The 55,535-nt window shown below is 71.6% G+C and carries 51 protein-coding genes and 1 pseudogene (1 of these 52 running past the window's edge); 23 read left to right on the forward strand and 29 right to left on the reverse strand.

Annotated features, from left to right (window positions below; genetic code table 11):
* Window positions 1-44: 44 nt before the first annotated feature.
* The 3 genes from GA0115233_RS23340 to GA0115233_RS23350 all read right to left on the reverse strand — a co-directional run bounded on the left by GA0115233_RS23340 (window position 45) and on the right by GA0115233_RS23350 (window position 3,364).
* On the reverse strand, window positions 45-965 hold the full coding sequence (locus GA0115233_RS23340; protein WP_093722230.1) for a carbohydrate ABC transporter permease: 921 nt from the start codon (window positions 963-965) through the stop codon (window positions 45-47).
* Between the two features lie 12 nt (window positions 966-977).
* Complete coding sequence (locus GA0115233_RS23345) at window positions 978-1,973, reverse strand: carbohydrate ABC transporter permease (protein WP_093722231.1); 996 nt, start codon at window positions 1,971-1,973, stop codon at window positions 978-980.
* A gap of 86 nt (window positions 1,974-2,059) precedes the next feature.
* A complete protein-coding gene (locus GA0115233_RS23350) occupies window positions 2,060-3,364 on the reverse strand; it encodes an ABC transporter substrate-binding protein (RefSeq protein WP_093722232.1) in 1,305 nt (434 codons plus the stop codon).
* A gap of 301 nt (window positions 3,365-3,665) precedes the next feature.
* On the opposite strand from GA0115233_RS23350, the gene GA0115233_RS23355 reads away from it, so the two are divergent.
* The 3 genes from GA0115233_RS23355 (at window position 3,666) to GA0115233_RS23365 (ending at window position 6,197) form a co-directional block, all read left to right on the forward strand.
* A complete protein-coding gene (locus tag GA0115233_RS23355) occupies window positions 3,666-4,679 on the forward strand; it encodes a LacI family DNA-binding transcriptional regulator (protein WP_093722233.1) in 1,014 nt (337 codons plus the stop codon).
* Between the two features lie 83 nt (window positions 4,680-4,762).
* A complete protein-coding gene (locus GA0115233_RS23360; RefSeq protein ID WP_093722234.1) occupies window positions 4,763-5,338 on the forward strand; it encodes a dihydrofolate reductase family protein in 576 nt (191 codons plus the stop codon).
* Window positions 5,339-5,600: 262 nt separating this feature from the next.
* Window positions 5,601-6,197 (forward strand): hypothetical protein, encoded by a 597-nt coding sequence (locus GA0115233_RS23365; RefSeq protein ID WP_093722235.1) that lies wholly within the window; start codon window positions 5,601-5,603, stop codon window positions 6,195-6,197.
* Window positions 6,198-6,246: 49 nt separating this feature from the next.
* On the opposite strand, the gene GA0115233_RS23370 is transcribed toward GA0115233_RS23365, so the two are convergent.
* The 3 genes from GA0115233_RS23370 to GA0115233_RS23380 all read right to left on the reverse strand — a co-directional run bounded on the left by GA0115233_RS23370 (window position 6,247) and on the right by GA0115233_RS23380 (window position 8,111).
* Window positions 6,247-6,912: a DUF4232 domain-containing protein gene (locus GA0115233_RS23370; protein WP_093722236.1), complete on the reverse strand. Its 666-nt coding sequence runs from the start codon at window positions 6,910-6,912 to the stop codon at window positions 6,247-6,249.
* Window positions 6,913-7,053: 141 nt separating this feature from the next.
* On the reverse strand, window positions 7,054-7,377 hold the full coding sequence (locus GA0115233_RS23375; protein ID WP_093722237.1) for a hypothetical protein: 324 nt from the start codon (window positions 7,375-7,377) through the stop codon (window positions 7,054-7,056).
* Between the two features lie 47 nt (window positions 7,378-7,424).
* Window positions 7,425-8,111, reverse strand: a complete 687-nt coding sequence (locus GA0115233_RS23380) for a DJ-1/PfpI family protein (RefSeq protein WP_093722238.1) — start codon at window positions 8,109-8,111, stop codon at window positions 7,425-7,427.
* Window positions 8,112-8,515: 404 nt separating this feature from the next.
* Between GA0115233_RS23380 and GA0115233_RS23385 the strand changes: the two genes are divergently transcribed.
* Window positions 8,516-9,286 (forward strand): hypothetical protein, encoded by a 771-nt coding sequence (locus tag GA0115233_RS23385; protein WP_093722239.1) that lies wholly within the window; start codon window positions 8,516-8,518, stop codon window positions 9,284-9,286.
* A gap of 91 nt (window positions 9,287-9,377) precedes the next feature.
* Entirely contained in the window at window positions 9,378-9,833 is a 456-nt protein-coding gene (locus GA0115233_RS23390; protein WP_093722240.1) for an SRPBCC family protein, read from the forward strand.
* Window positions 9,834-9,867: 34 nt separating this feature from the next.
* Here GA0115233_RS23390 and GA0115233_RS23395 read toward each other — a convergent pair whose 3' ends face one another.
* Together GA0115233_RS23395 and GA0115233_RS23400 are read right to left on the reverse strand one after the other, a co-directional pair.
* The gene (locus tag GA0115233_RS23395) at window positions 9,868-10,551 is read right to left on the reverse strand and encodes a hypothetical protein (RefSeq protein WP_255310315.1); all 684 of its coding nucleotides are present in this window, start codon (window positions 10,549-10,551) and stop codon (window positions 9,868-9,870) included.
* Window positions 10,548-12,218, reverse strand: a complete 1,671-nt coding sequence (locus GA0115233_RS23400; RefSeq protein ID WP_093722241.1) for a serine/threonine-protein kinase — start codon at window positions 12,216-12,218, stop codon at window positions 10,548-10,550. Before GA0115233_RS23400 ends, GA0115233_RS23395 begins: the two co-directional genes overlap by 4 nt.
* 207 nt (window positions 12,219-12,425) lie before the next feature.
* Here GA0115233_RS23400 and GA0115233_RS23405 point away from each other — a divergent pair, with 207 nt between their 5' ends.
* Both GA0115233_RS23405 and GA0115233_RS23410 read left to right on the forward strand, forming a co-directional pair.
* On the forward strand, window positions 12,426-13,691 hold the full coding sequence (locus tag GA0115233_RS23405; protein ID WP_093722242.1) for a glycosyltransferase family 4 protein: 1,266 nt from the start codon (window positions 12,426-12,428) through the stop codon (window positions 13,689-13,691).
* The gene (locus GA0115233_RS23410) at window positions 13,688-14,515 is read left to right on the forward strand and encodes a transferase (protein ID WP_093722243.1); all 828 of its coding nucleotides are present in this window, start codon (window positions 13,688-13,690) and stop codon (window positions 14,513-14,515) included. Before GA0115233_RS23405 ends, GA0115233_RS23410 begins: the two co-directional genes overlap by 4 nt.
* Here GA0115233_RS23410 and GA0115233_RS23415 read toward each other — a convergent pair.
* The 4 genes from GA0115233_RS23415 to GA0115233_RS23430 all read right to left on the reverse strand — a co-directional run bounded on the left by GA0115233_RS23415 (window position 14,490) and on the right by GA0115233_RS23430 (window position 16,930).
* A complete protein-coding gene (locus GA0115233_RS23415; RefSeq protein WP_093722274.1) occupies window positions 14,490-15,056 on the reverse strand; it encodes a hypothetical protein in 567 nt (188 codons plus the stop codon). The genes GA0115233_RS23410 and GA0115233_RS23415 overlap by 26 nt on opposite strands.
* A gap of 45 nt (window positions 15,057-15,101) precedes the next feature.
* Window positions 15,102-15,506, reverse strand: a complete 405-nt coding sequence (locus GA0115233_RS23420) for a hypothetical protein (protein WP_369691379.1) — start codon at window positions 15,504-15,506, stop codon at window positions 15,102-15,104.
* 138 nt (window positions 15,507-15,644) lie between these two features.
* Window positions 15,645-16,220, reverse strand: coding sequence for a class I SAM-dependent methyltransferase (locus tag GA0115233_RS23425; RefSeq protein ID WP_255310316.1), 576 nt, complete (start codon window positions 16,218-16,220; stop codon window positions 15,645-15,647).
* The gene (locus tag GA0115233_RS23430; protein WP_093722245.1) at window positions 16,217-16,930 is read right to left on the reverse strand and encodes a helix-turn-helix transcriptional regulator; all 714 of its coding nucleotides are present in this window, start codon (window positions 16,928-16,930) and stop codon (window positions 16,217-16,219) included. The genes GA0115233_RS23425 and GA0115233_RS23430 overlap by 4 nt, the downstream gene beginning before the upstream one ends.
* Before the next feature lie 64 nt (window positions 16,931-16,994).
* Here GA0115233_RS23430 and GA0115233_RS23435 point away from each other — a divergent pair, with 64 nt between their 5' ends.
* Both GA0115233_RS23435 and GA0115233_RS23440 read left to right on the forward strand, forming a co-directional pair.
* Complete coding sequence (locus GA0115233_RS23435) at window positions 16,995-17,435, forward strand: hypothetical protein (RefSeq protein WP_093722246.1); 441 nt, start codon at window positions 16,995-16,997, stop codon at window positions 17,433-17,435.
* A 158-nt stretch (window positions 17,436-17,593) separates the two neighbouring features.
* Window positions 17,594-18,634 carry a LacI family DNA-binding transcriptional regulator gene (locus GA0115233_RS23440; protein ID WP_093722247.1) on the forward strand — a complete coding sequence of 347 codons (1,041 nt, stop codon included), beginning with the start codon at window positions 17,594-17,596 and terminating at the stop codon, window positions 18,632-18,634.
* An 86-nt stretch (window positions 18,635-18,720) separates the two neighbouring features.
* Here GA0115233_RS23440 and GA0115233_RS23445 read toward each other — a convergent pair whose 3' ends face one another.
* Entirely contained in the window at window positions 18,721-19,800 is a 1,080-nt protein-coding gene (locus tag GA0115233_RS23445; RefSeq protein ID WP_093722248.1) for a DUF1996 domain-containing protein, read from the reverse strand.
* Window positions 19,801-19,826: 26 nt separating this feature from the next.
* Window positions 19,827-21,947 (reverse strand): discoidin domain-containing protein, encoded by a 2,121-nt coding sequence (locus tag GA0115233_RS23450; RefSeq protein ID WP_093722276.1) that lies wholly within the window; start codon window positions 21,945-21,947, stop codon window positions 19,827-19,829.
* Between the two features lie 297 nt (window positions 21,948-22,244).
* On the opposite strand from GA0115233_RS23450, the gene GA0115233_RS23455 reads away from it, so the two are divergent.
* Window positions 22,245-24,719: a glycoside hydrolase family 3 C-terminal domain-containing protein gene (locus tag GA0115233_RS23455; RefSeq protein WP_093722249.1), complete on the forward strand. Its 2,475-nt coding sequence runs from the start codon at window positions 22,245-22,247 to the stop codon at window positions 24,717-24,719.
* A gap of 7 nt (window positions 24,720-24,726) precedes the next feature.
* Here GA0115233_RS23455 and GA0115233_RS23460 read toward each other — a convergent pair whose 3' ends face one another.
* From GA0115233_RS23460 to GA0115233_RS23470, 3 genes are read right to left on the reverse strand one after another with little or no spacing between them, the layout of a single operon-like run.
* A complete protein-coding gene (locus tag GA0115233_RS23460) occupies window positions 24,727-25,617 on the reverse strand; it encodes a phosphorothioated DNA-binding restriction endonuclease (protein ID WP_093722250.1) in 891 nt (296 codons plus the stop codon).
* A gap of 36 nt (window positions 25,618-25,653) precedes the next feature.
* A complete protein-coding gene (locus tag GA0115233_RS23465) occupies window positions 25,654-26,607 on the reverse strand; it encodes a sigma-70 family RNA polymerase sigma factor (RefSeq protein WP_176711914.1) in 954 nt (317 codons plus the stop codon).
* A gap of 10 nt (window positions 26,608-26,617) precedes the next feature.
* Window positions 26,618-27,826, reverse strand: a complete 1,209-nt coding sequence (locus GA0115233_RS23470; protein WP_093722252.1) for an NAD(P)/FAD-dependent oxidoreductase — start codon at window positions 27,824-27,826, stop codon at window positions 26,618-26,620.
* Between the two features lie 276 nt (window positions 27,827-28,102).
* Here GA0115233_RS23470 and GA0115233_RS23475 point away from each other — a divergent pair, with 276 nt between their 5' ends.
* Window positions 28,103-28,681, forward strand: coding sequence for a galactose-binding domain-containing protein (locus GA0115233_RS23475; protein WP_093722253.1), 579 nt, complete (start codon window positions 28,103-28,105; stop codon window positions 28,679-28,681).
* 99 nt (window positions 28,682-28,780) lie between these two features.
* Window positions 28,781-30,388 carry an FAD-binding oxidoreductase gene (locus GA0115233_RS23480; RefSeq protein WP_093722254.1) on the forward strand — a complete coding sequence of 536 codons (1,608 nt, stop codon included), beginning with the start codon at window positions 28,781-28,783 and terminating at the stop codon, window positions 30,386-30,388.
* Between the two features lie 9 nt (window positions 30,389-30,397).
* Here GA0115233_RS23480 and GA0115233_RS23485 read toward each other — a convergent pair whose 3' ends face one another.
* Both GA0115233_RS23485 and GA0115233_RS23490 read right to left on the reverse strand, forming a co-directional pair.
* The gene (locus GA0115233_RS23485; protein WP_255310317.1) at window positions 30,398-31,147 is read right to left on the reverse strand and encodes a class F sortase; all 750 of its coding nucleotides are present in this window, start codon (window positions 31,145-31,147) and stop codon (window positions 30,398-30,400) included.
* Window positions 31,148-31,296: 149 nt separating this feature from the next.
* Window positions 31,297-31,695 carry a hypothetical protein gene (locus GA0115233_RS23490; RefSeq protein WP_093722255.1) on the reverse strand — a complete coding sequence of 133 codons (399 nt, stop codon included), beginning with the start codon at window positions 31,693-31,695 and terminating at the stop codon, window positions 31,297-31,299.
* 297 nt (window positions 31,696-31,992) lie between these two features.
* Between GA0115233_RS23490 and GA0115233_RS23495 the strand changes: the two genes are divergently transcribed.
* The 4 genes from GA0115233_RS23495 (at window position 31,993) to gap (ending at window position 36,504) form a co-directional block, all read left to right on the forward strand.
* The gene (locus GA0115233_RS23495; RefSeq protein ID WP_093722256.1) at window positions 31,993-33,519 is read left to right on the forward strand and encodes a fused MFS/spermidine synthase; all 1,527 of its coding nucleotides are present in this window, start codon (window positions 31,993-31,995) and stop codon (window positions 33,517-33,519) included.
* A gap of 565 nt (window positions 33,520-34,084) precedes the next feature.
* Window positions 34,085-34,402 carry a hypothetical protein gene (locus GA0115233_RS41165; protein ID WP_176711915.1) on the forward strand — a complete coding sequence of 106 codons (318 nt, stop codon included), beginning with the start codon at window positions 34,085-34,087 and terminating at the stop codon, window positions 34,400-34,402.
* Between the two features lie 9 nt (window positions 34,403-34,411).
* Window positions 34,412-35,368 carry a GlxA family transcriptional regulator gene (locus GA0115233_RS23505; protein WP_093722257.1) on the forward strand — a complete coding sequence of 319 codons (957 nt, stop codon included), beginning with the start codon at window positions 34,412-34,414 and terminating at the stop codon, window positions 35,366-35,368.
* A gap of 137 nt (window positions 35,369-35,505) precedes the next feature.
* Complete coding sequence (gene gap / locus GA0115233_RS23510) at window positions 35,506-36,504, forward strand: type I glyceraldehyde-3-phosphate dehydrogenase (RefSeq protein WP_093722258.1); 999 nt, start codon at window positions 35,506-35,508, stop codon at window positions 36,502-36,504.
* A gap of 28 nt (window positions 36,505-36,532) precedes the next feature.
* Here gap and GA0115233_RS23515 read toward each other — a convergent pair whose 3' ends face one another.
* Both GA0115233_RS23515 and GA0115233_RS23520 read right to left on the reverse strand, forming a co-directional pair.
* Entirely contained in the window at window positions 36,533-36,862 is a 330-nt protein-coding gene (locus tag GA0115233_RS23515; protein WP_255310320.1) for a hypothetical protein, read from the reverse strand.
* 220 nt (window positions 36,863-37,082) lie between these two features.
* On the reverse strand, window positions 37,083-37,661 hold the full coding sequence (locus GA0115233_RS23520) for a TetR/AcrR family transcriptional regulator (RefSeq protein ID WP_093722259.1): 579 nt from the start codon (window positions 37,659-37,661) through the stop codon (window positions 37,083-37,085).
* Between the two features lie 85 nt (window positions 37,662-37,746).
* On the opposite strand from GA0115233_RS23520, the pseudogene GA0115233_RS23525 reads away from it, so the two are divergent.
* Window positions 37,747-38,629: pseudogene (locus GA0115233_RS23525) on the forward strand (SDR family oxidoreductase).
* A 9-nt stretch (window positions 38,630-38,638) separates the two neighbouring features.
* Here the strand turns inward: GA0115233_RS23525 and GA0115233_RS23530 are convergent.
* The 4 genes from GA0115233_RS23530 to GA0115233_RS23545 form a co-directional block, all read right to left on the reverse strand.
* The gene (locus GA0115233_RS23530) at window positions 38,639-40,369 is read right to left on the reverse strand and encodes an aminotransferase class V-fold PLP-dependent enzyme (RefSeq protein ID WP_093722279.1); all 1,731 of its coding nucleotides are present in this window, start codon (window positions 40,367-40,369) and stop codon (window positions 38,639-38,641) included.
* Window positions 40,370-40,565: 196 nt separating this feature from the next.
* Window positions 40,566-40,820 carry a hypothetical protein gene (locus GA0115233_RS23535; RefSeq protein ID WP_255310319.1) on the reverse strand — a complete coding sequence of 85 codons (255 nt, stop codon included), beginning with the start codon at window positions 40,818-40,820 and terminating at the stop codon, window positions 40,566-40,568.
* A gap of 89 nt (window positions 40,821-40,909) precedes the next feature.
* On the reverse strand, window positions 40,910-41,713 hold the full coding sequence (locus tag GA0115233_RS42415) for a DUF4440 domain-containing protein (RefSeq protein WP_093722260.1): 804 nt from the start codon (window positions 41,711-41,713) through the stop codon (window positions 40,910-40,912).
* A complete protein-coding gene (locus GA0115233_RS23545) occupies window positions 41,655-42,560 on the reverse strand; it encodes a helix-turn-helix transcriptional regulator (RefSeq protein WP_218063524.1) in 906 nt (301 codons plus the stop codon). The genes GA0115233_RS42415 and GA0115233_RS23545 overlap by 59 nt, the downstream gene beginning before the upstream one ends.
* A 154-nt stretch (window positions 42,561-42,714) precedes the next feature.
* Between GA0115233_RS23545 and GA0115233_RS23550 the strand changes: the two genes are divergently transcribed.
* Together GA0115233_RS23550 and GA0115233_RS23555 are read left to right on the forward strand one after the other, a co-directional pair.
* Window positions 42,715-43,008: an amphi-Trp domain-containing protein gene (locus tag GA0115233_RS23550; protein ID WP_093722261.1), complete on the forward strand. Its 294-nt coding sequence runs from the start codon at window positions 42,715-42,717 to the stop codon at window positions 43,006-43,008.
* Window positions 43,009-43,020: 12 nt separating this feature from the next.
* Entirely contained in the window at window positions 43,021-45,117 is a 2,097-nt protein-coding gene (locus tag GA0115233_RS23555) for a SpoIIE family protein phosphatase (protein WP_093722262.1), read from the forward strand.
* 18 nt (window positions 45,118-45,135) lie between these two features.
* Here GA0115233_RS23555 and GA0115233_RS23560 read toward each other — a convergent pair whose 3' ends face one another.
* On the reverse strand, window positions 45,136-45,525 hold the full coding sequence (locus GA0115233_RS23560) for a VOC family protein (protein WP_093722263.1): 390 nt from the start codon (window positions 45,523-45,525) through the stop codon (window positions 45,136-45,138).
* Between the two features lie 33 nt (window positions 45,526-45,558).
* Window positions 45,559-46,404, reverse strand: coding sequence for a GntR family transcriptional regulator (locus tag GA0115233_RS23565; RefSeq protein WP_093722264.1), 846 nt, complete (start codon window positions 46,402-46,404; stop codon window positions 45,559-45,561).
* Between the two features lie 306 nt (window positions 46,405-46,710).
* Between GA0115233_RS23565 and GA0115233_RS23570 the strand changes: the two genes are divergently transcribed.
* Together GA0115233_RS23570 and GA0115233_RS23575 are read left to right on the forward strand one after the other, a co-directional pair.
* Complete coding sequence (locus GA0115233_RS23570) at window positions 46,711-48,273, forward strand: beta-N-acetylhexosaminidase (protein WP_093722282.1); 1,563 nt, start codon at window positions 46,711-46,713, stop codon at window positions 48,271-48,273.
* Window positions 48,274-48,363: 90 nt separating this feature from the next.
* Window positions 48,364-49,791, forward strand: coding sequence for a cellulose binding domain-containing protein (locus tag GA0115233_RS23575; protein WP_093722265.1), 1,428 nt, complete (start codon window positions 48,364-48,366; stop codon window positions 49,789-49,791).
* Between the two features lie 55 nt (window positions 49,792-49,846).
* Here the strand turns inward: GA0115233_RS23575 and GA0115233_RS23580 are convergent, their stop codons facing one another.
* A complete protein-coding gene (locus tag GA0115233_RS23580; RefSeq protein ID WP_093722266.1) occupies window positions 49,847-52,318 on the reverse strand; it encodes an ABC transporter permease in 2,472 nt (823 codons plus the stop codon).
* Window positions 52,315-53,127, reverse strand: a complete 813-nt coding sequence (locus GA0115233_RS23585; protein WP_093722267.1) for an ABC transporter ATP-binding protein — start codon at window positions 53,125-53,127, stop codon at window positions 52,315-52,317. Before GA0115233_RS23585 ends, GA0115233_RS23580 begins: the two co-directional genes overlap by 4 nt.
* 187 nt (window positions 53,128-53,314) lie before the next feature.
* Here GA0115233_RS23585 and GA0115233_RS23590 point away from each other — a divergent pair, with 187 nt between their 5' ends.
* Entirely contained in the window at window positions 53,315-53,881 is a 567-nt protein-coding gene (locus GA0115233_RS23590) for a PadR family transcriptional regulator (protein ID WP_093722268.1), read from the forward strand.
* A 57-nt stretch (window positions 53,882-53,938) separates the two neighbouring features.
* On the forward strand, window positions 53,939-55,535 hold the 5' portion of the coding sequence (locus GA0115233_RS23595; RefSeq protein WP_093722269.1) for an acyl-CoA dehydrogenase family protein. The gene runs 122 nt beyond the window's last position; the window shows 1,597 of its 1,719 coding nt (coding positions 1-1,597); the start codon lies at window positions 53,939-53,941; the stop codon falls past the right edge of the window.

The following is a 55,535-nucleotide window of genomic DNA, read 5'->3' on the forward strand; positions in this document are numbered from 1 at the left end:
AGTGGGGAGGGGACGCCACGGCGTCCGGGGGAGGGGGAAGCGGCTCAGCCCTTGACGGCGCCCGCCATGATGCCGCTGACGATCTGCCGGCCGAAGACGATGAACATCGCCAGCAGCGGCAGCGTGCCCAGCAGCGCGCCCGCCATGATCAGCGACTGGTCGCGGACGTAACCGGCGCTGAGCTGGGTCAGCGCGACCGGGACCGTCGGGTTGGTCATGTCGAGCACCACGAACGGCCAGAAGAAGTCGTTCCACGCGTGCACGAACGTGATCATGAACAGGACGGCCATCGCGGGCCGGGCGATCGGCAGGACGATGCTCCAGAAGATGCGCAGCGAGTGCGCACCGTCGACGCGTCCGGCCTCGACGAGTTCGTCGGGCAGCGCCTCGGTCAGGTACTGGCGCATGAAGAACACACCGACCGCGCTCACCAGCGTCGGGAAGATGACGGCGGGCAGCTGCTGCGACCAGCCCAGCTCCGACATCATCATGAACAGCGGGACGACACCCAGCTGCGGCGGCACCAGCATGGTGCCGATCACCAGCATCAGCAGGGCGTTGCGGCCCGTGAACCGCAGCTTGGCGAAGGCGAAGCCCGCCAGCGTCGCGAAGAACACCGTGGACAGGGCGATCACCCCGGCCACGATGAAGCTGTTGATCATGGCCTTGCCCATCGCCGCCTCGTCCCAGGCGCGGGCGAGGTTGCTGAACAGGTTCGGGCCGGGCAGGAACGGCGGCGGGGTCTGGCTGACCCGGGTGTTGTCGGTGGAGGCCGCCACCATCGTCCAGTACAGCGGGAAGATCGACAGCAGCGCCATGACGGCGAGCAGGACGTAGGCGAGCGGGCCCGCGTGGTGCTGGCGGCCGGCCTTCTGGCGCAGCAGCCGTCGGCCACCGCGCGAGGATGTCTCGGCAGCGGGCCGGACCGGTGTGTCCGTCCGGACCGCGAGGCTTTCAGTGGTCATCACGGCTCCAGGTCAGGACGTACGGTTACGCAGCCGCGCGATCAGGCGCTGCACCACGAAGACGAGCACGAGCAGCAGGAACATGGCCCAGGCGACGGAGGCCGCGCGGCCCATCTGGTAGTTCTTCCAGCCCTCCTCGTACAGCAGCAGACCCAGCGTCTGGTACTGGTTGTCCGCGCCGCCGGTGATCCCGTTCGGGCCCTGGCCGAAGATCAGCGGCTCACCGAAGAGCTGGGTGGCACCGATCGTCGACAGCACGATCGTGAAGACGATCGTGGAACGGATCCCGGGCACGGTGACATGGGTGAACTGCTTCCACCGCGAGGCACCGTCGAGGGAGGCGGCCTCGTACCGCTCGGCGGGGATGGCCTGCATCGCGGCCAGGTACAGCAGCGCGTTGTAGCCGGTCCAGCGCCAGATGACGATGGTGGAGATCGCGACCTGGGCCGGCCACTTGTCGAACTCCCAGTCCAGCGGGTCGATGCCGACCAGACCGAGCCCCCAGTTGATCATGCCGAAGTCACGCTCGAAGAGCATCGTGAACACCAGCGCGGCGGCGCCGACCGAGGTGGCGTAGGGGACCAGCGAGGCCACGCGGAAGAACAGCGAGGCGCGCATCTTGTAGTTGAGCAGGTGCGCCAGGCCGAGCGCCATCAGCAGCTGCGGCACCGTGGAGATGACGCCGATGGTGATGGTGTTCTGCAGCGCGTTCCAGAACCGTGAATCGCCCCAGAGGTTCACGTAGTTGTCGAAGGCCAGCCACTCCATCGAGTTGAGCGTGGCCAGTTCGACGTGGTGCAGGGAGATCCACGAGGTGTAGATCAGCGGGTAGAAACTGAACGCCGCGAACACGACGAAGAACGGCGCGATGAACGCGTACGGCGCGCCCTTGACGTCCAGCCGGTGCAGCAGCGCGCCGCGCCGCCGCGGCTCGGGGCCGTCGGCCCCCGACTTGGCCGGGCTCGGACGTCCTTCGCCGGCCAGGGCGTTGGTGGTGGAGGTGGCCACCGGACTTCCTTCCTGAGAGCGGGTGTGGCAGCCGGGCCCGGGCCCGCCCACGAGCGGCGGGCCCGGGTGTCCGGAGGACCGGCGGATCAGCCGACGGCCTTCTCGATGCGCTCAGTGGTGGTCTTCCACGCCTTGTCGCGTGCGGTGCCCTGCTCGACCAGTGCCAGACCCTGGGAGAAGGTGTCCTTGATCGTGCCGTCCTTGCGGCCGAGGACCTGCTTGTCCGGGATGTCCTGGGCGGCGGCGCCGAAGATCTGGCCCAGCGGCGCTCCGCTGAAGTAGTCGGAGGTGATGGTCTTGACGTCCTCGCGGCCCAGCGCGGTCTCGGAGGACGGGAAGTTGCCGAGCTTCTTGAAGATGTACGCCTGCTGCTCCGGGGCGGTCAGCCAGGCGACCAGCTTCTGGGCCTCCTCCTTCACCGGGCTGGCCTCCACCACGCCCAGGAAGGATCCGCCCCAGTTGGCGCCCTTCGGGGCGCGGGCGACGTCCCACTTGCCCTTGTTCTTCTCGCCGGCCTTCTCGCTGATGTGGCTCAGCATCCACGCCGGGCAGGTGGCTGTGGCGAAGGTGCCGTTGGCCAGACCGGGGTCCCAACCGGGCTGGAACTGGCGCAGCTTGGCGCTCAGCCCCTCCTCGGCGGCGTCGGCGGACAGGTTCCAGGCGTCCTTGACGACCGGGTTCTTGTCGTAGATCAGCTCGCCCTGCTCGTCGTAGTACTGCTCGGAGGAGCCGTAGACCATGGCGTTGTACAGGCCGCTGGCGGAGTCCATGTAGGCGACGTCGTCACCCTTGAAGTCCTTCTTGAAGGTGCGTCCGACCTCGACGTACTTCTGCCAGTCGCCCTCCCACAGCTTCGAGACCTCCTCGCGGTCCGTGGGCAGCCCGGCCTTCTCGAAGTAGTCCTTGCGGTAACAGACCGCCATCGGGCCGGAGTCGGTGCCGAGCCCGAGGACCTTGCCGTCCTTGGTGGTGATCTGGGACTGCTTCCACGGCAGGAAGTGGTCGGTGCCCGACAGCTTGGAGAAGTCGGCGAACTTGTCGGCCTGGGTCTCGGTGATCTCCTTGGCCCGGCCGATCTCGATGCCCTGGATGTCCTTCAGGCCGTTCCCGGCGGCGAGATGCGTCTGCAGCGCGGTGTAGTAGGTCTGCTCGTCACCGGCTATCTCGGCCTTGATGTCGACGTTCGGGTTCTCCTTCTCGTACTGCTCCAGGAGCCCCGACTCCTCGAAGCCCATCACCCCGAACATGCCCATGGTGATGACGACCTTGCCGTCCTTCTTGCCACCACCGGTGACCGAGTCGTTGCTGCTGCATCCGACGACGAGCGTGAGCGCGGCAGCGGTCGCGGCCGCCGCCACCGCCTTCGTGCGCATCGAACCGGGACTGCCCATGGATCTTCCTCCTAGCGGCGGCGCTGACACATCGGAGCGATGAGGTCTGCGATGCCTACAGCGGCTCTGAAAAAAGGGGTGGGTACGTTCCCAATGACGGGTGGGAACGTGCCCACCGACGCAGAGAGACTCGCGCCGTCGGCCGGTTATGTCAATGACTTGAACGCAAATGACCACCGAACCCACCGGCCGATGTGCACTTTCACAGGCACACGGCCTGCTCCGCGCAGCCGCCGTCTGCAAGAATCGTCGCCGGTCACACAAGCGGCAGTGCTGCCGCGTCCGCCGAGGAGGGGAGCCCATGGCAGGGAACCGCCGTCCCACCATCAAGACGGTCGCCGCCCGCGCCGGCGTCGGCCGGACGACGGTGTCCCGGGTCGTCAACGGCTCCGAACTGGTCAGCGCCGAGGCCCGCGCCCGGGTCCTCGCGGCGATCAAGGAACTGAACTACGTCCCCAACTCCGTCGCGCGGGGTCTGGTGACCAGCCGCACCAACTCCGTCGCCCTGGTCATCCCGGAGTCGGAGAGCCGTCTCGGCTCGGAGCCGTTCTTCGCCGCACTGATCCGCGGGGTGAGCGCGGCCCTCGCCGAGAGCCGCACCCAGCTCCAGCTCTGTCTCGTCCGTGACCAGGCAGAACGCGACCAGCTGACCGAGTCCGTGGCCACCCGCAGGGTCGACGGAGTCCTGCTGGTCTCCGTCCACGCCGACGACCGGCTGCCCGGCCTGCTGGAGGAAATGGGCCTGCCCACCGTGCTGGCCGGCCGCCGCGGCGAGGACGAGCAGCTGAGCTACGTGGAGTCCGACAACGCCGGGGGAGCCACCCAGGCCGTACGGCACCTGCTGGGCCGCGGGCGGACGAAGATCGCCACGATCACCGGGCCGCTGGACATGGACGTCGCCCGCAGCCGCCTCGCCGGCTGGCGCGCCGCGCACCAGGAGGCCGGGCTCGAACCGAGCGAACTTCTCGTCGAGGAAGGTGACTTCACGGAGGAGAGCGGCGGCCGCGCCATGCGTTCGCTTCTCGAACGCATCCCGGACCTGGACGCCGTTTTCGCCGCCTCCGACCTGATGGCGGTCGGCGCCCTGGCCGAACTCCACCGCCGCGACCTGCGGGTGCCCGAGGACGTCGCCGTGGTCGGATTCGAGGACTCCATCCTCGCCCGCCACACCAACCCGCCCCTGACGACCGTGCGCCAGCCGGTGGAAGAAGTCGGCCGCACGATGGCCCGCATCCTGACCGACATCACGCTGCACGACGCGGAACGCCGACGGGCGACACTGCCGACGGAACTGGTGGTGCGGGAGTCGTCGTGAGGCCCGGCGCTTCTCGGCGATGAGTTCCGCGGGACCGGGCAGTCTGCCTACTGACAGACAAAACGCCGCTCCCGAGGAGCATCATGACCGCCACCTACACCTTCGACGTCTTCAGCAGCCTCGACGGCTTCGGCGCCGCCGGCGGCGACTGGACCGGCTACTGGGGCAAGCAGGGCCCCGAACTGCTGGAACACCGGCTCGGTCTGTACCGCGAGGAGCAGCGGATGGTCTTCGGGGCCAACACGTACCGCGCGTTCACGCAGATCCTGGCCGAGGGCACCGAGGAAGCCGTCCGTGACCCCTGGGTCACCCGCATGATCAACATGCCCGCGACCGTGGTGTCGTCCACCCTGGAAGGCCACCTGAACTGGCCGGACGCCACCATCGCCAAGGGCGACGCCGTCGAGATCGTCGCCCGCATGAAGGAGGAGTCGCCCGTCCCGCTGCGCTCGCACGGCAGTCTGTCGATGAACCGCGCCCTGATGGCGGCCGGGCTCGTGGACCGCGTGCAGGTGACGGTTTTCCCGGTGATCACCGGCCGCAACGGGCTGGACCCGATCTTCCGGGGAGCGGAGGACTTCGACCTGGAACTGCTGGAGAGCCGCCCGCTGGACGGCCGTACGCAGGAGCTCGTGTACCGTCCGACATTGCATAAGTGAACGAGCTGGGCGCTCCTCTTCGAACGAACTCCGCGAACAGTGCCGGATCTACCTCCTGCGTGTCCGGGGTCACCCCCAGTACTTGCCCTGCTTGATTCCCGAGGGCAAACGGAGTAGCGCCTCGATGTCCCCTCCACTCGGCCGGTCCGGGCCGGCGTAGAACTGGGGCGGCCGGGCACCTGGGTGAACGTGCTCCGGCAGGCCCGCCGATGGCATGGTGCGGGGCGATGGCACGTCGGAGTGAGTCAAGGGGGGAGCCCGCATGGGCGTCCATTTCGAGCGGATCGTCGATGTCGAGGTGAGCGGTGAGGAGGCCGGGGCGCTCGCCGAGCGGATGGTCGACTGGATGGTCGCCGAGGGCCTGATCACGCGCGAACTGTCGAGCGTCCTCGTCTACAGTCCCCACGCCGACGAGGGCTATCTCCCGGGCCCCGACTGGGCGCGGGCCGTGGCCGACGCGTCGGACCCGACCTGGCTGCCCGGGCCGGTCGCGGTGGTCGTCGGGCGGAACCACCACGTCGGCGGCCAGGGGGAGGACGAGGCGGAGTACGCCGTCTGCCCCCGCTGCGGGACCAGGACCGTGATCATCAACTACCCCGAGGAGTTCCGGCCCGACCCCGAGGTCTGGCAGCCGTTCGAGGACGGCATCGCCGCCTGGAAGGCGACGGGGCAGGGGAGCACCCCCTGCTCCGCGTGCGGTGCGTCGGCGCCGGTCACGGAGTGGGAGTGGGACTCCGGGTTCGCGGTGGGCGCCCTCGCCTTCGACTTCTGGAACTGGCCGCCCCTGTCGGAGACGTTCCGTGCGGAGTTCGGCCGGCGGCTGGGACACCGCACCGCGGAGCACACGGGGAAGTTCTGAACGGATCGTGCTGAACGCGTCTTCCAACGATCGTTCCGAACGGACCGGCTCAGTAGGTCAGCGCGTCCTCCGCGGTGGTGAAGAAGCTGGTCACCTCGCTGTCGTTGACGGTGACCGGGCCTCCGGCGATCGTCACCGTCGCGGGCGTCTCGGCGGCCGTGAGCGCGATCTCCACCTTGTCGGCGCTCTTGCCGCCCGGGGTGTCGGCGCGCGAGAACATGATCCCCGCGTACGCCTTCTCCCCGGCCTTCAGGATCCGGTCCTCGTTCTCGGGACCCATGTGCTGGAAGGCTCCGTCGAGCCCCGGGATCGTGAGCGACAGCTCGTTCACCGGCAGCAGACAGGGGTCGCTCTGCTTGTTCACCGCGGTCAGCAGGGCGTGGTTCACCGGGCTGGACGCGACCGTGACGGTGTAGCTCAGGTCGGTCGTCTCGCACATGCCCACGCCGCCGTCCTGGTCGTCGGCGGCGGGGTCCGCGGACGCCGTGGCGCCGCCACCGCTGTCCGAGCCGCCTCCCGTGCTGCCGCCGTCGCTGGGGGCGGCCGAGGAGGGGGCGTCGGAACCCTTGTCCGGAGCCGTGGCGGACGGGGTCGTCGCCGTGCTCGGAGCGGCGTCCGTGTCGCCGTCGCCGTTGCAGGCGGTCAGCGCCAGCATGCCGAGCGAGAGAGCGGCCAGTACGGCGGTGGTGCGGCGCGAACGAGCGGAGATAGCCATGAGTTGTCCCCCGGGCAGTTGGAGTGTTGCGGTGATCGTGCCTCACCAAAGCCCGGATTCCGCCTGCTCACACCGATCGAGATCAGTTTGAGAACAGGCTTGTGACACTGCGACAAGCGCCCTGTACTCGGCTGTGGCCAGCTAAGCGGTCATCGGCCGATCGCGGCGCTGTCCGGTCACCTTCGAGGCGGGCAGGCGCCCGGCTCGGGAGTGCCCGGTGAGGGTGTTCTCGTGGATGGTCATGTCGAAGGCCAGGTTGAGCCGCATCGGCTTGGTGACGGCCTGCTTCCAGGAGAGACGGGCACCGTCGTGCGTGAGCTCACTGAGGGGTACCTCCTCTCCCGCACCTCGGGCGGTACCGGTCAGCAGGCCGTTCTCCCGCCGTAGTTCCACCACCGCCTTGATCCTGCCGATGGGGGTGGCGATCGCCAGATCCCAGATGCCTTCCACGGATGTGCCGGACATGCGGTTGTCTCCTTGCTCAGGTGCGTGGGTGCCGGGGTGCCGGGGTGTCAGAAGCCGACGGGAACCGGGCCCTCGGCCCGCCAGACGGTGCCGCGCCGCTCGTGGGCGAAGAGTTCCTCGACGGCGTGCGCGATGCGCGGGCCCACCTCGCGTTCCAGGAGGTACAGCCCGAGGTCGAGTCCGGAGGTCACCCCGCCCGAGGTGATCAGGTCGCCGTCGTCGACGACACGGGCGTTGACGACGTGGACGCCGGTGGCGTCGAGCAGGTCGAGCCCCAGGTGATGGGTGACGGCGTGGCGGCCCTCCAGCAGACCGGCCATGGCCAGGACGAGCGAGCCACCGCACACGGCGGCGACCGTCACCTGCGGATTCCCCATCGCCGCCTTGAGCAGCACGGGCAGTTCGGTGGTGAGCGTGCGGCCCAGCAGCACGGGGATGGGATCGTCCTGCGTAGGCTCCCCGGCCCCCACCTCGTGGTCCGGCACATCCCCGGCCTCCCCGACCCGGCCGGAGGCGCCGGGCACCACGACCAGATCCGCCCGCGCCGGATCGAGGGCGGCGGTGGCGCGCAGTGCCAGCCCACCGGTGCCGCTGACCACCTCGCGCGGCCCCTCGGCGGACACCAGTTCCACGCTCACCGCCCCCGAGGCCGTTCCGCCGGCGTGCAGCACCTCGAAAGGAGCGATGACGTCGAGCGGATCGAAGCCGTCGAACAGGACGATCTGGGCATGCATGAATGGCTCCCCTCCACATGAATGACTCCCCCAACAGCGGCTGCACCGGCCGCCTCACGGTGGGACCCCGGCCCGCGCCGGGAACGCAGCCGACGCTACGAGCCGCCCGCCCGCCCTCCCAGTGGCGCCGGTGCCAGTCTTCAACGGATTCCCGCCAGCACCGCGATGGCCAGCACCGCGAAGGCCGACACGACGCATGCCGACACCGCGAATGCCGACACCGCGAGGGGCGACACGGCCAAGGGCAACACCGCGAGGGGCGCCGCGGATCCCATCGCCCCGGCCGCACAACGTTCGGGCCGGTCCGGGAGTCGTACGGGATACGACGCATCCCGCACCCGCTCGCCAACTGCCCTCGCCCGCAGGGCGGTTGCGGGCGGGGCCCGCTCTCCCTGGGGGGAACCATGAGACACCGCACCACACTGCCCGCCCGCACGGCACTCGTCGGAGCCGTCGCCGTGGCGATGGCCGCGGCCGGCACCTCGGCCGCCGCCACGCCCACCGACCCGGTGATCGAGGGCGCCACCGTCAACGCGGGACGGGACGTCGTCGTGGGCATCACCCACGACGTCGTCTTCCCGGTCACTGTGACCGGCGCGGACGACTCCGGCCTGGACTTCGTCGACGTGGACCTCAAGGGGCCGCACGGCGGCTTCTACACCACCGACGCGTTCTGCGAGACGGCGACGGCCTGCACGACCGTCTTCACCGTCAACGCCCATGAACGCCCGGGCAGCGACGACCCCGTGGACCTGGCCAACGCCCACGCCGGAAAGTGGTCGGTCGACGCGCTGGTCGACACCCGGGACGGCGCCACCGTCTTCGCCCGCGACATCGGGTCGTTCAGCCTCAAGCGGGCGGCACGGCTCACGGTGAACGCGGCACCGGAACCGGTCGCCAAGGGCGCCAGGATCACCGTCACCGGAAAGCTCTCACGGGCCAACTGGGACACCTACCGGTACGCGGGCTATGTGGGCCGCACCGTGCAACTGCAGTTCCGCCCCAAGAACAGCAGCACCTACACCACGGTCACCACCGCCACGACCAGCAGTACCGGCACCCTGCGCGCCAAGGTCAAGGCGGTGAAGGACGGCTACTGGCGCTGGAACTTCAAGGGCACCGCCACCACGGGCCCGGCGAAGGCCGCGGGCGACTACGTCGACGTACGCCCCTGACCGCGCGGTGCCCGATGGCGCGGGCAGCAGCGGTCCCGTAGATTGCCGCTGCGGCACCGGCTACCGGGCTCACGCCGACCTAGGAGCGCTCATGGCTGGACAGTTCGAAGCGACCGTGGACATCGACCGGCCCATCGACGCCGTCTTCGGCTATCTCGCCGACGGCCGCAACGATCCCCAGTTCAGCCCCCGCGTCCAGCGCATCGAGCGGGTGCCCGACGCGCCCACCGCCGTGGGGACGGTCTTCCGCAGCACCGTCAAGGACGCCGGGATGAAGACGGCCCGTGAGTTCCGCATCACCGAGTTCCAGGCACCGACCCGGCTGCGGTGGGCCGAAGTGTCCAAGAACAGCGTCACGGCCGACGAGGGCGGCTACGATCTGGAGGCCCTGCCCGACGGCAGGACCCGGGTCCGCATCTTCAACGTGCTCGAAGGCCACGGGCTCGGCAAGCTCCTGGTCGGCCTCGCGCTGGTCGCGGCCCGCAAGGACGCGCCCGGCTTCGGTGCCCGGATCAAGGCTGCGGCCGAGTCGGCGATCACACCCTGACGCCCCCCGGGGGCGGCGTACGCCGGGCTGTCCGTCACGAACAGTCGTAGGTGAACCGGGCGGACACGGTCCGCTCGGTCGGTGTCAGCAGCCGCAGTTCGGCCCGTGCCGCCCGGTTGCCCTCGCCCTGGAAGGTCCACTTCAGGTGCAGGCGCGCCTCCTTCTGGCCGCGCACCATCACCTCCCGCAGGACCTCCGAGGAGGTGCCGTCGCTCCTGGTCCAGCGGTAGGTGAGTGTGCCGGGGCGGCCGTTGGTGCGGACCACGCCGACGATGTCGGCCGTCTCACCGCACCCGAGCGCCCCTGGCTGTGCCGTGACCTTCACCGACTCGACCTCGACCGGCGGCCCGATCCGCTGCCAGGCGAGGAAGGCGAGCACACAGATCAGCACCACAGCGGGCAGCACGTGCCTGCGCCACGCCCGACGGCGGCGCGGCGGCGCGGGTGCCGGAACCGGGGCGAGCGTCCCGTGCGTGCGGTGCGCCAGCACGGCGGTCACACCCGGCCCGAACCGCATCACCGTGCCGTCGACCCGGTCGGGTGCGGGCGACGGGTGCGAGGCGGTGTCGTCGACGAGCGTCTCGTTGCCGGCCGGCTGCTGGAACCAGTGGCTGGCCAGCACGGTGGCGCTGTAGTCGGGATCGTCGGAAGGAGTGGGGACCGGCGCCGGTCCACCGCTGCCGGACAGGTGCTTCGTGCGGTCGTTCTCGGCGCTCACCGGATGTCACACCGTTTGGTCAGGAGCTGCTGGGTGGCGGCGCCCCCGGCCGCGGCCGGGTCGGTCGTGGCGTACACCGACCAGTAGCAGCCCAGTGTCTGGAACGAGTGGTCCACGGTGATCGAGTACGAGGTGGCGCCACTGCGGGTGTAGGTCTGCGGCGCGCCGTCGATGCCGCCGAGCTGGCCGCTGACATTGCCCGAGTACCAGGAGACGGTCACCGAGACCGGGCCGGGCCCGTCCGTCGTGATGTTCAGGGTCGCGGTCGCGGTGGTGCCACCGGTCTGGCTGAATCCCGACACCGTCACGCTCTTCACGGCGGGTGCCCCGGGCTCGGTGGGAGCGGTGGTCGTCGGAGTGGGGTCCGTGTCCCCGGGAGGCGTCGTGGTCGTGCCGCCCCCGGCCGGGGGGTCGGTGTCCGCGGTCGGGTCCGTGTCGTCGGCCGACTCCGTGGCCGAGGGCGACTCGCTCGCCGACTCCGACGGGCTCGCCGACGCCGAGGGCGAGGCGGACGGGTCGGCCGAGGAGCCCGGAGCCGTGGTCTCCGCCACCGGGTCCGCGCCGGGACCGGCACTGCTCGTGGCCGCCGCCTGCGCCGAGTCGCCGCCTGTGTTCCCCGAGGCGAACGGGACACCGTAGGTCAGCAGCAGGCCGAGGACGACGGCGGAGACGGACACCAGGATGCCGGGCCGGCCCGGCACCCAGGACCGCGCCGGGACCGGGTCCAGGCCCAGCGGTTCCGCGGGCGGTTGACGCAGAACGGTGCGGGCGAGGTCCGTCGTGCTCTGCGGGCCGCCCCGCGCCGACGGCAGCAGCAGGGGCACCAGCGCCACCAGGGCGGCCAGACGGCCCCGGCCGCGCTCCTCCCAGTCGTGGCCGTAGGCGGACCCGGCGACCGACTCCAGCTCGGTGACGAACTGGGCCGCCTGCGCGGGCCGCCGCTCCGGTTCCTTGGCCAGACCGCGGCGCACCAGCTCACGTACCGCCTCGGGCGCCTCCTCGGCGGGGATGGGCGCCTCAAGGTGCTGCAACGCCAGTTCCGCGAAGTTGTCGCCCGAGTACGGCTTGCGCCCCGTCAGGCACTCGAAGAAGGTGGCCGTGGCCGCGTACACGTCCGCGGCCGGGGAGGCGGGCGCGCCCGACCACTGCTCCGGCGCCATGTAGGACGGGGTACCGGCCACCCCGGCGCTGGTGCCGGAGTCCACCGCGATGCCGAAGTCCACCAGCTTGGACGACCCGTCCGGGACGACCAGGACGTTCTCCGGCTTGTAGTCACGGTGCACGACACCGACGGCGTGGGCGTCGGCCAGGCCCAGCAGCGAACCCTTGAGGATGACGAGCGCGGCCTCGGGCTCCAGCGGACCGTTCCTGCTCAGCAGCGTGCGCAGCGAGACGCCGTCCACCAGCTCCATCACGATGGCGGCGCCCTGCGGGCTCTCCACGTACTCGTACAGACCGGTGACGTACGGGCTCTCCAGCCCCGCGAGCAGCCGTGCCTCCTCGCGGAAGCCGTGCACGAAGCCGGGCCGGGTGCGCAGTGACTCGCTGAGGTACTTCACCGCGACCGCGACACCGGTCTCCTCGTGGACGGCCAGCACGACCCGTCCGCTCGCCCCGGCCCCGAGTTCGGTGGACTCGGTGTAACCGGGAACTTCCCATGTGCTCATCGCATCCCCCTGTGGCGGTGCTCTGAGAGACACATTTTCGGCCAGAGTGGTTGCATGACCAGCAACCCGGTCGAGGTGTACCCGGACCGTGACACAGCCACGACACGGCGGCACCGGACGCGCGGATTCCGCCCGGAGGGTTGTGGGATGGGGAACAAAGAGATAACGAGAGGCAACGGCAAGGGCGTTGACGAGGTCTAGTCCGCTATGAAGATCTCTTTCCTCATCCACAACGCCTATGGAATCGGAGGCACGATCACCACGACCTTCAACCTGGCCCACGCCCTGGCCGAGCGGCACGAGGTGGAGATCGTCTCCGTGCTGCGCCACCGGGAGCACCCGAACTTCACCCTCGACCCGAGAGTGTCACTGCGCCCGCTGGTGGATCTGCGCAAGGAGAAGGACAACCCGCTGCATCAGAGACCGGCGCGCGTGTTCCCGGTCGCCGAGTACCGCTACCAGCAGTACAGCGAGCTGACCGACCGGCGGATCGGCGAGTGTCTGGAGGCCCTCGACTCCGACGTGGTGATCGGCACCCGCCCCGGGCTCAATGTGCACCTCGCCCTGCAGGCCCCGAGCCATGTCGTCCGGGTCGGCCAGGAGCACCTCACCCTGGACAACCACCCGCCGCGCCTGCGCACCGCGCTGCGCCGGGCCTACCGCCGCCTCGACGTGCTCACCACCGTCACCGAGGCGGACGCCGCTGCCTACCGGCGCAAGATGCGGCTGCCCGGGGTACTGGTCGAGGCGCTGCCCAACAGCGTCCCGGACCCGCTGCTGCCGCCCGCGGACGGCCGGGCGAAGGTCGTGGTCGCGGCCGGCCGGCTGGTTCCGGTGAAACGTTACGACCTGCTCATCGAGGCATTCGCCCGGGTGGCCGCCGCCCACCCGGACTGGCAGCTGCGGATCTACGGCAAGGGCGAGGAGCAGCCCCGGCTGCGCGCACTGATCGAACGGCTCGGTCTGTCCGGCAACGTCTTCCTGATGGGCGCCGCCGCCCCCATGGAGGCGGAATGGGTCAAGGGCTCGATCGGCGCGGCCGCCTCCAACTTCGAACCGTTCGGCATGACCATCGTCGAGGCGATGCGCTGCGGACTGCCCGTCGTGAGCACCGACTGCCCCTACGGGCCCGGCGAGATCATCAAGGACGGCGTCGACGGCCGCCTGGTGCCCGTCGACGACGCCGACGCCATGGGCGCGGCGCTGCTGGAACTCGTCGGTGACGACGAGCGACGCCGGCGCATGGGCCGCGCGGCCATCGAGAACGCGCGGCGCTTCGCCCCGGGCCCCGTCGTCGAGCAGGCCGAGCGGCTGATCGGCGAGGCGATGGCGGCCAGGAGCGCCGGGACACGGGCCGCGCCGCAACGGGCGGGCCTGCACCGGACCCTGATCAGCCAGGGCTTCGCCGCACGAGACACCGCCTACGCGGCGGCCAGCACCGCGCTGCGCGCGCTTCGGAGGGGACAGCGATGACCGGCGGACCGAACACCCAGCTCCGCGCCCACTGCACGACCGAGGCGGACGGCCGCATCACCTTCCGCCTGCCCGCACTCGACGCCGCCGAGCCCCGCCTGCTGCTGCGCCTGCGCCCCAAGAAGGGCATGCCTGAGGAGACCGTGCACCTCCTCCCGCTCGAAGAAGCGGCAGACGGCGGCCGGAGCGCGGTCCTGGATCCCGGACCGGTCCTCCCCGAGGGGCGCTGGGACGCCTACCTCCTCCCCGAGCCGGAGGCCCCGCGCGAGCGGCTCCGCCCCGGCATGCGGGACCAGCGGGCCCTGGTCGACGGACACACCCGGGACTGGCCCGCGCCGCTGGCCGTGCGCGTCCCGTACACCACCAAGGACGGCTACCTCGCGATCCGCACCTGGCTGCGCACCGCACACGCCGAGATCGAGACCATCACCGTCACGGACCGCACGATGACCGTCGGGGCGCGGCTGCACGGAGCGACGCTCGCCGAGGGCGCCGTCGTCCGCGTACGCGCGCGGGGCGCCGACGGCCCGGTCCGCACGAGCGGTACCGAGAACGCGGGGCAGCGCTTCTCCTTCACCGTGGACCTGGCGGAACTGGCCGACGCGGGCGCGGACCGGGTCTGGGACGTCAGCGTCCGCCCCGGCACCGACGCCCCCTACATCCGCCTCGGCCGCCTGCTGGACGACATCGCGGACCGCAAGGAGATCTTCGTCTACCCGGCCGCCGCGGTCGGCGACGCCCGCGTACGCCCCTACTACACGGTCGACAACGACCTGTCCGTGGAGGTGAAGTCCGCGGTCACGACGGGTTCTCGACGTCCTTGACCGAGGTCGGGCCCAGTTGTTTGGCCCGCGCGTACTCCGGCATCGTCATGGGCTTGTCGAACAGGAAGAACGACTGGTTCGTGCCGACGGTGAACTCCATGTACGCGCCCGTCGTGGCGTCGAAGCCGTAGTAGGCGTTGCACATGGAACCAGCGGAGTACGTGCCGTCCATGCCGGGCTGCGCGACGACCGCGACGCCGTGGGAGGAGGACTCCACCCGCTCCGTCGGCGTCAGCATCTTGCAGCGCGCCACCGGCAGGCCCTTCATGACGAAGTACCCGTACTCCCCACGGGCGTTCTGGATGTAGACGTAGGACAGCTTGCCCCGCTGTCCCCACGTCTTGATCCACTGGTTGATCGCCTCCCGGGTCGGTGAGTACTCCATCCGGCCTGCCGGCTGCTGCGCCACCAGGTGGTCGTAGTTCTGCTGTTTGGCCTTGTTCTCCTTGTCCTGGCTGGAGTCGTCGGTGCAGGACGACAGGGTCAGGCCCGCGACGAGTGCGAGGACCAGGGCCGGGACCGTGCGGGCGAGTCGTTTCATGCGGATCATGCGGAGCTGCCTTCCTCACGGAGTGGGGTGGGGGAGTCAGTTGGCGCAGGTCGTGTGCTCGGCGTCGGCGTCCAGCCGGTACGGCAGGTCCCGGTCTCGGAAGGGCGCGCGGTGTTCCTGGGCCGCCTTGGCGTTGTAGTCGTTGACCGACTCGATCCGGGTGACCTTCAGCGCGGTGACGGACTGGTCGATCTGCGCCGCTCGGGCCGTCGACGCGGTCTCGCGCTCCTCCTTGAGCGCCTCGATCGTGCCCTCGGCGTTCTGCACGGCCTCGCACAGGGCGAAGAACTCCTCGTACGTGGTCTGCCGGAACTCGCCCGAGCCGACGGTGTTCTCCCGTTTCTCCGCCGCACCGCGGAACGGCGCGGTGATCCACCCCGCGCTCCCGAAGGCGAACACCCCGATCACATACAGGACGGCGAGCCCGACGATCCCGCCCACGGCCCAGACTCCCCACCGTGCCCCTTCGCGTAACTGCCCCATGACGACCCCCTCTGTCGCAGGTGCTTGCGCGGCGCGGAACTTCCACCGCGAGCAAGGACATACCCAGGGACGGCCGCGGTTCCTCGCCCGCCGCAATCAGGGACGCAGGGCGAAGCAGCGCAGTACGTCGAGATCGGCGGTGCGGACAACTGACCAGCCGGAGACGAGCAGTTCGGCCTCGGCCTCGGTGATCGCGAGATACGCGCGCGGGTCGGACTCCGGGCGACGGCCGACGACTTCGGCGACGACCCAGAAGGTGCCGCCGGGCGCGAGAACGCTCCGGACGCGGTCGAGGAAGGCCGGCTTGTCGTCCATCCACCGGTAGACGAGCCGGCACGTGACCACCGCGTAGGCCTCGTCGGGGAGTTGACTCAGGTCGTCGGCGGCGAAGTCGAGGCGCTGCCAGGTGGGTCCGGGGCGGGGACCGGTGTCCTCGTCGGCGGCGAGGGCGAGCGCGCTGGGGGAGCAGTCGATGCCGGTGGTGCGGTAGCCGAGGACATGGTGGAGGTGGCGGGCGAGTTCGCCGTCGCCGCAGCCGATGTCGAGCGCGGGCCTGCCGTGCCCCGGGCCCAGGTGTTCCGCCAGCAGCGCGCTCTCGGTGTCGGTCATACGGCGGTACCGGCGGCCCCCGGCCCACAGCGGGTCCCAGTGCGACTCCGCCGCCGACGTCACGGCGTCCCCGGCGCGGTGGCCGGCTCCAGGCGGACGCAGCAGTGGCCCGGCGTGGGCGCCAGGCGGGCCGCGAGGCCGGTCTCGTCGAGGCCTTCCAGGACACCTCGCAGCAGGTGGAGGTTCATGCCGCACACCGTGTCGGTGTGTTCGCGGGCGAGGGCGTGGAAGGGGCAGTTGCCGAGGACGATCGCGGTGCCGTCGTGGCGGGGTTCGAAGCCGTGGGATTCGAGGACCGCGTACACGTCCGCGCCGTCCGTCGCGGGGATCCGGGTGCCCAGGTCGTGGGCCTTGCGGTGGAGGACCTCGCGCACCGGTTCGCCGGTCGTCTCGGACTCCTCCAGGGCCTGCGCGAGCAGCCGTCCGGCGAGTTCGTAGTGCCGCTCCGGGAGAGTGACGCTGATCTGCCGGGCGGAGCGCCGGTAGAGCTTGGCGGGGCGGCCCGCGCCGGGGCCCGTGCGGCCGCTGCGGCGCTCGTAGACGACATCCAGCAGTGACTCCTCGGCCAGCTTGTCGAGGTGGAACGCCGCGGTCTTGCGCGGGAGCCCGACCGCTTCGGCGGCCTCGTCGCGGCTGACGGGCCTCGTCTGCCGTACGACGTGGTCGTAGAGCCTGCGGCGGTTCGGCTCGTCGAGCGCGGCGACGGCGGAGACCTCGGGGCGGGGAACTTCCTTCGGGCGGTCCACGAACCCCAGTGTAAAACCCACTGCCATTGACTAAAGAGAGCCGCGGGGGTTCTATAGCTAATGAGAGTTGCCTATAGAAGGAAGGCGCGCCATGTCGTCCGCAACCCCAACCTCGGTCCCCACCGCCGCCCCTCGGCGGGTCGCGCTCACCGACCCCGGCTACCAGGCCTTCGTCATCCTCCGCGTCGGATTCACCGTGGCGCCGATCCTGTTCGGGCTGGACAAGTTCGCCAACCTCCTCGTCGACTGGCCCGGCTACCTCGCCCCCTGGATCAACGACGTGGTCCCCGGCAGTGCCCAGCAGGCCATGTACGCCGTCGGTGTCATCGAGATCGTCGCGGGCCTCGTCGTCGCCGTCGCCCCGCGCTTCGGTGGCTGGCTGGTCGCCGGGTGGCTGGCCGGGATCATCGTCAACCTGCTGACCATCCCCGACTACTACGACATCGCTCTGCGCGACTTCGGCCTCCTGCTCGCCGCGGTGGCCCTGGCCAGGCTCGCCCAGCGCTACCACGCCGAGCGCCCCTCGGCCTGAGCCCGCTCGGCCCGTCCGGCGTTTGAGGACGAGGCCCGTCCAGGGCCGATATGGGGGTCTGGGGGTGAAGCCCCAGGTGACGGGGCGGCGGGGGCCGCCACACACCGAACCCGGGAGAGCGCTCCCCCAGACCCCCGACCGCCAGGTATGGTGCGGGCATGATCAGGCGCCTGCCAACCCTGGAGGACGTGGCACGGGAGGCCGGAGTCTCCCGTGCGACCGTCTCCCGCGTCATCAACGGCGTGCGGAACGTAGATCCCGCCATCCAGAGCGTGGTCCTGGAAGCGGTCGCGCGGACCGGCTACGCACCCAACAGGGCCGCACGCTCCCTCGTCACCCGCCGCGCAGAGACCATCGCCCTGGTCGTCTCCGGCGCCGGGGACGAACCCGAGGGCGAGCAGGGCTCGTTCGCCGCCCGCATGCTGGCCGACCCCTTCTTCGGCCGGGTCGCCGGAGGAGTCATCGACTTCCTGCGCCCGCGCTCCATGCACCCGGTGCTGATGTTCGCCGACTCCGAGGCCACCCGAGCCGAAGTCGTCGCGTACCTACGGCAGGGCAGCGCCGACGGGGCCCTCGTCGTCTCCACCCACGCCGAGGACCCGCTGCCGGAACAGCTCGCCGACGCGAATCTGCACTGCGTGCTCTTCGCCCGCCCCGCACGCCCCGTCCCGGTCAGCTACGTCGACCTGGCCCACGCCGACGGTGGCCGCCTCGCCGCCGAGCACCTCCTCGCCCGCGGCTGCAGGCGCCTGGCGACCGTCACCGGTCCGCTGGACGTACCCGCCGGACAGGACCGGCTCGCCGGGTTCCGGGACGCGCTCGCCCGGCGCGGACACCCGTACATCCCGATCGCCGAAGGCGGCTTCACCTACGACAGCGGCGCCGCCGCCATGACCCGCCTGCTGGCCGAACACCCGCACATCGACGGAGTGTTCGTGGCCAACGACCTGATGGCACAGGCCGCCTGCGAGGTACTGCGGGAGGCCGGACGTCGTATCCCGGACGACGTGGCCGTGGTCGGCTTCGACGACTCCAGTGCCGCCCTCTCCTGCCGCCCGGCGCTCACCACCGTCCGCCAGCCCATGGAGGACATGGCGGGCAAGATGGCGCAGCTCCTCCAGGAACACGTGGAGGGCGCCCGTACCGAACCCACATCCGTCATCTTCGAACCGGAGCTGGTGGTCCGCGACTCGGCGTGAAAAGCGGTGCCCGGTCCGTCGCGCGGCGGGGCTGGATGCGCGCAACGGACCGGGCGGTCGGGGAAGTCGGATCAGGTCGGTTCAGGTCACGGCAGCCGGTAGTCCGGTCCCAGCGCCGCGCCCCGCTCGGGGTGCGTCTCGTCGTAACCCCGCGCGTTGCACTGGAGCCCACCCACGACACAGTGCTCGACCAGCGCGGCCAGGGTCGGCTCGTGCCAGGCGTTGAAGAAGTCGTAGTGGAACGAGTAGCCGCGCCCGCTGGCCAGCCGCACCTGCGACATGTCACCGTCCACCGGGAACGCCATCTTGAACTCGATCATCGGCAGGGCCACCGGATGGCTGGCCGGGCAGATGTCGTTGTTCGTACCGGGCTTGACCACCGGATAGGCCATGTGGCTCTGGTGGTCGGGCGTGTCCAGGTACCGCCCGTCCCAGCAACTCGGCGCCTGCATCCGGATGTTCAGCTGTGTGTTCTGCGGACAGTGCTGCGGGAAGTCGACGTTCATGTAGCTGTCGCCGCATTCCCAGCCCTCCACCCAGCCCGGGTGGTTGCGGAACTCCTCGGCACTCTGCATCGGAGAACCGACCACGAACCGCAGCCCCTTGGGGAAGGGCCGCACACTCGTGTAGTCGGTCACGCCGGACTTGTAGTAGATGACCTGCGGCCCGACCGGCAGCACCTTCCGGTCGCCGTCGAACAGCGACGGCATCCAGTACGCCGACGCGTCGCCCGGCGCCAGACAGGTGGTGGCGCCGCCGAACAGGGAGTCGGTGGTGCTGCTCGCGTCCGTCGACCGGTTGCCCATGAAGGTGTGGTCGTGGGAACGGCCGGGCTGGTCCGGGTAGACGATCGGGTCGTCGGCCGCGGTGTGGGTGACCTCGCAGTTCGCCTGGAACTCGTGGAAGTAGGCGGGCGCGGGCTCCTTGTCGGACGGGGTGACGCCGGTGACCGGCGGGTTCGCCGGGATGTACCCGTCACCGTCCGGATCGTCGCCGGACGCCTCGGCGGAGGCCGCCATGGCGTGTCCCGCGTGCGCGGCGGCCGGGGCCGCGTCGGTGCCCGAACCGGGCCCGGAGGCCAGGGCAGTCGACCCCACGCCGAACAGAGCGGCGATCAGCGCGGTCGCGACCAGCACCGCGGGCAGCGGTTTGGTTCGTCGTCTCATGACAACTCCTCGGGATTCTCGGGTGGTCAGCGGTAGATGCCGAACTCGAACAGGGAGTAGCCCCAGCCGGTGCCGCGCTCGGTCAGATGCAGCCGCACATGACGGGCTGTGGTCGCGGCGAACTCGATGCTGTCGACGTCGCCGTTGCCGCTCGTCGTGGCGTGCACGGTGCGCCAGTCACTGCCGTTGTCGGACACCTGCACCTCGTACGACTTGGCGTAGGCGGGGTCCCAGACCAGCTGGACCTTGCCGACCGTGGTGGCCGCGCCCAGGTCGACGGAGATCCACTGCGGGTCGCTCCAGTCGCTGGCCCAGCGCGTGCCCGTGTCACCGTCGACGGCCTTGGCGGGCGTGCACGGGCAGTCGCCGTACTCCTTCTGGTACGAGGAGGCCGTGACCGGCTTGTTCAGCGCGAGGTTGGTGCCGGCCACCGGCGGCGGGACGACCTTGACCGACCTGGTCTCGATCCCGGCGTTGCCGTGCCCGTCCTCGGACTGGATGTAGACCTTCCAGACGCCCAGCTTCTCCGGCGCGGTGACGGCGAAGGTGCCGTTGCCGGTGGACCGCCACTTCGCCTCCACGAGCCGCTTGTCACCGCTCGCGTAGTTGCCGCTCAGGAAGATCTTGTGGGTGAGGGTGTCGTTGTCGGGGTCGCGGATGTCGGCGCGGACGGTGAACTCCTGCCCCGCGGGCGCCGCGGAGGCGGGCGACACCGACATGTCCGTGATGACCGGCGGGGTGTTGTCGCCCGAGGTGGAGCCCGCGTACGCCTGCTTCACGGCGTAGTAGGACAGCCGCTTCAGACCGTCGGGAAGCAGGTTGAACCAGACGCCGCCGAAGTCGTGCTCGACGCCGTAGTGGAAGAGCGTGGCGCCCAGCGAGACGCCCTGGTGCCCGGTGACGCAGTTCCACGCCCGGGTGTACCCGTCGCGCTTCTGCACGTCGGTCGGCTCGTCGGGAACGCCGTTGGCGTCGTCCGGCACCTCCCACTCACCGGCCGGACCGCCCTCGGTGATGATGTACGGCTTGGAGTAGCCGCCCTCCTGCCAGTCCTCGCGCACACCGCAGATGTCGCCGTAGGCGTTGACCGCGTACAGGTCGAGGTCGGGGGCGTTGCGCTTGTAGTACGGCCAGGCGCCGGTCCAGGCGTCGGTCGAGGTGACCGGGTGGTCGGGGTCGATGGTGTGGATGCGCTTGGCGACGTCGTTGACGAAGGTGGTGTACCCGTTGCGCTGGCGCTCCAGTTCCTCGCCGCTGTAGCAGTTCTGCAGGCCGAGCACGGACTCGTTCCCGACGTTCCACAGCAGCGTCGCCGGGTGGCTCTTGTACTCCTCGACCCACCTGGCGAACTCGGTGAGCATGCTGCTCTTGTAGGCGTCGTCCGTCACGTAGTTGACGCAGCCGCCGCTGCCGGGACCGCCGCCCGGCTGCAGCCAGAAGCCGTTGATGACGCGGATGCCGTGGGCGGCGGCCGCGTCGAGCAGCGGTTTGGTGGAGCCGTCGGTGCCCCAGGTGCGGATCGTGTTGGCGCCCATGGACTTCACGTCCGGCAGGTAGCGCCCGGCGTCCGCGACGGCGGGACCCCAGGTGAGGCCCTTGACGGTGTAGGGGCGGCCGTCCACGGTCAGCTGCCAGTTGCCCTGCGTGCCGGTGACCGCGACGGCGCCGCCGCCGGGCAGCGGGTCGTCGTCGCCGGCCTCGCCGTAGACCTGGAACTCCCACAGGGAGTAGCCGTAGCCGCCGGGGCGGGCGGTGCCGTACATGCGGACGTAGCGGGCCGAGCCGGAGACGGCCAGTTCGTCGGTGCCGCCGTTCCCGTCGGTCACGGAGGCCAGGGTGCGCCAGTCGTCGCCGTTGTCGGAGCCCTGGATCTCGTAGGCCTTGCCGTAGGCCGCCTCCCAGGTCAGGACCACGCGGCTGAGGCTTCTGCGCTCGCCCAGGTCGACCCGGATCCACTGCGGGTCGCTCCATTTGCTGGCCCAGCGGGTGCCGGTGAGATCGCCGTCGACGGCGGCCGAGGCGGGGTAGGCGTCGCCGTCGCCCTCGACGGAGGAGGCGGTGGCGGTGCGGCCCTGGGAGAGCAGCGTCTCGGCCGCGTGTGCCTTGGGCGCCGTGAGCACGGTCAACGACGAGGCCAGCAGGGCCATGAGGGCGAGGAGGAGGGTTCCGGCTCGTGTGCGGGTGAAGGGGTGGGTGTGGGGTCTGAACACGTTCTCTCCTGAACGAAAGGAGGGGCTCGGCGTCCCGTGCCGATGGGAGAGCGCTCTCCCGGAGACTGCCGTCCAGACATGGGCGTGTCAATCCGTTGGACAACAACTCCTGGTGTTGCGGATGGGGTTGAGGTCGTGAGCGCCGGAAGAGGCCCGCATTGACAGGGCGGGGTATCCCCGCTCACCATTCGGAGAGCGCTCTCCCGGTCGGGGAGGCGCGGCACAGGGGGTGGGATGACCGAGGAAGAACGCGCACGGCTGGCCGACAAACTGGACCTGCGCCAGAAGATCCGGCTGCTCACCGGGGCCACGACGTGGCGCACACACGCCGAACCCGTCATCGGCCTGGCCCCGATGACGACCTCCGACGGCCCGGCCGGCATACGCGGCGAGGCCTGGAACGAACGCGACACCTCCCTGCTGCTGCCGTCCGCCTCCGCGCTCGCGGCGACCTGGGACGAGCCGCTGGTCGAACGGCTCGGCGCACTCCTCGCGGCGGAGGCCGGGCGCAAGGGCGTGGACATGGTCCTCGCCCCGACCCTCAACCTCCACCGCACCCCACTGGGCGGCCGCCACTTCGAGTGCTTCTCCGAGGATCCGCAGCTCACCGCCCGCACCGGCGCCGCCCTGATCCGGGGCATCCAGAAGCACGGCGTCGCCGCCACCGCCAAGCACTACGTCGCCAACGACTCCGAGACTGACCGGCTGACCGTCGACGTCCGGATCGGCGAACGCGCCCTGCGCGAGGTGTACTTGGCCCCCTTCGAAGCGGCGGTGCAGGCCGGGGTGTGGGCCGTGATGGCCGGGTACAACGGCGTGAACGGTGCCACGATGACCGAGAGCCCGCTGCTGGCCGAGCCGTTGAAGGGCGAGTGGGGATTCGACGGTGTCGTGGTCTCCGACTGGGGCGCGGTACGCACCACCGCGCCCAGCGCCCGCGCGGCACTCGACCTGGCGATGCCCGGCCCCGACGGCCCGTGGGCGGAGGCCCTGTTCGACGCCGTCCAGGAAGGCTCGGTGCCCGTCGAAGCGGTCGACGACAAAGTCCGCCGCCTCCTGCGCCTGGCCGCACGGGTGGGGGCGCTGGGCGAGCCGGCTGCACGGCGGCGGGCCGAGCCGTCAGCGCACCGTGCGCTGCTGCGGCAGGCTGCACGGCGGCGGGCCGAACCGTCAGCCCGTCGCGCGCTGCTGCGGCGGGCCGTCGCCGCGGGCTCGGTACTGCTGCACAATCGCGGCGTACTGCCTTTCGACCGGACCGAGTCGGGCACGGTGGCGGTGATCGGCACCCATGCCGCCCAGCCGCGCACCCAGGGCGGCGGAAGCGCGGGCGTCTTCCCGGAACGCCTGGTCACCGTGGTGGACGGCATCCGCGACGCGCTGCCCGCCGGACCCCGGGTGATCCACGTCCCGGGCCCCGCACTCGACGCCCCTCCGCAGCCCCTGGAGGAGGCCGACTGTCGCAACCCGCGCACCGGCGCACCGGGCGTGCTGCTGCGCGTACTCGCCGCCGACGGCCGCGAACTGCAGGCGGAACACCGCCTGTCCGCCCGCCAGTTGGAACCGCCCCTGCCCCCGGGCGCGCACACCGTCGAGATCAGCGCCGTGCTGCCGACCGGGACCGGCGGCACATGGTGCTTCGGCGTCGGCGGCTTCGGCCGGATGACCCTCACGGTGGACGACGAGGTCGTGGTCGACGGCGAGTTCCCGCCCCTGACCGGCGACCCCGCCGTCCTGCACGTCAACCCACCGCGCCAGTACGGGCGGACGACGCTCCCGGCCGGGCAGGAGGCACTCGTCGTGGCGCGCCGCGAGCTGGCCCCCGGCACCGGCCGCGCCACCCTGCTCACCGCGGCCCCGCCCACCCCCGACCCCGACGCCGCCATCGCCGCAGCGGCGGAAGCCGCACGCCGGGCCGATGCGGCGGTGGTGGTCGTCGGCACCACGGAGACCAGCGAGTCCGAGGGCCACGACCGCACGACCCTGGCCCTCCCGGGCCGCCAGGACGACCTGGTCCGCGCCGTCTGCGCCGCCAACCCGCGCACCGCGGTCGTCCTCAACACCGGCAGCCCCGTGGAACTGCCCTGGCGGGAGGAGGCCGGCGCGATCCTGCTCACCTGGTTCCCGGGCCAGGAGGGCGGCGCCGGTATCGCCGACGTGCTGTTCGGCGACGCGGAACCCGGCGGGCGGCTCCCGACGACCTGGGCCGCCACGACCGACGACCTGCCGGTCAGCCGGACCCGCCCCGAGAACGGAACCCTCGACTACACCGAGGGCCTGCACATCGGCTACCGTGCCTGGCTGCGCACCGGCCGCCGTCCCGCGTACTGGTTCGGGCACGGACTGGGGTACACGACGTGGACCTACGAGGACCTGACCGTCCGAGGCGACGGACAGGTCGCCGTCCGCGTCCGCAACACCGGGCACCGCCGGGGCCGCGAGGTGGTCCAGGTGTACCTGTCCCGCCCCGTCTCCGAGGTGGAGCGGCCGATCCGCTGGCTGGCCGGGTACACGTCCGTCGAGGCGGATCCGGGAGAGACGGTCACCGCCGAGGTGCGGCTGCCGGTGCGGGCGTTCCAGCACTGGTGCGAGACCACGGGCGGCTGGCGCATCGAGCCGGGGGAGTGGCAGGTGCTGGTGGGCAGGTCGGCCGGCGAGCTGCCGCTGAGCGCCACGGTCGACGCACATCTCCTCGGCCCGGCGGGAAGCTGACTCCGCGTCAGGCGGCGGCGCGCGGGGAGCCCTTGAAGACCTGGTTCGTGTGCCACGTCCGATGCGCCGCCGCGACCGGGCGGACGCCGGGCTGCGGTCCCAGGAGAGGACGGCCGGAGAGGGCGGTGACATGGTCCCGCGCGGCGTGGCTGCGGCCGACGAAGTGCTGGGAGACCAGGATGCGATGGCCTTCGCCTATCCCGAGGACACCCTTGTCGAAGAGCTTGTGGTGCAGTGAGCACAGGCACAGGCCGTTGTCGACGTCGTCCGGGCCGTCGTAGGCCCACCAGCGCACATGCGCGGCCTCCAGGGCGACGGGCGTGCTGTCGATCATGCCGTCGTAGCCGCAGAACGCGCACTGGTACTCGTAGGCGATCAGGACCAACTCCCGCATGCGGCGGTCGCGTTGCCGACGCTCGCGCGCTGCCGCCGGGTCCGTCTCCGCCAGCTCCAGTTCCAGCCCGACCGCCTCGCACAGGTCGGGGTGCAGGGACGGTGGGAAGTTGAGGTCCAGCAGCACTCTCGCGATCCGGGCCAGCAGGGACGGCTCGCGGCTCAGCGCGGTACGCAGGCCGGGGGCCAGCCGTCCGGTGGCCCCGCTGGAGCGCAGAACCCCAATGCGCGGTCCTGGGCTGCCGGTTCCGGTGTCGGTGCGTACCTCCCACACCTCGTCGCTGGTGAGGTGGTGGAAGGGGTACGCGGGGGTCGTCGGACGGGCGGGGCCGTACTCCACCAGCAGTTGCTTGAGATCGTCCTCCACCGCGCTGTAGCGCAACTCGCCCTCGCCGTCCGCCTGGAAACGGCCCAGCGCGTACAGCAGGAGCAGCGGCTTGTGCGGTGCCCGCACCCCGTCGCGGCTCCACTGCCTCAGACTCGCGGCACGCTCCAGCCAATCCATGACGCATGATCGTAGCGAGCCGCCTCGGCAGCGGCGTCACCACTCGGCGATCAGGGGCGGTCCCGGCTCGTACGACTGCCAGGCCTCGGTGAGGCGGACGAGCCGGTCGGGCGCGGCGATGCCGCGTACGGTGGCGATCCTGTCGCCCGCGAGGTCGAACGTCACGGCACCCATGACCCGGTCGTCGACCACGGCCAGGACGGCGGGCGCGCCGTTGAGGACGGCGTAGTGCATGGCGGGCGTGCCGCCGGCGAAACGCCGCTTGGCGGGGGTGGGCTTGAAACCGGCCCGCGCGATGGCGGCGATGCGCTGCGGAGTGTCGAAGCGCAGCAACTGCTTGGCCAGTCCGGCGCCGTCGGAGATCGCGGTGGCGTCGTCGGTGAGCAGCGCCACCAGCCGCTCGGTGCGGCCCGAGGTGGCGGCGGCCAGGAACTCCTCGACGACCTTGCGGGCGGACGCCGGGTCGACCTCCTCGCCGCCGCGCCGGGCGGCCTGGACCCGGCGCCGGGCCCGGTGCAGGTGCTGCTGGCTCCCGGACTCGGTGATGTCGAGAATCTCGGCGATCTCGGCGTGGCCGTAGGAGAACGCCTCGCGCAGGACGTAGACGGCGCGTTCCAGGGGTGAGAGGCGTTCCATGAGCATGAGCACGGCCAGGGAGACCGACTCGCGCTGCTCGAAGGAGTCGGCCGGGCCGAGCATCGGGTCGCCGTCGAGGAGCGGCTCGGGCAGCCAGGCACCGGCGGTTCGTTCGCGGCGGACCCGCGCCGAACGCAGCCGGTCCAGGCACAGGTTGGTGACGACCTTGGTCAGCCAGGCCTCGGGCACCTTGATGCGCTCCCGGTCGGCGGCCTGCCAGTGCAGGAAGGCGTCCTGCACGGCGTCCTCGGCGTCGGTGGCCGAGCCGAGCAGCCGGTAGGCCAGCGAGGCCAGCCGGTTGCGGCTGGCCTCGAACCGGCCGGTGTCGAAGCGATCGACTTCGGTGCTGTCCACGCTGATCACCTTATGCGGCAACGCGGCCCACCTGCTGGGCGGAGCGGTCCGGAGTACTGGTGAGACGGAGCTTGCGCTTGGGCAGCCCGAAGGTCGGGTGCGCGGTGGCCCACAGCGACATCGCGAGGATGGCCGCCTTGAGGCGAGCGGGTCCCCGGCCGCCCATGAACTTCGGCTTCGCCTGCCCTTCACCGTCGACCAGTTGGAGAATGCCGTCCCGCCGCCCGAGGCTGATGTGGTTGCCGACGTACTCCAGCTTGGTCTGCGGGACCGTGCGCCCGGTCAGTACCCCGACGATCGCCTCGACGGCCTGCCGTCCGGTGTAGCCGGCCGAGGCGCAGGACATCGGCAGCGGCAGACCGTTGTCACCGATGGCGTGGGCACTGTCCCCGGCGGCGTAGACGTTCGGGTGGGAGACCGAGCGCATGTGACGGTCGACGACGATCCGGCCGTCCTCGGTGACCTCCAGGCCGGCGGCAGCGGCGACGGGGCCGACCGTGAACCCGGCCGTCCACACGGTCGCGTCGGATGCCAGGGCGGTGCCGTCGGCGCAGAGCACCCGGTGCGCCTCGACGGTCTCGACCTCGGCGTACTCCAGGACGGTGACGCCGAGGCGGTCGCAGGCCCCGCGCAGGTGCGCGCGGGCTCCGGCGGACAGCCGGGCCGCCAGTTCGCCGCGGGCGACCAGTGTCACGGTCAGGCCGGGGCGCGCCTCGGCGATCTCGGTGGCGGTCTCGATCCCGGTCAGCCCGTCCCCGACGACCACCACACTCCCGCCCTCGCCCCGCTCGACCAGGGCGTCCAGGCGTTCACGCAGGCGCAGCGCCGAGGGCCGGGCGGCGATGTCGAAGGCGTGTGCGGCCGCACCGGGCACACCCTGCTCGGCACCGTGACTGCCGAGGGCGTAGACCAGGGTGTCGTAACCGAGTTCGCCGCCACCGTCGGCGTCGGCCACGGCGACGGTCCGGCGCTCCGGGTCGATGCCGGCCACCCGGGCCACACGCAGCCGTACGCCGGTGCCCGCGAAGACGTCCACGAGCTTCGGGGCCTCGACCTCCTGGCCGGTCGCGAGCTGGTGCAGCCGCATTCGCTGGACGAAATCCGGTACGGCGTTGACCACGGTGATCTCGGCGTCCTTGGGTGAAAGTCGCCGGGCCAGGGTCCCCGCCGTGAACGCTCCGGCGTACCCGGCGCCGAGGACGACGATGCGGTGCTTCATGGGATTCTCCCGTCGGTTCGCTTGGTGTCGGTGACTTGAGCGGGGCAGCGGCCCGATTCCTGACAGGTGGGATGTATGACGCGCGTCACAGTGACTCCTGTGGCGTTTGCGATCGAAAGATTCAGTGAAGGTTCGCTCTTCCGCGGCCGGGCTGCGGGAGCCCGAGGGATTGACAGGGGGCCGTCTGTCGACACAGTCTTTGGCAACGTTGTCATCCGGTTCGGCGTCGGCGTACGGACCGGTTCGGCCTGTGCTTTCTGATGGGATGTCGCACACATGGCAGATCAGTCGGGCCCGTCGCGTGTTCCGCCGCGACGGACCGTTGTCACCACGGGGACCACGCTGCTGGCCGGGTGCGGCTGGCGTGCCGAGGGCGGTGACCCGCAGGGGATCACCGTCGACCTCCAGGCGGTCTGCGAGGTCACCGACATCCGCCTGACCTTCGAGGCCGACGCCTCCGACCCGGTGTACGCCCCCGATCGCGGATCCCGGCTCAGCCACTCGCTGGTCTTCTCCGTCGAGACCTCCGAGGACCACACGTCCTGGACCACGGCCTACCGCACCACCACGGGTACCGGCGGGGTGGTGAACATCCAGCTCCCGAGCCCCCGTCGGGCCCGCTGGGTGCGCCTGACGTCCCGCAAGCGCTCAAGCCCGCTGCCCCTCGGCGTCGAGGCCTTCGAGGTGTACGGCACGCGCGACCCCGCGCACACCGGCTGGACGGAGTGGGCGTCCCGCCCGCTGTCGGAGAACCCTGACTGGCGGCTCCTCATGCTCGACTGGGTCGACACGGAGGGCGCCACCCTGTCGTCCGTCTCCGTGGACACCCGCGACTGGCTCCCCGTGACCCGGTGACGGCCTCAAGCCGCCGAGTACCGCGTATTGACGGCACGCCATCAACTGTGGGCACTTACCTACTGGTAACTACCCGGCGGAGAGATCGGCGGTGCGCACGTGAGTGGCAGGACGCGGTCGTGGTGGGGATGGGGCTACGTCGAGGACGCGGTGACCGGCGCCGAGCGCGCCGAACTCACGCGCCGCGCCTCGGAGCTGATGCCCGGCGCTAATCTGACCGTGCACCGGGCACCCCCGGTCGAGGCCTTCGGCGTACGCCCGAGCAGGGTCCAGGCGCCACCGGCGCTCGCGGCGGTCGTGTCCGAGGACGCGGAGGACCGGCTGGCCCACAGCCACGGGCAGGCGTTCCGTGACGTGGTGCGGGCGCTGCTGGGCCGACTGCCGCACGTACCCGACCTCGTCGCGCGTCCCACCTCGGAGGAGCAGGTCGTCCAGGTACTGGACTGGTGCTCCGAGGCCGGTATCGCGGTCGTTCCCTTCGGGGGCGGGTCTTCTGTGGTCGGCGGGGTCGAGCCGCGCGTGGGGGACGACTACAACGGCGTGGTGAGTCTGGACCTCACGTCCATGAACCGGGTCCTCGACGTCGACCCCGCCAGCCGGGCCGCGCTCGTCGAGGCCGGGGCCTACGGGCCGCACCTGGAGGAGCAGTTGCGGCCCAAGGGCTACACCCTGCGGTTCTTCCCGCAGTCCTTCGAGTTCTCCACCCTCGGCGGCTGGCTGGCCACCCGCGCGGGCGGGCACTTCGCCACACACCTCACCCACATAGACGACCTCACCGAATCCCTGCGCGTCATCACCCCCGCGGGCGCGGTCGAGACCCGTCGACTGCCCGCCTCGGGTGCCGGACCCTCCCCGGACCGGATGTTCCTCGGCTCCGAGGGAACGCTCGGCGTCATCACCCGGGCGTGGGTCCGCCTCCAGGACCGGCCCCGTTGGCGGGCCGGTGCCTCGGTCGCCTTCGCCGACTACGGCGCGGGCGTCCTGGCCGTGCGCGCGCTGGCGCAGTCCGGCCTGAACCCCGCCAACTGCCGACTCCTGGACCCGGTGGAGGCGTTCATCAACGCGGGCTCCCCGACCGCCGTCCTGGTGCTCGGCTTCGAATCGGCCGACCACCCCGTCGACGCCTGGCTGGACCGGGCACTGGAACTGTGCCGCGACCACGGCGGCACGCTGCCCGAACCACCGCGGCGCAGCGCGGACATGGACGGATCCGCGCGCACGGACGCCGCCGACACCTGGCGCTCGTCCTTCCTGCGCATGCCGTACCAGCGCGACGCGCTCGCCGCGCAGGGCATGATCGTGGAGACGTTCGAGACGGCCTGCACCTGGGACCGGTTCGACAGCGTGCGTGCGGCCGTCGAGGACGCGGCCCGGGACGCCCTGCGCCAGGTGGCTGCGGAAGGGGTGGTGACCTGCCGGTTCACCCACGTCTACCCGGACGGGCCAGCGCCCTACTTCGGGATCTACGCCGCCGGTCGCTGGGGCAGCACGGTGGAGCAGTGGGACGAGATCAAAAAGGCCGTCTCCGAGGCGCTGATCACGAGCGGCGCCACGATCACCCACCACCACGCGGTGGGCCGCGACCACCGACCCTGGTACGACCGGCAGCGGCCCGATCTCTTCGCCGCCGCGCTGCGGGCGGGCAAGAAGGTCCTCGATCCGTCGGGGATCCTCAATCCCGGCGCGGTCGTCGACCCCTTGCGCTGACCGGCGTGACTACTTCAGGTGGGCGAACACCACCAGGTTGTCGGTGTAGTCCTTGGCCGAGCGGTCGTAGTCACCGGCGCAGGTGATCAGGCGGACCTCGGCGCGGGGAGTGTCGGCGTAGACGCGGTCGTTGGGGAAGTCGTCCTTGGCGAAGGTCTCCACGCTGTCGACGACGAAGGACACTTTCCGCGCGTCGGCGCGCCTGACCTCGAAGACGTCGCCCTTCTTCAGCTCGTCCAGACGGGCGAAGACGGCGGGCGAGGTGGCGGTGTCGACGTGCCCGGCGATCACGGAGGTACCGAGCTCTCCGGGGGTGGGTCCCTTGGCGAACCAGCCGACGAGGTTGGTGTCGTCGGCGGGCGGGGCGTTGAGCTGGCCCGAGCCGTTGATGGCCAGGTCGGTGAAGGGGGCGTCGACGGAGATCTTCGGGATGAGCAGCCGTACGGGCTTGGAGCGGGGCAGGTGCTCGGCGACGGAACGGCCTGTCGACCGGGCCGAGTCGCGTACGGCCGGCTGGCCCGCGGGGGGTGCCGACGCGGTGCCGCGCAGGGCCGGCGATGCGGTGGCCTTCGCGGAAGGCGTCGCGGTCGCGTGGGCCGACGGCGTCGCGGCGGGGGTGGTGGACGGCTCGTCGTCGGTGAAGACGGTCATGGCAAGGACCGCGAGGCCGATGGCGGCCACGACCAGCACGCGGAGGTTGAGTCCGCTCTTCGGGCGGGGGGTCTCGGCGTCGGGGCTGTCGGAGGGACGAGTCGTCATGGGGATCCACCTCACCTGGGTGCGGCAGCCGTGCGATAGGGCTGATCGGGCTGATGCGGAGGGTCAGGGCGGCCGGGCTCGGGGGAGGGCCGTGCGGCCGCCACGCGGCACGTGCGTGGCGGCCGTGGTGGCTATCGCGCCGGGCACGGTCAGGCCACGGAGGTCGCGTACTTGCGGCGGCGCGCCGCGTACAGGCCCGTGCCGGCGACCGCCAGGACCGCCAGACCGCCCGCGGTCACCGTCGGCCCGGCCAGTGCGCCGCCGCCGGTGTGCATGCCGCCCTTGGGCTTGTCGTGGTCGCCCTTCCAGGAGTGGTCCTTCTCGTGCCTACCGCCCCACTCCTCCTTCTTGTCGTGCTTGCCGCCCCAGTCGTCCTTCTCGTGCTTGCCGCCCCACGAGTCCTCCTTGCCGTAGTCCCGGCCGCCGTCGTGGTCCCGGCCGTACGAGGAGCCGTCGTGGTCGTCGGGTGCGGCGAGGGCGACGGGGGCGCTGAGGACGAGCGCGGCGGTGGTCGCCGCGGCGGCGAGCAGTGTGCGTGCAGTGCGCATCGGTGGATCCCTTTCTGCCGGGGCGGGTGGCTGATGCCGTGTCAACTGGTTCCGGTGCCGCCTCGACGTGATCCACGGTCAGCGGGGAATCCGGCTCTCGCCACTTGGAGCCGCCCGCAGGGTGACGCGTCCCTCCGCCACCTGCCACGCCGTCAGGCTCTGGCCTGACCTGACGGGCAGTCGGTGCGAATCACCCCCGCGTCCCCGGAACCGGTGGCGGAGCAGCCGAGTTGACCAAGTGACCCGTGCCGGAAGGAACCGCCCACCGGTGCCGGGCCGCGTGGAAGGATGCCGTGAGTGACCGAACCGTCTTCGTCGCCCCCCGACCGGGGCAGACCGCGTGACCAGGGCCTCGGCCCCCGTGCGGCGGTCGCGCTCGTCTTCACCTCCTCGGCCGCCGTCCTGGTCGTCGAGATCGTCTCCCTGCGGCTGCTGGCGCCCTACCTCGGGCTGACCCTGGAGACCAGCACCATGGTCATCGGTGTCGCCCTCACCGCGATCGCCGCCGGGTCCTGGATGGGCGGGCGCGTCGCCGACGCGGTCAACCCCCGACGGCTCATCGGTCCCTCCCTCGGCCTCTCGGGCGCGGTCGTGGCGCTGACCCCCGCCGTGCTGCGCACCACGGCCGAGTGGGCGCCCGTGGCGCTCTTCCTCATCGCGTCGCTGACCATCCTGGTGCCGGGCGCGCTGCTGTCCGCGGTGACGCCGATCGTGACCAAGCTGCGGCTGACCAGCCTCGCCGAGACCGGCACGGTGGTCGGGCGGCTCTCCGGGGTCGGCACGCTCGGCGCCATCCTCGGCACCGTCCTCACCGGCTTCGTGCTGGTCTCGCGCTTCCCGGTCAGCGGCGTACTGATCGGCCTCGGTGTCCTGCTGGTCCTCGGCTCGGCCCTGGTCGAATGGCGGACCCGCGGCTGGACGGGAGTGCCGGCCCTGACCGTCGTCCTCGTCGCCGCGGGCCTGGCCGCCACGGTCGCGCCCGGCGGCTGCGACGAGGAGACCAAGTACCACTGCGCCCGCGTCGTCACCGACCCCGACCGTGAGAGCGGCCGCACGCTCCTCCTGGACGGCGTGCGGAACTCCTACGTCGACCTCGACGACCCGACCTACCTGAAGTTCATGTACGTGCGGGCCATCGCCTCGGTTGTCGACACGGCGTTCCCCGAGGGACGGTCCCTGACCGCGTACCACGTGGGCGGCGGGGGCCTGACGTTCCCGCGCTACCTCGCGGCCACCCGGCCCGGGACGCGCAGCCTCGTCTCCGAGATCGACAGCGGGGTCGTACGCGTCAACCGCGAGCGGCTGGGCCTGGGACCGCAACGCGGGATCGACGTACGCACCGAGGACGCCCGGCTCGGCCTGCGGCGGCTGGACACCGGCAGCCGGGACCTCGTCGTGGGCGACGCGTTCGGGGGAGTGAGCGTGCCGTGGCACCTCACCACCACGGAGGCGCTGACCGACATACGGCGCGTGCTCACCGAGGACGGCCTGTACGTCGCCAACCTCATCGACTACGGCGCCCTCGCCTTCGCCCGCGCCGAAGTGGCCACGATCGGCGCGACGTTCGACCATGTCGCCCTCCTCGGCGAACCCTCCGACATCGGCCTCGACCCGGGCGCCCCCGACCGGGGCGGCAACCTGGTCGTCCTCGCTTCCGACCGCCCCGTGGACCTGGCGGCGGTCCAGAAGGCCCTGGACACCCGTGGGACCGGCTGGAGGATCAGCGAGGGCGCCACCCTCGCGTCCTGGATCGGCGACGCCCCCCGGCTCACCGACGACTACGCACCCGTCGACCAGCTCCTGGAGCCCTACAGCCCCCGCTGACGCCCCGCCCGCGGGCACCTGCTTGGATCTCCGTCATGACGGACCGGTCTCGACTCCACCACGCCCGCGGAACCGCCGAGGACATACCCGGACTGCTCGAAGCGGTCGGCCCGGACCCACGCGATCCCGGCTGGGACACCCTGTCCGACCTCCTGTGGAGCCAGGGCACCGTCCCCCCGGCGAGCTTCGCCGCCCTGCCGCGTCTGACGGAACTGGCCCGCCGCTGGTCACCCGTGGAACGCTGCATGCCGCTCTTCCTGGCGAGCCGGATCGTGGCCGCCCGGGACATCCGGGGTGAGGCGGTGGACCCCTTCGTCACCCACACCGCCACCCTCGCCGAACTCCTGGCGCTGACCGAGGAAGCCCTGCGCGACCCTCCCTGGCCGACGACTCCACGACCTACGTCAACCTGCTGTCGACGCTGCTCGCCTTCGAGGGAGTCGAGGGCTGGAGCGAGCACCTCGACGACATCAACGGCGACGAATACGAAGTCCCCTGCCCCGACTGCTTCTCGGAGAACTTCGTCGTCCTCGGGGAAGACGGTCACTACTCCACCGACGACGACATGCACTTCGAGCGGACCCCCGACGTCAGGATCCCGCTCCGGCCCCAGGACCCGGCCACCGCCGACGGGCTGCTGCCCGGACTCCACGCGCGGGCCCTCGCCGACGGCCACCCGCGGCTCGCGGACAAGCTCCGCTCCGTGTTCGGCCGTGCCCAATGCGCCCACTGCGGCGCCCACTTCAGCATCCCCGACGCGATCCTGTCCCGCTGCTGGCCGGGCGCACCCGGCCCGCGCGCCGCGGGAGCAACCGGACCTGGTGGAGCGCGAGCGGCGGACGCACGGCTGCGCCCCCGACTGGGTGGCGCCGCGTCGACGTAACCTCGTCCTGTGTCCACCTCTCGCCAGCACCGTGTCGCCGTCCTCGTGCTGGAGGGCGCGAAACCCCTCGATGTCGGGATCCCGGCGCAGGTCTTCACGACCCGCGCGAGCATGCCGTACGAGGTGCGGGTGTGCGGGGCGACACCCGGGCTGGTGACCGGCGGGGACGGCCTCGCCTACCACGTCGAGCACGGTCTCGACGCGCTCGCCTGGGCCGACATCGTCTTCGTGCCCGGCTACCGGTTCCCGGACCGCGAGGACCCGCCGCACGCCGTCGTCGCGGCCCTGATCGCCGCCCACGACCGGGGCGCGCGGCTCGCCGCGATCTCCACGGGCGCGTTCGCCCTCGCCGCCACCGGCCTGCTCGACGGCAAGCGGGCCACGACGCACTGGCACTACACGCGGGCGCTCATGACCCGGTACCCGGGCGTCCGGGTCGACGAGAACGTGCTCTTCGTCGACGAGGGCAGCGTGCTCACCTCGGCCGGCGCCGCCTCCGGCATCGACCTGTGCCTGCACATCCTGCGCGGCGACCTCGGCGTGGCCGCCTCCAACCACGCCGCCCGGCGCCTGGTCGCGGCGCCCTACCGCAGCGGCGGCCAGGCCCAGTACGTGCCGCGCAGCGTGCCCGAGCCGCGCGGGGAACGGTTCGCGGAGACCCGCGAGTGGGCCCTGTACCGGCTGGGCGAGCCGCTCACCCTGGACATGCTGGCGCGGCAGGCGGGGGTGTCGCCGCGCACGTTCTCCCGGCGCTTCGTCGAGGAGACCGGGTACACGCCGATGCAGTGGGTGATGCGCGCCCGCATCGACCTCGCCCGTGAGCTGCTCGAACGCTCCCAGCGCGGGGTCGAGCAGATCGCCGCCGACGTGGGCCTCGGCACCGGCGCCAATTTGCGGCTGCACTTCCAGCGCATCCTCGGCACCACGCCGAGCGAGTACCGGCGCACCTTCACCCGGGGCGAGTGAGGCCACCCGGGGCCGGGTGACGGGCGGGATCCCGGGGTGGCGAGATCCTTTTGAACCATGGCGATACCGCCACTGTCAGCGGACCCGGCCACGGGCGAACCTGGAGGCGAAGCAAGGGACGAAGGGACTTCACACTCATGACTCGCATCGCCATCAACGGATTCGGCCGCATCGGACGCAATGTGCTGCGTGCCCTGCTCGAACGGGACAGCGACTTCGAGGTCGTCGCCGTGAACGACCTCACCGAGCCGACCGCGCTCGCCCGGCTGCTCGCCTACGACAGCACGGCCGGCCGGCTGGGCCGCCCGGTGACCGTCGACGGGGACGTGCTGGTCGTCGACGGCCGCCGGATCAAGGTGCTGGCCGAGCGGGAGCCGGCCCAGCTGCCGTGGGCGGACCTGGGTGTCGACATCGTCCTGGAGGCCACCGGCCGCTTCACCTCCGCGAAGGCGGCCCGCGCCCACCTCGACGCCGGTGCGAAGAAGGTCCTCGTCAGCGCGCCGTCGGACGGCGCCGATGTCACGCTCGCGTACGGCGTGAACACCGACGCCTACGACCCGGACGTGCACACGATCGTCTCCAACGCCTCCTGCACCACCAACGCGCTCGCCCCGCTGGCCGCCGTCCTCGACGAACTCGCCGGTATCGAGCACGGGTTCATGACGACGGTGCACGCCTACACCCAGGAGCAGAACCTCCAGGACGGCCCCCACCGCGATCCGCGGCGCGCCCGCGCCGCCGGCGTCAACATCGTGCCGACCACGACCGGTGCCGCCAAGGCGATCGGCCTGGTGCTGCCGAACCTGGACGGCAAGCTGTCGGGCGACTCGATCCGCGTCCCGGTGCCGGTGGGCTCGATCGTCGAGCTCAACACGACCGTGGCCCGCGACGTGACCCGCGAGGACGTCCTGGCCGCCTACCGCACCGCGGCGGAGGGCCCCCTCAAGGGGATCCTGGAGTACTCCGAGGACCCGCTGGTGTCGTCCGACATCACCGGCAACCCCGCCTCGTCGATCTTCGACTCGGCCCTCACCCGCGTCGACGGCCGCCACATCAAGGTGGTCGCCTGGTACGACAACGAGTGGGGCTTCTCCAACCGCGTGATCGACACGCTGGAACTGCTCGCCGGCCGCTGACCGGCCGCCGGTCCGCACCCCTGCCGGGTCACAGGGCGTGATTGAGCCACCGCCGCAGCGCGGCGTGGGTGGAATCGTCCAGCTGACACAGGGCCTTGATCGCGTCGAGGTCGCCCGGCAGGGGCGCGATGCCCGCGGTGGTGAGGGCGGCGTGCAGTTCCAGGCGCCGCCGGTCGGCCGGGTCCAGCGGCATGGACAGCCGGGTCGTCGGGTCGGGGGCGGGCAGCAGATAGTCGTCGTGGTCCATGAGGCCGACCACCGTCGGAGCCATCTCCGGCTCCTCCTCGATGCGCGCGGCGGGGAAGCGGTAGGGGTCGAGATCCTGAATCGCCGCGTGGCCCGTGGTGAATGCCTGCATTCCAGTCACGAGTTCCTCCTCGGTCGGGATGTCGTTGCAAGACACGACGGGCCCGGCACCGGGGAAGTTGCGGATCGGTGCGCCTTCCACCCGAATGCCCCCAACTGCATTTCGTCACAAGACAGATGAACCAAAAGGCACATCCGTCACCCCGCGCGGTCGCCGCGCACGGCGTGAACTCGGCCGCGACCGGGGCGGAATGGGCCGCTGACCTGCACGGTCAGCTCAATGCCGCGCTCGCCGCGCGCAGTTCGGCCAGGGCCGTCAGGACGTACGGGGCCAGGGCCTCGTCGGTGCCGCGGTCGCTCTCCGACCATGCGGCGTAGCCTCGTTTGAAGGCGAGGACGCCCAACTCGCCCGCCACCGCCGCGGTCGCGTCCGGTACGCCCCGGGCGGTCAGGGCTTCGGTCATCGCGGCCGCCAGGCTGACGCTCTTGAGGGCGTCGCGTTCCTGAAGCTCGGTGCTGGCGGCGACGGCCGCCTTGAGGCGCGGGGCGAGTTCCCGGTTCATGGGGCCCATCGCACCGGCGGCGCGCTCCAGGCCCGCGGCGACCGCGTCGAGCGGTCCGGCGTCGGCAGGGGCTTCGGCGATGCCCTCGGCCAGCAGCCGGCTCAGTGTCTCCTGCCCCGCCACCAGCAGCTCGCGCTTGTCGGGGAAGTGCCGGAAGAAGGTGCTCTTGGTGACGCCGGCGCGCTCGGCGATCTGCGCGACCGTCGTGGCGTCGTAGCCCTGCTCGGTGAAGAGATCGACAGCAGCCACGACAAGGCGTTCGCGTGCACCGGGTTCCCATCGAGGCATGGGTCGATCATACGTGATGAGACAAAGGTCCCATCACCCGCTACTGTGATGGGACAAGAGTCCCGTCACTTGTACGGAGTTTCCCATGCGTGTTTTCGTCACCGGCGGCACCGGTCTCGTCGGTTCCGCAGTCGTCGCCGAACTGCTCGGCAACGCCCACACCGTCCTCGCGCTCGCCCGCTCCGACGCCTCCGCCCAGGCGGCGCGGGCGGCCGGTGCCGAGGTACTCCGGGGGATCCCTCTCCGACCTGGACGTCCTGCGCGCCGGAGCCGCCCGCGCCGACGGGGTGATCCACCTGGCCTTCGGCAACGACTTCAGCAGCCCCGAGGCCCTCGCCCGGTCCATCGACGAGGAGACCGCCGCGCTCGCGACGCTCGGCGAGGAACTCGTCGGCAGCGACCGCCCCTTCGTCACCGTCTCCGGCACGCCCGCCGTACCCGGCCGCCTCGCCACCGAGGCCGACCCCCTGCCGCTGGACGGGCCGGTCGGCGGCCGGGGCCGGGCGGTCACCGCGGTCCTGGAACTGGCCTCGCGCGGGGTGCGCAGCTCCGCCGTACGCCTGCCGCGCACCGTCCACAACCAGGGCGCGGGCGGCTTCGCCGGGCTGCTGACCGGCATCGCGCGCCAGAGCGGGGTCTCGGGATACCCGGGCGACGGCACCCAGCGCTGGCCCGCCGTGCACGCGCTCGACGCGGCCGTGCTCTTCCGGCTCGCCCTGGAGCGGGCGCCCGCCGGGACCGCCTGGCACGCGGTCGCCGACGAGGGCGACGCGGTACGGGACATCGCCGAGGTCATCGGACGGCGCCTCGGCCTGCCGGTCGCGTCGGTGCCCGCGGAGACGTACGGTCCGATCGGACCGATCTTCGCGACCGACCAGCCCGCCTCCAGTGACCGCACGCGGCAGGCCCTCGACTGGGTGCCGAAGCAGCCGGGACTGCTGGAGGACCTGGAGAACATCCGGCCCTGACCGGGGTCCTCAGGAGTGCGGGCCGTCCCCGTGTCCCGCCACGCATATGGGCGGCAGCGGGAACCAGCGCATGTGCTCGAAGTCGGGCGGCAGACCGGTGGGACCGTCGTCGAGCCGGTCGGGGCGGGCGGCCAGCACCTCGCGGGCACGGTCGAGTTGACCGGGCAGCGCGTCCTCGCCCAGCCGCCGGTGGGTGACGGCCGGGACGGTGAGACGACCGTCGGCCGTGTACCGCACATCGGTCAGCCGCAGCGGCGGATCGACCGGACCGGCGTGGTGGTGCCACTGCCCCGTGTGCGGGTCGAAGCGGTAGTCGGGCAGGAGCCGGTGCCCGCTGGTCGCGATCAGGTCGACGGCGTCGATGAGGTAGTCGCGGACGGTGTCGCTGATGAAGTAGTTGAAGTTGACGCGGATCCAGCCGGGCTTGATGCCGTCGCACCCCTGCACCACCTCGTCGAGCAGCGCGTGCGAGGTGGCGGCGTCGATGGACAGCAGACGGTGGCCGTAGGGACCGGCGCAGGAGCAGCCGCCCCGGGCCTGGATGCCGAACAGGTCGTTGAGCACGGCGACCACGTAGTTGTGGTGCAGGACGAACGGCTCGCCGTGCCGGATGCGGAAGGAGACGATCGACAGCCGTCGGGCGTGGTGGTTGCCGAGGATCTGGATGTTGGGGTTGCGGTCCCAGCGTGCGAGGGCGAGGCGCCAGTGGCGTTCTTCGGCGGCCTGGATGGTGTCGGTGCCGACGGCCTGCTTCAGCCTGAAGACCAGCCCGGCCCGGATGGACTCGACGATCGCGGGGGTGCCGCCCTCCTCACGGGCCACGGGGTCGTCGAGATACCGGTGCACGAGCGGATCGACGAACAGGACCGTGCCACCGCCCGGAACGGTGGGCACCCGGTTGCGTACCAGTTCCCGGCGGACCACCAGCACTCCCGGGGTCTGCGGCCCGCCCACGAACTTGTGCGGGGACAGGAACAGCGCGTCCTTGTGGTCCCCGGCGCCCGGAGCGCTCTCCGCCACACGGATCGGGACGTAGGGTCCCGCCGCCGCGTAGTCCCAGAAGGACAGGGCGCCGTGCGCGTGCAGCAGGCGTGCCACGCGCTCGGTGTCGGTGAGGATGCCGGTGACGTTGGAGGCGGCGGAGAAGCTGCCGATGCGCAACGGACGGTCCGCGTACCGCCGTAGCCCCGCCTCCAGGGCGGCGAGGTCGATGTGGCCGTCGGCGTCCTCGCCGATCTCGACGACGTCGGCTGTCGACTCGCGCCAGGGCAGCTCGTTGGAGTGATGCTCGTACGGGCCCACGAACACCACCGGCCGCAGCGGCGCCGGTGGCCGGTCGGGGCGTCTCAGCTCCAGGATGCCGACCAGCTTGTTGGCCGCGCCGGTGGCCCCGGACCCGCAGAAGATCACCAGGTCGTCCTCGGTGCCGCCGACGCCGTCCCGGATGATCCGGCGGGCGTCCTCACGCAACCGGGTCGTCTGCAGGCCGGTGCTGGAGCTCTCCGTGTGGGTGTTGCCGTAGCGGGGCAGCACCTGCGCGCGGACGAAGTCCTCGATGAAGTCCAGGGAGCGGCCGGAGGCGGTGTAGTCGGCGTAGACGATCCGCTTCGGCCCGTAAGGCCCCTCCAGCACCTCGTCGTCGCCGATCAGCCCGTCGCGTATGCGCTCCAGCAGCGTCGTGGCGGGCGACGCCGAGGCCGTGCTCACCGTTCCGAGGGGCTGCAGTGTGCTGCCGGTCATGCCGGTGCCCTTCTCGCTGGCGTCGGCTGCCCGGCTCCGGGCCACCGCTGAGCACGGGGCCGGGGCAGGGGCCGACGGGGCACGCCGGGACCGGTCGGTCTGCGCGCGCCCGAATGTCTCGGCGATATACCCTGCCCGGTATTTTACCGGCGCTTTCGGGAGCGGCAACCGGGTGCTTTCGGACGGCGATCAGCGGTCAGCCGCCGGATTCGGCCAGCTCGGCGTGGCGCAGCAGCAGGCGGGCCAGATCGCGCGCCTCGTCCGCGGTGAGCGCGGCCCATGTGCCGTGTTCGCCGTCGCGGTCCTGGCCCACGTTGAGGGTGACCCGCTTGATCGGCCGCTCGGCAGGCGCGAGTTGCAGGCAATGCACGGCGATCCTGCGCCCGCAGGACGTCACGACCTGGTCGTCGTCGTGATGCGGGACGGACCGGGTGCGTTCTGCCGCCGTCATCGTTCACCTCCTGCCTCGATGCCGTACGGGATATCAGTGACAGCGCCTCCCGAGGCCGTGTTGTTCCCCGTCGCGGGCCCGAACCCCGGTCACCGCTGTGGTGAGTCGATCGACGTGAGCTGGGTCAGCGAGCAGCGCCACCGCTCGCCGTCCCACACGAACACGTCCGTGGCCCACTCGTCCGCGGTGAACCGCTCGCCCCGGAACGTGCCGCTGTTGGTGCCGTGGGCCGTCACCAGCGCGGTCGTGTCGGACAGCGAGGCCACGCGCTCGACTTCGAGGTTCATCGAGTCGTGGGTCAGCTCACCCGCGGCGACCAGCTTGAGGAACCGCGCGCCCGCCGTGATCCCGGTGGCGGCGACGAACGTCCAGTCGGGGGTGGCGAAGCGGGCGATCGCCTCGGCGTCGTTGGCGACGATGGCGGCGGCCCACTCGTCCAGAAGAGCGGCGAAGGTCTCCCGGTCCGCCCTCGGCGCCGCGCCCTCGCCCCGGTAGGTGCCGAAGCTCCACAGGTTGCCCTCGGGGTCGCGGACGCTGAAGCCGCGGGAGCCGTAGTCCTCGTCGACCAGGCCGCGGACGATCTCGGCCCCGGCGTCCTCGGCCCGCCGGAAGAGCCCGTCCGGGTCGTCGCAGACGACGTAGACCGCGTCGTTGCCCGGCTCGCGGCGCCCCCAGGCCGAGTCGTCCTTGCCCGCGCTGCCCAGCATCACGCCCCCGCCGAGCGGCCACCGCAGCTCCGCGTGCTCGACGACCGACGGGTCGTCCTCGCGGGCGTGGACCGCGGTCTCCCGGAAGCCGTAGACCTCGGTCAGGAAGGTGATCGCGGCGCGTGCGTCACGGTAGGCGAGGCACGGCCAGACGCTTGCTGTCGTTGTCGTGGTGATGGCGTTCATAAGGCGACGATGCCCCGCCCTCACCGTCGGCGTCTTGTACGGATGGAACATCCCCGGCGAGCAACTCCGTCGGCGTACAGCCGGCCAGCGCCACGAAGTCCCGGGTCAGGTGGGACTGGTCGTAGTACCCGCAGGCCGCCGCCACCTGGGCGATCGACACGAACGGCGGTGAGGCGCGCAGCATCCGCTGGGCCCGTTCGAACCGCACCACCCGCGCCGCGAGCTTCGGCGACAGACCGAACTCGTCACGGAAACGGCGGGCCAGGTGCTGGCGGCTCCACCCGCTCTCCTCGGCCAGGTCGCGCACGGACACCTCGCCCCGGGAGGCCACCACCGTCTCCCAGGCGAACCGCAGCTCGGGCGCGGGCGCACGGTCACCGGTCAGACGGCCGAGCACGGTGTCGCAGACGGCGAACCGCTGCCGCCATCCGGAGCCGGTCTGCAGACGTTCCCACAGCTCGCGGCCGGTGGCCCCGACCACGTCCCCGAGCTCGACCGAGGTGTTCCACAGCTCGCCCGCCGGCATGCCGAACAGCGCCCGGGACCCGAGCGGCGTCAGCTCGATCGCCACGCCCTCCTGGTCGCCGCTGTGGGAGATCAGCGCCGACGACGCCTGAAGGCCGCTGAGTACGCATGCGTAGTGCCGCGGGGGCTGCGCGGGGTCGGTCTGGGCCACGACGTCGATGTCGTCGCCGATGCTGACGATGAAGGTCATATGGCGCGACGGCAGCCCGCGGTGGACCGCCGGCGGGAACCCCGTCAGCCGGTAGCCGCAGTACTGCTCGATGAACGGCCGCAGCGGCGGCGCCGGTGGGGCCGTCACCCACTCCTCGCACCGTTCCACCATGGAAAAAGCGTACAAGCGGAGTCCTGTGCGCGGCCGGGTCCGGCGAGGATGCCCCGCACGGCACACCGCGCCACAATGACCGGTATCAGTCCTCTACGTCCATATATGCGCTTTACGCGACATGTGCGCCCCGCGCACGCATCGGAAGGTGCCCATGAAGGACCTCAAGTTCGAGCAGAAGCGCTCACTGTCCCGCCAGGAGGCCGCCGACCAGCTCATGGCACTCGCGGAGGCGCTGAGGGAGGGCGGGGAGGCAGAACTGGACCTCGGTGCGGGAACGCTGAGCCTGCGCCTCCCCGACGACCTCAGCAGCGAGGTGGAGGTCGAGATCGGCGACGGGGAGGTCGAGCTGGAGATCGAGCTGAAGTGGCCCGCCTCGTCCGCGCGGAGCGGCGGTGGCACCGGCCGGAGCAGGAGCGGCACGAAACGGGCCGCCAAAAAGGCCTGAGCGGGCCAGGTCATGACAGGTACGGCCGACGCGAGCCCGGACTCGGACGCGCTGGACGCCGCGTTCGCGCAGACCGTACGGGCGACCGGGGCCACCATCGGCGCCCTGTACCTGTTGGCCCCGGGCGAACAGCTGCTGTGCCTGGACGCGCTGTACGGGGCGCCGCTGGAGTTCGCCGCGCCGTGGAGGAGGGTGCCGCTCGCCGCCCCGGCGCCGATCGCCGACGCCGTACGGGACGACCGGATGGTCTGGGTGAGCGGCATGGATGAGATGGCCCGCTCCTACCCGCGTACCGCGATCGTCCTGCCCTACCCGTTGGCGCTGGTCGCAGCGCCGGTCACCGGTGTACGGCAGTGGGGCTCGCTGCTGCTGATGTGGCCCCCGGCCACGCGTCCGCCGTACATGACCCAGCGGGAGCGGGCCAACATCACGTCCGGCTGCCGACGCCTGGCCCGGCTGCTGGAGGAGGCCCCGGAGCGCCCCGCCCGGCCCCGCGTCGTGACCATGGAGAAGGACGCCTCCGCCGGGGGGCAGGCCGCGGCCGCCGCCGACTTCGCCGAACGGCTGCCCGGCGGAAGCTGCGCCGTGGACCTGGACGGACGATTCACCTACGTCAGCTCCGGCGCCTGCGAACTGCTCGGCTGCGACGCGGGGCGGCTGCTGGGCACCCGCCCCTGGCAGTCGCTGCGCTGGCTGGACGACCCCACCATCGAGGACCGCTACCGGGCCGCGGTGATCAGCCGCGAGCCGGTGTCGTTCACCGCGTGCCGCCCGCCCGACCAGTGGCTGGAGTTCCACCTGTACCCGGACGACAGCGGCATCAGCGCCCGCATCGTCCCCAGCGGCGGCCGGACCCCCGCCGCACCGGCGCCGCCCCGGTCCTCGCGCACCGCCACCCCGTCCCGGGCCGGCCGGCTCTACCAGCTCACCCATCTGGCCGCCGCGCTCACCGAGGTCGTCGGCGTCCAGGACGTGGTGGACCTGGTCGCCGACGAGATCATGCCCGCCTTCGGCGCCCAGGGCCTGGTGCTGTCCACCGCGAGCGGCGGACGGCTGCGCATCGTCGGCCACCGCGGCTACCCCGCCGACTCCATCAGCCGCCTCGACGGCCTCCGCGTCGACACCTCCCTGACCCCGGCGGGCCAGGCCCTGAGCAGCGGCGTCCCCGCCTTCTTCGGCAGCGCGGAGGAGATGCGGCGCGGCTACGCCGAGGCACCGGTGATCAGCGGCAAGAAGGCCTGGGCGTTCCTGCCGCTGATCATCTCAGGGCGGCCGGTCGGCGTCTGCATCCTGTCCTACGACAGACCGCACGCGTTCTCCGCCGAGGAACGCGCCGTCATGACCTCCCTCGCCGGGCTCATCGCCCAGGCCTTCGACCGGGCCCGCCTGTACGACACCAAGCACGAACTCGCCCACAGCCTCCAGCAGGTCCTCCTCCCGCGCAGCCTGCCCGAAATCCCCGGCCTGCGCGTCGCCGCCCGCTACCTGCCCGCCACCCGCGGCATGGACATCGGCGGCGACTTCTACGACCTGATCCGGCTCGGCGACAGCACGGCGGGGGCGGTCATCGGCGACGTCCAGGGCCACAACGCCGCGGCGGCGGCCCTGATGGGCCAGGTACGTACAGCGGTCCACGCCCACGCGACCCTCGGCACACCGCCCGACCAGGTCCTGTACCGCACCAACCGCCTCCTCACCGACACCGCCCCCGACCTGCTCACGAGCTGCCTCTACGCCCACCTGGACTTCACCCGGCGCCGAGCGACCATGGCAAGCGCGGGCCACCCGCCCCCGTTGCTCCGCCGCCCCGACGGCACCACACACCCCCTGTCGGTAACACCCGGCCCCCTCCTGGGCATCGACCCCACGGCCGACTACCCCGTCACCGAAGTCCCGCTCCCCGAGGGCACGTTGCTCACCCTCTACACGGACGGCCTGGTGGAAACCCCCGGCACCGACATCGAGGACTCCATCACCACCCTCGCCCACCAACTGGCCGCCGCGGACGACAGCGACCTGGAAGCACTGATCGACACCCTGCTCCTGGGCACGGACACGAACGGCCAGCGGATGGACGACATCGTGGTGCTTGTCCTGCAGCGCGTGTAACGGCCGGGGCCGGTGCCGTCAGGCGAGGTAGTGTGCGCGGCCCTCGTCGTCGAGTTCGAAGGTGCCCTCGGGGATGACGCAGAACTCGTTGCCCTCCGGGTCCGCCATGACCAGGAAGCCGCCGTCGTCGTACTGGGTCAGCCGGTGGCCGCCGAGGGACTCCACCCGTTGCTGTTCCGTCGCGGGGTCGGGTGAGGTGATGTCGAAGTGCATACGGTTCTTGCCCGACTTCGGCTCGTCGGTGCGCTGGAAGCCCAGGCCGAGGCCGTTCTCGCGGCGCAGCCACACATAGGGGCCCATACGGCCCACCACCGGCCTGCCGAGCAGCCCGGACCAGAACGCGGCGAGCCGCTCGGGGTCGGCGGCGTCGATGATCAGGGCGTTGACCTGCAGTGGGGAGTTCGTCATGGCTTCCGTTTCTTGGTGCGGGCGACAGGCGGTTCAGGTGTTCTGCTGGACGATTCCCCGTGTCGAGAAGCTCACCGGGTCGCCGCCCGTGAAGTCGCCCGGAGGGATGCCGGGATGGTGGCCGTCCTCCGTCGTGGGGTGCTCGTCGTGGGCGCTGAGGGTGAGGCGGGAGACGATGCGGTAGCGGTCGCCGCGGTAGAGGGAGTGGACGTACTCCACCGCCCGGCCCCGGGTGTCCGTGGTGAGCCGCTCGAAGAGCAACGCGGGGGACAGTTCCGGCACTTGGAGCAGTTCGGCCTCGGCCCGTGTGACCACTGTGGGCTCGATGGACTGCACCGCCTCGCTGACCCGGATGCCGTGCCGGTCGCGCAGGTGCTCGTACAGATCGCCCTGTTGGAGCTCGTCACTGGTCAGGCCGGGCGCCAGATCCGTCCGCACGTGCAGGTGCTCGATGGCGATGGGGGAGCCGTCGACCAGACGCAGGCGCGCGACGTACAGGATCTCCGCGGCCGGGGAGATGCGCAGCTTGCGGCTCACGCGGGCGCCCGCCGGATGCCTGCGCAGCTCCAGCAGCCTGCTGGTCCACACCCCGCCCGCCTGCGGCAGGCTCATCGAGTTGGGGTCGGACACCAGTTCCTGGGTGATCTTCTCCGCGGCCACGAACATGCCGCGTCCGTGCTCCCGCACCAGCAACCCCGCGACGACCAGTTCGTCCACCGCCGCCCGCAACGTCGGTCGTGACACACCGAGTTGGGAACACAGGGTGCGCTCGGAGGGGATGGCGTCCCCGGGGCGGCGCGCCTCGATGAGTTCGAGGATCGCGTCCCGGACCCGCTCACGCTTGAGTATCGCGCCGGAGGCTGCCGCGTCGATCTCCATACGGGCTCTCGTTCGTCGTCGGGACGTAGCGTAAATTCGCTGGTCAACTATAACTGGTCAAGTGGTCAGGGGGTGGCTGAGCTGCGTGTCGGGGGTGCGTTGGTCTGGTCCGGCTCAAAGTGCCTTCTCGCGGCAGGGGTTGACGATTCAATTGGTCTATGCCACCTTCATGGCCGCGCCCAACTGGTAAAGCACTGGCTAGTGATTGGTCAGGTCGGGTTCCTCAGTCCTTTCTCCTCGGACTCCAGGCGCCCCGACCTCCTGACGCGTCCCGCCGAACCCCGGAGACCCCGCCCCGTGGACCCGCTGCCCTCCGCACCCCCACACCCCGAACTCGCCCTCGTTCCCTGCCCCACCGCACTCTCTGCGCGCCCCGGCCGGTACCGCCTGGACGACACCGCCCGGCTGCACGTCACCCCCGGCACCGAGCAGGCCGCGGACCTCCTGCGCGCCTATCTCGAACCCGCCACCGGACTGCCCCTGAAGCACGCCGACGACGGCTCCTTCGTCCTGATCCTCGACCCCACCCTCACCGGCCTCGCCGAGGAGGGTTATGCCCTCACGGTCTCCGACGACCAGGTCCTGCTGCGCGCCGCCCACCCCACCGGACTCCTCCGCGGAGTCCAGACGATCCGTCAACTCCTGCCCCACGAAGCCCTGTCCGCGCCGGTCCACCGCATCGAACTGCCCGGCGTCGAGATCACCGACGTACCCGCCCACCCCTGGCGGGGCATGCTCCTCGACGTCTCCCGGCACTTCCAGCCAGTCTCCTACCTCCGCCGCTTCGTCGACCTCCTCGCCCTGCACAAGCTCAACGTCCTGCACCTGCACCTCACCGACGACCAGGGCTGGCGCATGCCCGTCGCCGCCTACCCCAGGCTCACCGAGATCGGCGGACGACGGGCCCGGTCGATGGTCGGCCCGGCCGGCAGCGAGCACTTCGACGGCCGCCCGCACGAAGGCTCGTACACCCGCGCCGACCTCACCGGCCTCGTCTCCTACGCCACCGCCCGAGGCGTCACCGTCGTCCCCGAGATCGGCACCCCGGGCCACGTACGGGCCGCGCTCGCCGCCTACCCCGAACTGGGCAACCACCCCGACCGGCGGCTCGACGTATGGACCCACTGGGGTGTCTGCACCAATGTGCTCGGCGTCGGCGACCACGTCCTCGACTTCTTCCGCACGGTCCTCGACGAAGTCATGGACGTCTTCCCCTCCCCGTATGTCCACATCGGAGGCGACGAGGTCCCCACGCAGGAGTGGGAGGCCAGTCCGGCGGCGATCGCCCGTGCCGCGCGCGAGGGGCTGTCCGGACCGCGGGAACTGCACGGCTGGTTCCTGGCACGGATGGCCGACCACGTCGTACGGTCCGGCCGGCGCCCGGTCGCCTGGGCCGAGGACGGCAGCACCCTGCCCCCGACCTGCACGGTGATGAGCTGGCGCACACCCCGGCACGCCTGGGCCGCGGCCCGCCGGGGGCACGACGTCATCCACGCCGACCACCGCTCCACGTACTTCGACTACGCCCGCGCCCCCGGCCCCGCCGAACCGCCCGCCCAGCCGGGCCACGCCCTCGACCTGCGGAGCGTCTACGGCGTCGACCTCACCCCACCCGCCGCCGAGCCCCGGCTCGCCGGGCAAGTCCTCGGTGTGCAGGGGCAGTTGTGGACGGAGTTCGTCCCGACCCCCGAGCACATCGAGTACCTCACCTACCCCCGTCTGTGCGCCCTCGCCGAGCGGGCGTGGGCGACCACCGAGGACTGGCCGGACTTCCGGACCCGGCTGGACGGGCACCTCGCCCGCCTGACCGCCCTCGGCGTCCCGCACGACATCCTCCCCGACCGCAGGGCACACCCGTCGCCGGTATAGGCCGATGCGGCGCCCACCCACCCGCACATCCACGCTCCAACCCCACCATCCCTCCCGCGGACACCGGGAGCGAACGAAAGGAACCGTCGGATGAGTACCCGTGCCACCCGCCGCAGCACGCGCGCGGCCCTCGCCCTCACCGCCGTCATCGGCAGCGCCGCCCTGGCGGCCGTCCCCCTCACCAACGCGTCCGCCGCACCGGGGGACAGCCTCGCAGTCCAGTACCGCACCAGTGCCAGCGGGGCCACCGCCGACCAGAGCGAACCGTGGTTCAAGGTCCGCAACACCGGTACCAGCACGATCCAGTTGAGCCAGGTCAAGATCCGCTACTACTTCAAGGCGGACTCCCCGAACGCCACCTACCGCTTCGCCTGCTCCTGGGCGGTCAGAGGCTGCTCGGCGATCACCGGGACCTTCGGCACCCTGGCCAACCCCACCGCCACGGCCGACCGTTACCTGGAGATCGGCTTCACCAGTGCGGCCGGAACCCTCGCCCCCGGCGCGGACACCGGCGACATGCAATTGCGCTTCTACCAGTCCAACTGGCAGCGGCTGACGCAGAGCGACGACTACTCCTTCAACGGCGGCCAGACCGGCTACGCCGACTGGTCCAAGGTCACCGCGCAGTTGGGCGGCGCCCACGTGTGGGGCACCGCTCCCGACGGCAACGAGCCCACCGACCCGCCGACCCCGACCGACCCGCCCGGCGACGGCAAGACCCTCTTCGACGACTTCAACTACTCCTCGCACACCGACCCGGCCCTGTCGAGCCACGGCTGGAGCGTCCGCTCCAACTCCGGCGGCCCCGGCGTCCCCGGCGCCACCTGGGACCCCTCGAAGGTCACCTTCGTCAACCAGGGCGGAAACTCGGTGATGAACCTGGAGACCTCCACCGCCGGTACCGGCTCCAGCACCACCCACACCGAAGTCCTCACCAAGTCCATGAAGTTCAAGAACGGCACCTACGCGGCCCGGGTGAAGTTCTCCGACGCGCCGAAGTACGGCCCCGACGGCGACCGCATCGTCCAGACGTTCTTCACCATCAACGACCTCAAGGCCCCGATGGCCGACGACTACGCCGAGTACGACTTCGAGTACCTGCCCAACGGCGGCTGGGGCGAGCCCGCGAACATCCTGTACACGACCTCCTGGGAGACCTACAACCCGGACCCGTGGCAGGCGGTCAACCAGCACAGCGAGGTCCGGCAGAGCTACGCGGGCTGGCACGACCTCGTCGTCACCATCGACAACAGCAGGATCACCTACTACGTCGACGGGCAGCACTTCGGTACGCACGACGCCGCCTATCTGCCCGAGCGGCCCATGTCGATCAACTTCAACCAGTGGCTGATCGACCTCCAGGGCCAGACGTCGACCACCCCACGTGCCTACGACCAGCAGGTCGACTACGTCCTGCACGTCAAGGACCAGGTCCTCACCCCGGCCCAGGTCGCCGCGAAGGTCTCCGAACTGCGCGGTGACGGCACGACCTTCGTCGACGAGGTCCCGGCCCCCTGACCCGGGGCCCGCAGTCGGGACCGTGGGCGCCGCGGAGGGTGAGGCGCCCACGGTCTCAGCGTCGCAGTGCCGCCCTGCCCGGCAGCGTCACGGACAGCAGGCCCAGCGCCACCGCGGCCCCGGCGAAGGCCGCGTAGGTGAGCGGGGGCACGTACGGGTCCTCGCCGGTCAGGCCGCGCATCATCGGGATCAGCGTCGCGGCGGCGATGGCCGTACCGAGGACGACGCCCGCGACCGCGACCAGCAGCGCCTCCCAGCGCAGCATCCGCATCACCTGACGGCGGGTGGAGCCCACCAGGCGCAGCATGCCGAGTTCGCGGCGCCGGTCCAGGACGGTCATCACCAGGGTGTTGGCGGCGGCGACCGCGGCGAAGCCGCCGAGGACCGCGGCCATCGTGCGGTTGGCCCAGGCGTTGAGTTCGCGGTCGGTGTTCTGTTCGACGACGTACCCGGAGGCATCGGTGACCTCGCCGAGTGCGGCGAGGGCCCTGGCGTCCCCGCCCCGCACCAGCAGCACGCTGTCGAAGCCCGAGGTGACATGGGGAGCGAGCGAGGCGCGGTCCATGGTCACTGTGGCGAGGCCGAGCCCTCGGCCGTAGACGGCGACGACCTCGGGGCGGCTCTTGGTGCCGTCGGGCAGGTACAGCTCCAGCCGGTCGCCCACCGCGACCTTCGCCGACGTGGCGAGGGTCCTGTCGACGGCGATCCGGCCCTTGCCCAGACGGTCCAGGCTGCCGCTGCGTACGTCGAGATCCTGCACCTTCGCCAGGTCCCTGCCGGAGCCGGAGACCCCCTGCGCGGTCGAGTTCTGCAACCACCGGTCGGCGCCGGAACCGACGGGCACGAGGACCTGTGTGTCGAGCAGGGACACCGCCGCCTCGACGCCGGGCGCGCGGGCGGCCCGGTCGGCGGTGCCGGCGGGCAGTCCGGCCGGGTGCGTGACCACGTGGTCCGCGGTCAGGCCCTCCCGCAACTGCCGTTCGGCGACATGGCTTTCGCTGCTGTGCATGAAGACGAGCGTCGACGCGAAGGCCATCGCCAGCACGATCGGGGTGATCGCCGAGGCCAGACGGCGGGCGTTCGTACGGGAGTTGGCGGCAGCCAGCGAGGCCGGGGCGCCACCGCCCCGCAGCACCGTCCCGAACAGCCCCGCGCACAGCCGCGCCACGATCGGACCGAGCAGCGCGACGGCGAGCATGAAGCACATGACGACACCGAGCGCGGCGTTGGCGGCGTCGTCCCCGGCCGCACGGGCGGCGAGCACGCTGAGGAAGCCGCCACCGACCAGGGCGCCCACGCCCAGCACGGTACGGACCACGCCCGGCCGCAGCCGTTGCACCGACGCCTCGGTGAGCGCTTCACCGGGCTTGATCCTGGACGGACGCCGCCCGGCCGCCCAGCCCGCGACCAGCGCGGTCAGCAGCCCCGTGCCGACGGCCACGACGAGCGGGATCCAGGACACGTGCAGCTCGACGGCCTCCGGTATGGCCCCGCGGTCCCGAAGCTCCCCGAACCACCAGTGCGCCAGCCCGATCCCCGGCAGACAGCCCACCAGCCCGGCCAGCGGCGCGACCAGCAGCGCCTCGGAGGCGACCGCGCGGCGGATCTGCCGGAGTGTCGCACCGACCGCGCGCAGCAGCGCGAACTCCCGGGCGCGCTGAGCCACCGACAGCGCGACCGTGCCGGACGCCGTGAAGACCGCGACCACGGCCGCGATCCCGCCGAACGAGCCGCCGAGCCCGGTGAGCAGCTCCCTGGCGTAGGCAAGCCCCTGCTCCTCGACACCGCCCCGGTCGTCACCGGTGTGCACCTCGACCCCCGAACCGGCGAGCGCCTTGCGCACCCCGGCGGCGAGCGCGTCGGTGTCCGCCCCTTCCTCGGGCAGTACGGCGATGGCGTCGGCCTTGCCGGGGTGCCCGGCCAGAGCCGGGGAGCGGTCGTCGGCGAACCAGGCGACGGCGCCCTCGTCCACGTCGCCGGGACCGGGCTCGGCCAGCCCGGACACGCGGAACCCGGCGCGCCCGGCGGCGGTTTCCAGCGTGACGATGTCCCCGACCTCGGCGGCGGTGGTGCCGAGCACCACCTCACCTGCGCGGGGCGCCGACCCGGAGGTGAGTGTGGCGCCGGTGAACCGGTGCGCGCCCCAGCCGTGGCCGGTCAGCGTGGACTCGCCCTGCCGCACGGGGAACGTGAGGTCGGGCACCGCGGCCCGCACGCCGGGCACCCCGGCCGCCTTCCGCGCCAGCTCCGAGTCGACCCGTGCCGTGTCCGGCAGCGGCTCGGCCGTCTCCGTGCGGCCGTCCCCACTGCCCGTGACGAAGCGGGCGTACTGGTCCGCCGCGGCCACGACCGGAGCCTGCGCGTACCGCTGTGGCGGGACGGAGGCTCGGGCGCCGGTCTCCAGGAGAATGCCGCAGGCCGAGACGATCAGCGCCGACATCAGCAGCGCGACGAAGGTGCCCGCGAACGCGGCGGGCTTGAACCGCACGGCGGCGCGGGCGAGGCCGTTGGGGGCGAGGCTCCTCACGCGGCGACCCCCGCCATCGCCCCCGCACGGGAGGTGAGCGTGGCCATGCGGGCCGCGATCTGCTCCGCCGAGCCGCCGTCGAGGCCGCCGGCGAAGACGCCGTCCGCGAGGAAGAGCACGCGGTCGGCCCAGGCCGCGGCGGCCGGGTCGTGGGTCACCATCACCACGGTCGCCCCGAGCGTGTCCACCGCCTGCCGCAGCAGACCGAGGACACCGGTGGCGGTGGCCGTGTCCAGGGCGCCTGTGGGCTCATCGGCGAAGATCACGTCCGGGCTGGTGACCAGGGCGCGGGCGATGGCGACCCGCTGCTGCTGACCGCCGGAGAGCTCGCCCGGGCGGCTGCGCGCCTTGTCGGAGAGCCCGACCTGCGCCAGCACCGAGGCGGCCCGGCGCCGGTCCTGCCGCTGCCCGGCAAGACGCATCGGCAGCAGCACGTTCTGCTCCACGGTGAGGGACGGCAGCAGGTTGAACGCCTGGAAGACGAAGCCGAGGCGGCTGCGGCGCAACTCGGTGAGCCGGTTCTCGCGCATCCCCGTGATCTCCGTACCGCCCAGCCGCACCGACCCGGCCGTCGGCCGGTCGAGCCCGGCCGCGCACTGCAGGAACGTCGACTTGCCGGACCCCGAGGGCCCCATGACGGCGGTGAACGTGCCGTGCGGCAGAGCGAGGTCGATGCCCGCGAGCGCGTGCACGGCGCCGGAGCCGCGGCCGTACTGGCGCCGGACACCGCGCAGCTCGACGGCGAGACCGGGCGTCCCCTGCGCCTGCCGCTCCTCCGCCGCGTGCCCCTTGCCCCTGCGCAGCCTCATGGTCCGCCCTCTCCTGATCCTCACCTGGCCGATGACTCAACGCTACGGAGCACGGGCGGGGGCGGGCCATGGTGGCTGCTGGCGAGTCCGGGGTGGGGGTAACCCGAAGCCCCGCCCGCGAGTGAACCGCGTCTCACCGGGCCGAGGGGACTTGGCTATGCAACGAGTTGCATATCAAGATCGGGGCATGGCGCTTGAGCACGCGATCCTCGTCTCCCTGCTGGAGCAGCCCGGCACCGGCTATGAGCTGGCCCGGCGCTTCGACCGGTCCATCGGGTACTTCTGGACCGCGACCCACCAGCAGATCTACCGCGTCCTCAAGCGCATGGAGAGCGACGGCCTGCTCGCCGTCCGCGGGCTGCCGCAGCAGAGCAGGCCGGACAAGAAGGTGTACTCCGTCATGGACGCGGGCCGTGCCGCCCTCGCCCAGTGGCTGCACGAGCCGATCGAACCGGAGAGCATCCGGCACGAACTCGCCGTGAAGATCCGCGGCGCGGCCTTCGACGACCCGTCCGCGCTGATCCGCGAGGTCGAACGGCACCGCAAGGCGCACAGCGACCGGCTCGCCCACTATCTCGCCGGCGAACAGCGCGACTTCACCGGCCCCACCGCCCCCGGCCCGCTCGACGCGGGCCAGGAGCTCCAGCACGTCGTGCTGCGCGGCGGCATCGCGTACGAACGGATGACGATCGCCTGGCTCGACGACGTACTCGCCACACTCCACCGGCTCAGCGGCACACAGCCGCGCGACTGAGCCCTCCGGCACTTCCATTCCGACCGTTCACCCTCAACCCTCGGAAGGCGGACCTCCATGACCGACCCGCTCCTGTTCAACCCGCGTACGTACGACCCGGCGCACTTCGACCCCGAGACCCGCAGGCTGCTGCGCGCCACCGTCGACTGGTTCGAGGAGCGCGGAAAGCGCAGGCTCATCGAGGACTACCGCACCCGCGCCTGGCTGGCCGACTTCCTCGCCTTCGCCGCCAAGGAAGGCCTGTTCGCCACCTTCCTGACCCCCGGCTCGGCCGCGAGCAACAAGGAGCAGCGCTGGGACACGGCCCGGATCGCCGCCCTGAACGAGATCTTCGGCTTCTACGGACTCGACTACTGGTACGCCTGGCAGGTGACCATCCTCGGGCTCGGCCCGGTCTGGCAGAGCGATAACGCCGCGGCCCGCGCCCGCGCCGCCGAACTCCTGAACCAGGGCGAGGTGTTCGCCTTCGGCCTGTCCGAGAAGACCCACGGCGCTGACATCTACTCCACCGACATGCTGCTCACGCCCGACGGCAACGGCGGCTTCACGGCCACGGGCTCCAAGTACTACATCGGCAACGGCAACGCCGCCGGCCTCGTCTCCGTCTTCGGCCGCCGCACCGACATCGAGGGCCCCGACGGCTACGTCTTCTTCGCGGCCGACAGCCGCCACGAGAACTACCACCTCGTCAAGAACGTCGTCGACTCCTCCAAGTACGTCAGCGAATTCCGCCTGGAGAACTACCCGGTACGCCCCGACGACGTCCTGCACACCGGCCGCGCCGCCTTCGACGCCGCCCTCAACACCGTGAACGTCGGCAAGTTCAACCTGTGCACCGCCTCCATCGGCATCTGCGAGCACGCGATGTACGAGGCGATCACCCACGCCCAGAACCGCATCCTCTACGGCCGCCCCGTCACCGCCTTCCCGCACGTGCGCCGCGAACTGGCCGACGCCTACGTCCGCCTGGTCGGCATGAAGCTGTTCAGCGACCGCGCCGTGGACTACTTCCGCGTCGCCTCGCCCGAGGACCGCCGCTACCTCCTCTTCAACCCGATGACGAAGATGAAGGTGACCACCGAGGGCGAGAAGGTCATCGACCTCATGTGGGACGTCATCGCGGCCAAGGGCTTCGAGAAGGACACCTACTTCGCCCAGGCCGCCGTCGAGATCCGCGGGCTGCCCAAGCTGGAGGGCACGGTCCACGTCAACCTCGCGCTGATCCTCAAGTTCATGCGCAACCACCTGCTCGATCCGGCCGAGTTCGAACCCGTGCCGACCCGCCTCGACGCCGCCGACGACACCTTCCTCTTCCAGCAGGGACCCGCCCGCGGCCTCGGCTCCGTCCGCTTCCACGACTGGCGCCCCGCCTACGACGCCTATGCCCACGTGCCGAACGTGACCCGCTTCCGCGAACAGGCCGACGCGCTGTGCGAGTTCGTCACCACGGCGGCCCCCGACGAGGAGCAGAGCCGCGACCTCGACCTCCTCCTCGCCGTCGGCCAGCTCTTCGCCCTGGTCGTCCACGGCCAGCTGATCCTGGAGCAGGCTCGCCTCACGGACCTCGACGAGGACGTCCTCGACGAGCTGTTCTCCGTCCTCGTCCGCGACTTCTCCGCCTACGCCGTCGAACTCCACGGCAAGGACTCCGCGA

It is taken from the genome of Streptomyces sp. DI166 (assembly GCF_900091315.1).
Classification (GTDB): Bacteria; Actinomycetota; Actinomycetes; order Streptomycetales; family Streptomycetaceae; genus Streptomyces; species Streptomyces fuscus.

Excerpts from the sequence above, each read along its gene's own strand:
- GA0115233_RS23560 (WP_093722263.1), bottom strand. The coding sequence starts at position 45,525 with ATGACGAACTCCCCACTGCAGGTCAACGCCCTGATCATCGACGCCGCC.
- GA0115233_RS42415 (WP_093722260.1), bottom strand. The coding sequence starts at position 41,713 with ATGAACGCCATCACCACGACAACGACAGCAAGCGTCTGGCCGTGCCTC.
- GA0115233_RS23445 (WP_093722248.1), bottom strand. The coding sequence starts at position 19,800 with ATGAGACGACGAACCAAACCGCTGCCCGCGGTGCTGGTCGCGACCGCG.
- GA0115233_RS23470 (WP_093722252.1), bottom strand. The coding sequence starts at position 27,826 with ATGAAGCACCGCATCGTCGTCCTCGGCGCCGGGTACGCCGGAGCGTTC.
- GA0115233_RS23365 (WP_093722235.1), top strand. The coding sequence starts at position 5,601 with ATGGGCGTCCATTTCGAGCGGATCGTCGATGTCGAGGTGAGCGGTGAG.
- GA0115233_RS23545 (WP_218063524.1), bottom strand. The coding sequence starts at position 42,560 with ATGGTGGAACGGTGCGAGGAGTGGGTGACGGCCCCACCGGCGCCGCCG.
- GA0115233_RS23555 (WP_093722262.1), top strand. The coding sequence starts at position 43,021 with ATGACAGGTACGGCCGACGCGAGCCCGGACTCGGACGCGCTGGACGCC.
- GA0115233_RS23410 (WP_093722243.1), top strand. The coding sequence starts at position 13,688 with ATGACCGGCGGACCGAACACCCAGCTCCGCGCCCACTGCACGACCGAG.
- GA0115233_RS23390 (WP_093722240.1), top strand. The coding sequence starts at position 9,378 with ATGGCTGGACAGTTCGAAGCGACCGTGGACATCGACCGGCCCATCGAC.
- GA0115233_RS23490 (WP_093722255.1), bottom strand. The coding sequence starts at position 31,695 with ATGCGCACTGCACGCACACTGCTCGCCGCCGCGGCGACCACCGCCGCG.
- GA0115233_RS23405 (WP_093722242.1), top strand. The coding sequence starts at position 12,426 with ATGAAGATCTCTTTCCTCATCCACAACGCCTATGGAATCGGAGGCACG.
- GA0115233_RS23415 (WP_093722274.1), bottom strand. The coding sequence starts at position 15,056 with ATGAAACGACTCGCCCGCACGGTCCCGGCCCTGGTCCTCGCACTCGTC.
- GA0115233_RS23340 (WP_093722230.1), bottom strand. The coding sequence starts at position 965 with ATGACCACTGAAAGCCTCGCGGTCCGGACGGACACACCGGTCCGGCCC.
- GA0115233_RS23435 (WP_093722246.1), top strand. The coding sequence starts at position 16,995 with ATGTCGTCCGCAACCCCAACCTCGGTCCCCACCGCCGCCCCTCGGCGG.
- GA0115233_RS23380 (WP_093722238.1), bottom strand. The coding sequence starts at position 8,111 with ATGCATGCCCAGATCGTCCTGTTCGACGGCTTCGATCCGCTCGACGTC.
- GA0115233_RS23455 (WP_093722249.1), top strand. The coding sequence starts at position 22,245 with ATGACCGAGGAAGAACGCGCACGGCTGGCCGACAAACTGGACCTGCGC.
- GA0115233_RS23575 (WP_093722265.1), top strand. The coding sequence starts at position 48,364 with ATGAGTACCCGTGCCACCCGCCGCAGCACGCGCGCGGCCCTCGCCCTC.
- GA0115233_RS23515 (WP_255310320.1), bottom strand. The coding sequence starts at position 36,862 with ATGCAGGCATTCACCACGGGCCACGCGGCGATTCAGGATCTCGACCCC.
- GA0115233_RS23550 (WP_093722261.1), top strand. The coding sequence starts at position 42,715 with ATGAAGGACCTCAAGTTCGAGCAGAAGCGCTCACTGTCCCGCCAGGAG.
- GA0115233_RS23355 (WP_093722233.1), top strand. The coding sequence starts at position 3,666 with ATGGCAGGGAACCGCCGTCCCACCATCAAGACGGTCGCCGCCCGCGCC.
- GA0115233_RS23375 (WP_093722237.1), bottom strand. The coding sequence starts at position 7,377 with ATGTCCGGCACATCCGTGGAAGGCATCTGGGATCTGGCGATCGCCACC.
- GA0115233_RS23475 (WP_093722253.1), top strand. The coding sequence starts at position 28,103 with ATGGCAGATCAGTCGGGCCCGTCGCGTGTTCCGCCGCGACGGACCGTT.
- GA0115233_RS23385 (WP_093722239.1), top strand. The coding sequence starts at position 8,516 with ATGAGACACCGCACCACACTGCCCGCCCGCACGGCACTCGTCGGAGCC.
- gap (WP_093722258.1), top strand. The coding sequence starts at position 35,506 with ATGACTCGCATCGCCATCAACGGATTCGGCCGCATCGGACGCAATGTG.
- GA0115233_RS23565 (WP_093722264.1), bottom strand. The coding sequence starts at position 46,404 with ATGGAGATCGACGCGGCAGCCTCCGGCGCGATACTCAAGCGTGAGCGG.
- GA0115233_RS23350 (WP_093722232.1), bottom strand. The coding sequence starts at position 3,364 with ATGGGCAGTCCCGGTTCGATGCGCACGAAGGCGGTGGCGGCGGCCGCG.
- GA0115233_RS23430 (WP_093722245.1), bottom strand. The coding sequence starts at position 16,930 with ATGGCAGTGGGTTTTACACTGGGGTTCGTGGACCGCCCGAAGGAAGTT.
- GA0115233_RS23460 (WP_093722250.1), bottom strand. The coding sequence starts at position 25,617 with ATGGATTGGCTGGAGCGTGCCGCGAGTCTGAGGCAGTGGAGCCGCGAC.
- GA0115233_RS23360 (WP_093722234.1), top strand. The coding sequence starts at position 4,763 with ATGACCGCCACCTACACCTTCGACGTCTTCAGCAGCCTCGACGGCTTC.
- GA0115233_RS23530 (WP_093722279.1), bottom strand. The coding sequence starts at position 40,369 with ATGACCGGCAGCACACTGCAGCCCCTCGGAACGGTGAGCACGGCCTCG.
- GA0115233_RS23370 (WP_093722236.1), bottom strand. The coding sequence starts at position 6,912 with ATGGCTATCTCCGCTCGTTCGCGCCGCACCACCGCCGTACTGGCCGCT.
- GA0115233_RS23535 (WP_255310319.1), bottom strand. The coding sequence starts at position 40,820 with ATGACGGCGGCAGAACGCACCCGGTCCGTCCCGCATCACGACGACGAC.
- GA0115233_RS23440 (WP_093722247.1), top strand. The coding sequence starts at position 17,594 with ATGATCAGGCGCCTGCCAACCCTGGAGGACGTGGCACGGGAGGCCGGA.
- GA0115233_RS23585 (WP_093722267.1), bottom strand. The coding sequence starts at position 53,127 with ATGAGGCTGCGCAGGGGCAAGGGGCACGCGGCGGAGGAGCGGCAGGCG.
- GA0115233_RS23400 (WP_093722241.1), bottom strand. The coding sequence starts at position 12,218 with ATGAGCACATGGGAAGTTCCCGGTTACACCGAGTCCACCGAACTCGGG.
- GA0115233_RS23450 (WP_093722276.1), bottom strand. The coding sequence starts at position 21,947 with ATGGCCCTGCTGGCCTCGTCGTTGACCGTGCTCACGGCGCCCAAGGCA.
- GA0115233_RS23485 (WP_255310317.1), bottom strand. The coding sequence starts at position 31,147 with ATGACGACTCGTCCCTCCGACAGCCCCGACGCCGAGACCCCCCGCCCG.
- GA0115233_RS41165 (WP_176711915.1), top strand. The coding sequence starts at position 34,085 with ATGCACTTCGAGCGGACCCCCGACGTCAGGATCCCGCTCCGGCCCCAG.
- GA0115233_RS23590 (WP_093722268.1), top strand. The coding sequence starts at position 53,315 with ATGGCGCTTGAGCACGCGATCCTCGTCTCCCTGCTGGAGCAGCCCGGC.
- GA0115233_RS23520 (WP_093722259.1), bottom strand. The coding sequence starts at position 37,661 with ATGCCTCGATGGGAACCCGGTGCACGCGAACGCCTTGTCGTGGCTGCT.